58 protein-coding genes, 1 rRNA gene and 1 riboswitch (1 of these 60 running past the window's edge) are annotated in these 57,671 nt (G+C 50.4%); of the genes, 3 read left to right on the top strand and 56 right to left on the bottom strand.

The window, feature by feature from the left end:
* The 31 genes from folB to pth all read right to left on the bottom strand — a co-directional run.
* Positions 1-179, bottom strand: the 5' end (the start) of a protein-coding gene (gene folB, locus M4D81_RS31605) for a dihydroneopterin aldolase (RefSeq protein WP_006207454.1). Its footprint begins 184 nt before the window's first position; 179 of the gene's 363 nt are visible here — the first part of the coding sequence; it begins with the start codon at positions 177-179; its stop codon lies beyond the left edge, outside the window.
* A 39-nt stretch (positions 180-218) separates the two neighbouring features.
* On the bottom strand, positions 219-1,079 hold the full coding sequence (folP, locus tag M4D81_RS31600; protein ID WP_260069307.1) for a dihydropteroate synthase: 861 nt from the start codon (positions 1,077-1,079) through the stop codon (positions 219-221).
* On the bottom strand, positions 1,076-1,963 hold the full coding sequence (locus tag M4D81_RS31595) for an aminotransferase class IV (protein ID WP_260069306.1): 888 nt from the start codon (positions 1,961-1,963) through the stop codon (positions 1,076-1,078). The genes folP and M4D81_RS31595 overlap by 4 nt, the downstream gene beginning before the upstream one ends.
* Positions 1,960-2,541: an aminodeoxychorismate/anthranilate synthase component II gene (gene pabA, locus M4D81_RS31590; RefSeq protein ID WP_071221060.1), complete on the bottom strand. Its 582-nt coding sequence runs from the start codon at positions 2,539-2,541 to the stop codon at positions 1,960-1,962. The genes M4D81_RS31595 and pabA overlap by 4 nt, the downstream gene beginning before the upstream one ends.
* A 1-nt stretch (position 2,542) precedes the next feature.
* On the bottom strand, positions 2,543-4,207 hold the full coding sequence (locus M4D81_RS31585) for an anthranilate synthase component I family protein (protein WP_260069305.1): 1,665 nt from the start codon (positions 4,205-4,207) through the stop codon (positions 2,543-2,545).
* Between the two features lie 263 nt (positions 4,208-4,470).
* Positions 4,471-5,406: a cysteine synthase A gene (cysK, locus tag M4D81_RS31580; protein ID WP_113057420.1), complete on the bottom strand. Its 936-nt coding sequence runs from the start codon at positions 5,404-5,406 to the stop codon at positions 4,471-4,473.
* A 429-nt stretch (positions 5,407-5,835) separates the two neighbouring features.
* On the bottom strand, positions 5,836-6,771 hold the full coding sequence (locus M4D81_RS31575) for a peptidylprolyl isomerase (protein ID WP_071221063.1): 936 nt from the start codon (positions 6,769-6,771) through the stop codon (positions 5,836-5,838).
* Positions 6,772-6,791: 20 nt separating this feature from the next.
* Positions 6,792-7,676: an Hsp33 family molecular chaperone HslO gene (gene hslO / locus M4D81_RS31570; RefSeq protein WP_260069304.1), complete on the bottom strand. Its 885-nt coding sequence runs from the start codon at positions 7,674-7,676 to the stop codon at positions 6,792-6,794.
* 57 nt (positions 7,677-7,733) lie between these two features.
* A complete protein-coding gene (locus tag M4D81_RS31565) occupies positions 7,734-8,498 on the bottom strand; it encodes a type III pantothenate kinase (protein WP_071221065.1) in 765 nt (254 codons plus the stop codon).
* The gene (nadC, locus tag M4D81_RS31560; protein WP_071221066.1) at positions 8,495-9,370 is read right to left on the bottom strand and encodes a carboxylating nicotinate-nucleotide diphosphorylase; all 876 of its coding nucleotides are present in this window, start codon (positions 9,368-9,370) and stop codon (positions 8,495-8,497) included. Before nadC ends, M4D81_RS31565 begins: the two co-directional genes overlap by 4 nt.
* Positions 9,360-10,976, bottom strand: coding sequence for an L-aspartate oxidase (gene nadB / locus M4D81_RS31555; protein WP_260069303.1), 1,617 nt, complete (start codon positions 10,974-10,976; stop codon positions 9,360-9,362). The genes nadC and nadB overlap by 11 nt, the downstream gene beginning before the upstream one ends.
* A 38-nt stretch (positions 10,977-11,014) precedes the next feature.
* Positions 11,015-11,953, bottom strand: coding sequence for a quinolinate synthase NadA (gene nadA, locus M4D81_RS31550; protein WP_260069302.1), 939 nt, complete (start codon positions 11,951-11,953; stop codon positions 11,015-11,017).
* A 229-nt stretch (positions 11,954-12,182) separates the two neighbouring features.
* Positions 12,183-14,258, bottom strand: a complete 2,076-nt coding sequence (gene ftsH, locus M4D81_RS31545; RefSeq protein WP_071221069.1) for an ATP-dependent zinc metalloprotease FtsH — start codon at positions 14,256-14,258, stop codon at positions 12,183-12,185.
* A 99-nt stretch (positions 14,259-14,357) separates the two neighbouring features.
* Positions 14,358-14,897 carry a hypoxanthine phosphoribosyltransferase gene (gene hpt, locus M4D81_RS31540; RefSeq protein ID WP_071221070.1) on the bottom strand — a complete coding sequence of 180 codons (540 nt, stop codon included), beginning with the start codon at positions 14,895-14,897 and terminating at the stop codon, positions 14,358-14,360.
* Positions 14,898-14,965: 68 nt separating this feature from the next.
* The gene (gene tilS, locus M4D81_RS31535; RefSeq protein WP_071221071.1) at positions 14,966-16,396 is read right to left on the bottom strand and encodes a tRNA lysidine(34) synthetase TilS; all 1,431 of its coding nucleotides are present in this window, start codon (positions 16,394-16,396) and stop codon (positions 14,966-14,968) included.
* A gap of 48 nt (positions 16,397-16,444) precedes the next feature.
* Positions 16,445-17,365 (bottom strand): serine/threonine protein kinase, encoded by a 921-nt coding sequence (locus tag M4D81_RS31530; protein WP_260069301.1) that lies wholly within the window; start codon positions 17,363-17,365, stop codon positions 16,445-16,447.
* Positions 17,349-18,089 (bottom strand): vWA domain-containing protein, encoded by a 741-nt coding sequence (locus M4D81_RS31525; RefSeq protein ID WP_260069300.1) that lies wholly within the window; start codon positions 18,087-18,089, stop codon positions 17,349-17,351. Before M4D81_RS31525 ends, M4D81_RS31530 begins: the two co-directional genes overlap by 17 nt.
* 169 nt (positions 18,090-18,258) lie before the next feature.
* On the bottom strand, positions 18,259-20,769 hold the full coding sequence (spoIIE, locus tag M4D81_RS31520) for a stage II sporulation protein E (protein ID WP_260069299.1): 2,511 nt from the start codon (positions 20,767-20,769) through the stop codon (positions 18,259-18,261).
* A gap of 345 nt (positions 20,770-21,114) precedes the next feature.
* Entirely contained in the window at positions 21,115-21,603 is a 489-nt protein-coding gene (locus tag M4D81_RS31515; protein ID WP_009591896.1) for a S1 domain-containing RNA-binding protein, read from the bottom strand.
* A 114-nt stretch (positions 21,604-21,717) separates the two neighbouring features.
* A complete protein-coding gene (locus M4D81_RS31510) occupies positions 21,718-22,068 on the bottom strand; it encodes an FtsB family cell division protein (protein WP_260069298.1) in 351 nt (116 codons plus the stop codon).
* 11 nt (positions 22,069-22,079) lie between these two features.
* Positions 22,080-22,649: a spore cortex biosynthesis protein YabQ gene (yabQ, locus tag M4D81_RS31505; RefSeq protein ID WP_071221076.1), complete on the bottom strand. Its 570-nt coding sequence runs from the start codon at positions 22,647-22,649 to the stop codon at positions 22,080-22,082.
* Positions 22,646-22,927, bottom strand: coding sequence for a sporulation protein YabP (yabP, locus tag M4D81_RS31500; protein WP_009591926.1), 282 nt, complete (start codon positions 22,925-22,927; stop codon positions 22,646-22,648). The genes yabQ and yabP overlap by 4 nt, the downstream gene beginning before the upstream one ends.
* Before the next feature lie 218 nt (positions 22,928-23,145).
* Positions 23,146-23,424 (bottom strand): RNA-binding S4 domain-containing protein, encoded by a 279-nt coding sequence (locus M4D81_RS31495; protein WP_076326537.1) that lies wholly within the window; start codon positions 23,422-23,424, stop codon positions 23,146-23,148.
* Positions 23,424-23,696 carry an HU family DNA-binding protein gene (locus M4D81_RS31490; RefSeq protein WP_009591918.1) on the bottom strand — a complete coding sequence of 91 codons (273 nt, stop codon included), beginning with the start codon at positions 23,694-23,696 and terminating at the stop codon, positions 23,424-23,426. The genes M4D81_RS31495 and M4D81_RS31490 overlap by 1 nt, the downstream gene beginning before the upstream one ends.
* Positions 23,697-23,862: 166 nt before the next feature.
* Entirely contained in the window at positions 23,863-25,377 is a 1,515-nt protein-coding gene (gene yabN / locus M4D81_RS31485; RefSeq protein WP_260069297.1) for a bifunctional methyltransferase/pyrophosphohydrolase YabN, read from the bottom strand.
* Positions 25,378-25,470: 93 nt separating this feature from the next.
* The gene (locus tag M4D81_RS31480) at positions 25,471-27,150 is read right to left on the bottom strand and encodes a putative polysaccharide biosynthesis protein (RefSeq protein WP_260069296.1); all 1,680 of its coding nucleotides are present in this window, start codon (positions 27,148-27,150) and stop codon (positions 25,471-25,473) included.
* 198 nt (positions 27,151-27,348) lie between these two features.
* Complete coding sequence (gene spoVT / locus M4D81_RS31475) at positions 27,349-27,891, bottom strand: stage V sporulation protein T (RefSeq protein ID WP_071221080.1); 543 nt, start codon at positions 27,889-27,891, stop codon at positions 27,349-27,351.
* Between the two features lie 326 nt (positions 27,892-28,217).
* Positions 28,218-29,303, bottom strand: coding sequence for a peptidylprolyl isomerase (locus M4D81_RS31470; protein ID WP_071221081.1), 1,086 nt, complete (start codon positions 29,301-29,303; stop codon positions 28,218-28,220).
* Positions 29,287-32,814 (bottom strand): transcription-repair coupling factor, encoded by a 3,528-nt coding sequence (gene mfd, locus M4D81_RS31465; protein ID WP_260069295.1) that lies wholly within the window; start codon positions 32,812-32,814, stop codon positions 29,287-29,289. Before mfd ends, M4D81_RS31470 begins: the two co-directional genes overlap by 17 nt.
* 186 nt (positions 32,815-33,000) lie before the next feature.
* The gene (locus tag M4D81_RS31460) at positions 33,001-33,231 is read right to left on the bottom strand and encodes an anti-sigma-F factor Fin family protein (RefSeq protein ID WP_006207424.1); all 231 of its coding nucleotides are present in this window, start codon (positions 33,229-33,231) and stop codon (positions 33,001-33,003) included.
* A gap of 127 nt (positions 33,232-33,358) precedes the next feature.
* A complete protein-coding gene (gene pth / locus M4D81_RS31455; protein WP_260069309.1) occupies positions 33,359-33,922 on the bottom strand; it encodes an aminoacyl-tRNA hydrolase in 564 nt (187 codons plus the stop codon).
* Positions 33,923-34,029: 107 nt separating this feature from the next.
* On the opposite strand from pth, the gene M4D81_RS31450 reads away from it, so the two are divergent.
* On the top strand, positions 34,030-34,230 hold the full coding sequence (locus M4D81_RS31450; RefSeq protein WP_071221084.1) for a hypothetical protein: 201 nt from the start codon (positions 34,030-34,032) through the stop codon (positions 34,228-34,230).
* Positions 34,231-34,383: 153 nt separating this feature from the next.
* Here the strand turns inward: M4D81_RS31450 and M4D81_RS31445 are convergent, their stop codons facing one another.
* The 13 genes from M4D81_RS31445 to M4D81_RS31385 form a co-directional block, all read right to left on the bottom strand.
* Positions 34,384-35,337: a ribose-phosphate diphosphokinase gene (locus M4D81_RS31445; RefSeq protein WP_006207421.1), complete on the bottom strand. Its 954-nt coding sequence runs from the start codon at positions 35,335-35,337 to the stop codon at positions 34,384-34,386.
* Between the two features lie 81 nt (positions 35,338-35,418).
* Positions 35,419-36,813, bottom strand: a complete 1,395-nt coding sequence (glmU, locus tag M4D81_RS31440) for a bifunctional UDP-N-acetylglucosamine diphosphorylase/glucosamine-1-phosphate N-acetyltransferase GlmU (protein WP_260069294.1) — start codon at positions 36,811-36,813, stop codon at positions 35,419-35,421.
* A 110-nt stretch (positions 36,814-36,923) separates the two neighbouring features.
* On the bottom strand, positions 36,924-37,208 hold the full coding sequence (gene spoVG, locus M4D81_RS31435; RefSeq protein ID WP_006207419.1) for a septation regulator SpoVG: 285 nt from the start codon (positions 37,206-37,208) through the stop codon (positions 36,924-36,926).
* Between the two features lie 183 nt (positions 37,209-37,391).
* The gene (purR, locus tag M4D81_RS31430) at positions 37,392-38,219 is read right to left on the bottom strand and encodes a pur operon repressor (protein WP_071221086.1); all 828 of its coding nucleotides are present in this window, start codon (positions 38,217-38,219) and stop codon (positions 37,392-37,394) included.
* 109 nt (positions 38,220-38,328) lie between these two features.
* A complete protein-coding gene (ispE, locus tag M4D81_RS31425; RefSeq protein WP_260069293.1) occupies positions 38,329-39,183 on the bottom strand; it encodes a 4-(cytidine 5'-diphospho)-2-C-methyl-D-erythritol kinase in 855 nt (284 codons plus the stop codon).
* A gap of 178 nt (positions 39,184-39,361) precedes the next feature.
* On the bottom strand, positions 39,362-39,544 hold the full coding sequence (locus tag M4D81_RS31420; RefSeq protein WP_009591920.1) for a small, acid-soluble spore protein, alpha/beta type: 183 nt from the start codon (positions 39,542-39,544) through the stop codon (positions 39,362-39,364).
* Between the two features lie 234 nt (positions 39,545-39,778).
* Positions 39,779-40,054 (bottom strand): biofilm formation stimulator Veg, encoded by a 276-nt coding sequence (veg, locus tag M4D81_RS31415; protein WP_006207415.1) that lies wholly within the window; start codon positions 40,052-40,054, stop codon positions 39,779-39,781.
* A 287-nt stretch (positions 40,055-40,341) separates the two neighbouring features.
* Complete coding sequence (gene yabG / locus M4D81_RS31410; RefSeq protein WP_071221088.1) at positions 40,342-41,244, bottom strand: sporulation peptidase YabG; 903 nt, start codon at positions 41,242-41,244, stop codon at positions 40,342-40,344.
* Positions 41,245-41,356: 112 nt separating this feature from the next.
* A complete protein-coding gene (gene rsmA, locus M4D81_RS31405) occupies positions 41,357-42,241 on the bottom strand; it encodes a 16S rRNA (adenine(1518)-N(6)/adenine(1519)-N(6))-dimethyltransferase RsmA (protein WP_260069292.1) in 885 nt (294 codons plus the stop codon).
* Positions 42,238-42,789: a ribonuclease M5 gene (gene rnmV / locus M4D81_RS31400; RefSeq protein WP_098741214.1), complete on the bottom strand. Its 552-nt coding sequence runs from the start codon at positions 42,787-42,789 to the stop codon at positions 42,238-42,240. Before rnmV ends, rsmA begins: the two co-directional genes overlap by 4 nt.
* Positions 42,790-42,974: 185 nt before the next feature.
* Positions 42,975-44,162: a resuscitation-promoting factor gene (locus M4D81_RS31395; protein WP_260069291.1), complete on the bottom strand. Its 1,188-nt coding sequence runs from the start codon at positions 44,160-44,162 to the stop codon at positions 42,975-42,977.
* A 271-nt stretch (positions 44,163-44,433) separates the two neighbouring features.
* Positions 44,434-44,648, bottom strand: a riboswitch (cyclic di-AMP (ydaO/yuaA leader).
* 205 nt (positions 44,649-44,853) lie between these two features.
* Positions 44,854-45,618: a TatD family hydrolase gene (locus tag M4D81_RS31390; RefSeq protein ID WP_260069290.1), complete on the bottom strand. Its 765-nt coding sequence runs from the start codon at positions 45,616-45,618 to the stop codon at positions 44,854-44,856.
* A gap of 97 nt (positions 45,619-45,715) precedes the next feature.
* Positions 45,716-47,005, bottom strand: coding sequence for an HD domain-containing protein (locus tag M4D81_RS31385; protein ID WP_260069289.1), 1,290 nt, complete (start codon positions 47,003-47,005; stop codon positions 45,716-45,718).
* Positions 47,006-47,327: 322 nt separating this feature from the next.
* Between M4D81_RS31385 and M4D81_RS31380 the strand changes: the two genes are divergently transcribed.
* Positions 47,328-47,582 carry an AbrB/MazE/SpoVT family DNA-binding domain-containing protein gene (locus M4D81_RS31380; protein ID WP_047914173.1) on the top strand — a complete coding sequence of 85 codons (255 nt, stop codon included), beginning with the start codon at positions 47,328-47,330 and terminating at the stop codon, positions 47,580-47,582.
* 261 nt (positions 47,583-47,843) lie between these two features.
* Here M4D81_RS31380 and rsmI read toward each other — a convergent pair whose 3' ends face one another.
* The 10 genes from rsmI to M4D81_RS31330 form a co-directional block, all read right to left on the bottom strand.
* Positions 47,844-48,737, bottom strand: coding sequence for a 16S rRNA (cytidine(1402)-2'-O)-methyltransferase (gene rsmI / locus M4D81_RS31375; RefSeq protein ID WP_260069288.1), 894 nt, complete (start codon positions 48,735-48,737; stop codon positions 47,844-47,846).
* Complete coding sequence (locus M4D81_RS31370; protein ID WP_260069287.1) at positions 48,734-49,501, bottom strand: tRNA1(Val) (adenine(37)-N6)-methyltransferase; 768 nt, start codon at positions 49,499-49,501, stop codon at positions 48,734-48,736. The genes rsmI and M4D81_RS31370 overlap by 4 nt, the downstream gene beginning before the upstream one ends.
* Before the next feature lie 205 nt (positions 49,502-49,706).
* Positions 49,707-50,075 (bottom strand): DNA replication initiation control protein YabA, encoded by a 369-nt coding sequence (gene yabA, locus M4D81_RS31365; RefSeq protein ID WP_009591928.1) that lies wholly within the window; start codon positions 50,073-50,075, stop codon positions 49,707-49,709.
* 32 nt (positions 50,076-50,107) lie between these two features.
* Complete coding sequence (locus M4D81_RS31360) at positions 50,108-50,908, bottom strand: PSP1 domain-containing protein (RefSeq protein WP_071221096.1); 801 nt, start codon at positions 50,906-50,908, stop codon at positions 50,108-50,110.
* A 56-nt stretch (positions 50,909-50,964) separates the two neighbouring features.
* Complete coding sequence (gene holB / locus M4D81_RS31355; protein ID WP_260069286.1) at positions 50,965-51,951, bottom strand: DNA polymerase III subunit delta'; 987 nt, start codon at positions 51,949-51,951, stop codon at positions 50,965-50,967.
* Between the two features lie 85 nt (positions 51,952-52,036).
* Positions 52,037-52,480 (bottom strand): YaaR family protein, encoded by a 444-nt coding sequence (locus M4D81_RS31350; protein WP_071221098.1) that lies wholly within the window; start codon positions 52,478-52,480, stop codon positions 52,037-52,039.
* Positions 52,481-52,817: 337 nt separating this feature from the next.
* On the bottom strand, positions 52,818-53,147 hold the full coding sequence (locus M4D81_RS31345) for a cyclic-di-AMP receptor (protein ID WP_006207400.1): 330 nt from the start codon (positions 53,145-53,147) through the stop codon (positions 52,818-52,820).
* A gap of 64 nt (positions 53,148-53,211) precedes the next feature.
* Positions 53,212-53,856 (bottom strand): dTMP kinase, encoded by a 645-nt coding sequence (tmk, locus tag M4D81_RS31340; protein ID WP_071221099.1) that lies wholly within the window; start codon positions 53,854-53,856, stop codon positions 53,212-53,214.
* 85 nt (positions 53,857-53,941) lie between these two features.
* Positions 53,942-55,609: an aminotransferase class I/II-fold pyridoxal phosphate-dependent enzyme gene (locus M4D81_RS31335; protein WP_260069285.1), complete on the bottom strand. Its 1,668-nt coding sequence runs from the start codon at positions 55,607-55,609 to the stop codon at positions 53,942-53,944.
* Positions 55,610-55,746: 137 nt separating this feature from the next.
* Positions 55,747-55,932 (bottom strand): sigma factor G inhibitor Gin, encoded by a 186-nt coding sequence (locus M4D81_RS31330; protein WP_260069284.1) that lies wholly within the window; start codon positions 55,930-55,932, stop codon positions 55,747-55,749.
* A gap of 231 nt (positions 55,933-56,163) precedes the next feature.
* Between M4D81_RS31330 and M4D81_RS31325 the strand changes: the two genes are divergently transcribed.
* Complete coding sequence (locus M4D81_RS31325; RefSeq protein WP_071221102.1) at positions 56,164-56,685, top strand: hypothetical protein; 522 nt, start codon at positions 56,164-56,166, stop codon at positions 56,683-56,685.
* 97 nt (positions 56,686-56,782) lie between these two features.
* Here M4D81_RS31325 and M4D81_RS31320 read toward each other — a convergent pair whose 3' ends face one another.
* Positions 56,783-57,220, bottom strand: a complete 438-nt coding sequence (locus tag M4D81_RS31320; protein ID WP_071221103.1) for a hypothetical protein — start codon at positions 57,218-57,220, stop codon at positions 56,783-56,785.
* A gap of 346 nt (positions 57,221-57,566) precedes the next feature.
* Positions 57,567-57,671 (bottom strand): 5S ribosomal RNA (rrf, locus tag M4D81_RS31315); the annotation flags it as partial.

Raw genomic sequence — 57,671 nt, 5'->3', positions numbered from 1 at the left:
AAAAGATCATGAATCTCGGCATAATTTACCGTGAGCGTCAGATCGTCAGTCTTGGCGGCTTTGCTCAGATCCATCTCCAGCTCCAGATCCACATAGAATCGTTGCCCCAGCTTACGCTCTTCCTCAAACACACCATGGTAGCCGTAGTATTCCATGCGGCTCAGTATCATTTTATCCATCTCGTACTCCGTCCTTCCATCCTTTGTCCCAAGGAAAAATTATATGCGTTTAAGCTCCGTCGAAGCGTAGGTCATGGCATCACACATCTTCGCTGTCCGTTTCATATGCAGCACGTCATGCACACGAACGATCTGGCAGCCTTGGGCAATCCCGTAAGCCACCGTGGCAGCCGTTCCTTCCAGCACATCCTGTGCCGGAGCGCCAAGCGCGGTCTGGATAAACCGTTTGCGGGAGGTAGCCAGCAGCACCGGAAACCCAAGCCCCACGAGCTGATCGAGGGATGCCATCACTTTCATGTTCTCATCATAGTCCTTGGCAAACCCGATACCCGGATCGAGCAAAATATGATGATCCTGCACGCCTGCAGCCCGCGCAATCTCGACACTTTCCAGCAAATCACGCTTTACGTCCTCGATAAGATTGGTGTAATTTCGATCACAGCGATTGTGCATCAGGATCACGGGACATCCGAGCTCTGCCGCTGTCTTGGGCATATCCGCGTCGTCTTTAAAGCCCCAAATATCATTAATGATATGAGCACCCGCTCCAATAGCCTGACGCGCAACTTCCGCTTTATACGTGTCAATCGACAATGGAATATGCGGCGCGTGCCGGTGAATGGCTTCTATAACCGGGATTACCCGGGCAAGCTCCTCTGCGGCTTCAACCGGCTCGTGGCCCGGACGCGTCGATTCTCCGCCGATATCGATGATGTCGGCTCCCTCTTCCACTAGCTGAAGCGCGTGCTCGACCGCCCGCTCCGTATCGTTGTATCGACCTCCATCCGAGAAGGAATCCGGGGTCACATTCAATATACCCATAATGAGCGTGGACTGACCGAGCTTTAACACAGCATCCTTGCTCAGATGAAATTCACGTTCGTAAATCGTTGTTTTCATGCCTTTTGCCCTGCTTTCCTTCTATATGCGCTCAGTAATGTACGGGTTATCGGACCGGCCAATCCTTGTCCAATAACTAGAGGCTCGCCTTCAGCTCCAATCAACGTCGTGACCGGAACAATCTCCTGCACAGAGCCTGTCGTAAATATTTCATCCGCTCCGGTAAAGAACTCCCAACTGTATCGGCCTTCTTCGGCTTCAATACCAAGTTCGGCAGCCAATTCCAGCACCACGGCCCGGGTAATCCCCGGCAAAATGCCCGTGCCAACGTCAGGCGTATATAATCGACCCGATTTGACAAAAAAGACATTGCTGACAATGCTCTCTGCCACTTCCCCGGCCGCCGTTAGCATCAGCCCCTCTATTGAACCATTCGAGTGGCCGGGGTATCCGGCCAATTCCCGCTTTGCGAGAATATTGTTCATATAATGCAGAGATTTAAACCGAACCGATGATTCCGGTGTGTTACGCGGAAGGGACAATCTTCGCAAGGCTCTGCCTTTCTCGTAGAGCATTTCGTTTGCGGCCGGCAGCTCTTTGGCGAATAAAATCTCGGAAGGCTTCAAATAATCGCCAGCAGGCAAACCGAGCAATCCCTCTCCTGCCGTTACGGTATACCGGATATAAGCATCCTGAAGACCATTTGCCTCCATCAGTTCCGTTATCCAGCGGTTGATCCTCTCAGCATCCGCCCTGTGAACGATCCCGAGCTCCCGGCAGCTGTCCATGAGCCGGTTCAAGTGCCGCTCTATTAAAAAAGGCTTCCCCTCATAAGTGCGGAAGGTCTCGAATAACCCCATTCCGTACAGAAGGCCGTGATCCATTACTGGTATGACAGCCTCGGCAGCTTCAACGATGCTGCCGTTTATGCCAATATATTTCATGCTTTGGCGCCGGCCGTACGCTTCAGGAAATTGCGCAGCATCTGATGGCCATGGTCCGTAATGATGGACTCCGGATGAAACTGCACCCCTTCTACCGGATATTGTTTATGCCGCAACCCCATGATTTCGCCCTCCTCGGTCCATGCGGTAATCTCCAGCTCATCCGGCAAAGTCTCCTTCTCAACGATCAGCGAGTGATAGCGCGTTGCGGTGAACGGAACTGGCAAGCCTTCGAAGACCGAGCCACCCGTATGCTGGATCGCAGATGTTTTCCCATGCATGAGGCGCTCCGCACGAATCACGTTGCCGCCAAAGGCTTGCCCGATCGCCTGATGGCCGAGGCAGACGCCGAAGATCGGAATGACACCCTTGAAATGCGAAATCACATCCAGACTGACGCCGGCTTCATTCGGCGTGCACGGTCCCGGCGATATCAGGATATGGTCCGGAGCCAACGCCTCGATGCCGGCGATGTCGATCTCATCATTCCGGTAAACCTTCACTTCCTCGCCGAGCTCACCCAAATATTGAACCAGGTTATACGTAAACGAATCATAATTGTCGATGACAAGTATCATGCTATTTCCCCCCTATATTCGCAGCCACTGCTGCCGCTTCCTCTTCACTGCATATCAGTGCGGCAATCAAAGCCTTTGCTTTGTTATGACACTCCCTGTATTCCCGGTACGGATCGGAGTCAATAACAATCCCTGCACCCGTCTGAATGTAACCAACCCCATCCTTCACGGCGAGGGTCCGAATAATAATGTTAAGCTCCATATCACCATTATAATCGATCCAGCCCATGGAGCCGGTATAGGGCCCTCGCGTCACAGGCTCCAGCTCCTCGATGATCTCCATCGTCCGGATTTTGGGTGCGCCTGTAATGGTGCCGCCGGGGAACGCTGCCGCAACGACATCATACGCATCGTTGCCCTCTGCAATCCGCCCTTCCACTTGCGACACCAGATGCATCACGTGCGAGTACCTCTCAACCGTCATCAGCTCCGGAACATGCACGGTCCCGTATGCGGCAATGCGGCCAATGTCATTACGCTCCAGATCGACCAGCATAATATGCTCCGCCCGTTCTTTCTCGCTGCCAAGCAGCTCCGCTTCCATTGCCTCGTCCTCTTCCGGACTGCTTCCACGGCGCCGCGTTCCCGCGATCGGCCGTGCAGACACGACATCGCCATCCAGCTTCACCAGCAATTCCGGCGAGCCACTGGCCAAGCTGAATCCCGGTGAAGAGATATACCCCATATATGGCGACGGATTCAGAATGCGCAGCCACTCATAAATATCGGCAGGGTTCGCATGCAGCTGCAAGTGCCGGCGAAGAGACAAATTGACTTGAAATACGTCACCCTGCCGAATATATTCTTGAATCGAGAGCACCGCCTGCTCGAACGCTTCCTGCGTAAAATCAATCTCCAGCCGATCCCAGATTTCGACATTCGGCCCTGACAGCTCCTGCGCTTTCTTCCATCGTTCCTGCCGCACGCGCTCATCCTCGGAACTCGAGTCGTTCCCTGAGCCTGTTCCGAACATTTGATTCCATTGGGACAGCATCGATTCAGCCCTTATGACAGCCCGATCATATAACTCCTGCAATAACTTCTCTTGGTCGGTTGAAAGCACCGAACCACTGGATTCATCACCAGAAGCACCGGGCGCTTTCTTTTCTTTCGAAACTTCTCCGGTCCCGAATGCCCAAGGCAGAGGGACATGCACCGAACAGTAGATGCTCTCATCTGTATGATCATAGATCCAAATCTCTTCCATACGCATCCACATATAATCCAGGAACCCCGGCTCATCCTTGGCCATCGTGGGCAATTTCTCAATCGACCGAATCACATCATAACTCAGGAATCCGGCGCAGCCTCCGCGGAAGTCCGGCCACCCCGTTACACGGGGCGCCTTCCATTTGTTCATCCACTGCTCTAACAGGTGCAGCGGCTCTCCCGTTACCTGCGTTCGCAGACCGTCAGACAGCTCGATGATCTCACCATGGCATCCCTTCCCCTGCAGAATGGACACCGGCCGCAATCCAAGATACGTCTGGCGTCCGCCCTTACCGCTCTCCAGCACAAAGGCATATGGTGATGCGGCTTTCCATGCATGTCTCCATGACAGGGGTAACCCTCTTGTTGCTCCTTTATATTGAACCAGATAGGGAACGACGGACCAGCCCTCTTCAGCCCATGCCTGCCACTGGGCCAGCTCCACTCTTCTCTCCATGCCGATCCTCCCTTAGTCATCAAAAGCCTTACTGTTGCCTGTCAGTATACTGTATCCCGCTTCTCTTGAAAACCCTAAATAGAAGCTCGTCCAACAATAATTTTTGGAGCGGTCATCAGGCGGATTCTAATAAAGCGTTATCTTAGGGAGTAGTATACGCAAAAAGCCCTCAATGCTATAAAAACACATTGAGAGCTCCTTCCTTGCCACCTGTTACCCCAACCAGATGAGGTAAGGAGATAGGTGCATATTACGATATCATCTTACTCGAAGTTGTAAAGCGGCGTGCTCAGGTAACGTTCTCCGTTACTTGGGATCACGGCTACTACCCGCTTGCCTTTACCAAGCTCTTTGGCAATCTTCAATGCCGCATATACAGCCGCACCGGAGGAAATACCTCCAAGAACGCCTTCTTCCTTCGCCACGCGACGGGAAGTTTCAAAAGCATCGTCATTCTCAACATGAATGATTTCATCGTAGACTTCTTGGTTCAAAATTTCAGGAATGAAGTTTGCGCCGATGCCCTGGATTTTGTGAGGGCCCGGTTTGCCTCCGGCAAGGATTGGCGATGCAGCAGGCTCAACCGCAATAACCTTGATGTCAGGGAACTGCTCCTTCAGCACTTCGCCAGCACCTGTAATCGTTCCGCCTGTTCCGATCCCAGCGACGAACGCATCCAGGGAACCACCGATGGATTCGATCGCTTCAACGATTTCCGGACCTGTCGTTTCACGGTGAATCTTCACGTTGGCTTGGTTCTTGAATTGCTCGGCCATAAAGAATCCGGCATTTTCCTTCAAAATTTCTTCTGCCTTCTTAACCGCACCGTTCATTCCTTCCGATCCCGGTGTCAGTACCAATTCCGCACCATAGGCACGCAGCAGGTTGCGGCGCTCCAAGCTCATGGTTTCAGGCATAACGATAACCGCTTTGTAGCCTTTGGCAGCTGCCACCATAGCTAAACCAATACCGGTATTTCCGCTGGTCGCTTCAATAATGGTATCGCCCGGCTTCAAACGTCCGTCCTTCTCCGCTTCTTCCACAATGCTGATCGCGATCCGGTCTTTAACGCTTGCGCCCGGGTTCTGGTATTCCAGCTTCAGATAGATCTCTGCGCTATCCTCCGGTACGATCCGGTTCAAACGGACGAGTGGAGTTCCACCGATTAATTCTGTCACATTATTTACGACTTTTGCCATGAATGAAGCCCTCCTCTAAATATGAATCTTAGATAAACTAGTAAGTCCATAATGGTGTTATACATTCAATGTTGAATCATTAAATTTGTAGTGTCTGGATGTTGAAAGAAAAGCGGAGCCAGCTTATAGACTCAAATTCTTGATTATTGAGGTCTCTGATATCCGAGTAAAAAGGTAGGTTTTTATACCTTCATCTTAACAACGTTACGAGTCATTGTCAATATCCCACACCTCGAAAATCAACATTTCTAGGTGGATTTTCCTGCGCCTCCCGAACGAGAAAACGAGGGACTCGCCTCCTAGGCATGCATGCGCTCTAAAAGCCATCATCCTTCAACGAAGGTAACCTTTTGCACCCTCTAACGCAAAAAAAGCTCCTGCGGCCACATCTTACTCCGCCACAGCGAGCTTTCCCTGTACTTCCTCTTTTTACAACGTGACCGTACCAGCACTAATCCGTGCCTCGTATTTCTCACGAAGCTGACGCTCCAGTTCGGATAAAGACACCGCCTGCTCCAGAGCCAGCTGCTTGCGAACCGCCTCGCGGACGCTTTCCTCACTAGGGGCCTGAGGCTCGATAATGTCCTTCACATAAACAATGGCATAGGTGTCTGTGAGCGAGATGGGCCCCGCAATATCCCCGGGCTCCAGCGTTAAAGCTGCATCCAGCAGTGCCGGCGGCAAAAAGGGATCATCCTCCTCGACCAGTCCGATCTGCCCGCCGTCTTCGCGAGTATACTCATCGAGTGATACCTGGGCTGCGAGATCCGCAAAAGCTTCTCCATCCTCCAGCCGATCCATGACCCGTTCCGCCTCATCTTTCGAGGCGACTTCGATCATGGATAAATTCAGCTGCTTCTTGGGACGAAATTGGTCAGGATACTGTTCCAGATACGAATCGATCTGCTGCTCCTCGATGTGCACGTCGGAAGTCGCAATTTTCTCAAGCAGCAGCCGATACGTCGTCTCTGTCTTTAATTCACTCTCCGTAATGCCTAGCTGATTTTCCATTTCCGATAAGAAACGCTCCATAGAACCATAGCTGCGGCTCATGACTTCGATTTCTGCATCGACTTCAGCCGCCGTAACATCAATATCCTTCGCTTTGGCTTCAAGGGCCACGGCGTGCCGATTCAGCATGGTCATCAGCATTTCGCGGCCATAACGCTTCTTTAGCTCGTCAACCCACTCGTCTTCGGTAATCGCCCTGTCCTGGATGGATGCAACTGGTTGGGAGCCCTCTTTCCACGGTGGTGAGTCCTCTTGCGAAAAATTCCCGGAAAACAGCATCCAGCCGCCCATACCCAATACGCATGCTGTCAAGACAATGACGGTCGCCCACAATCCCTTCTCTTGTCTCGTCATCACGGTCGCTCATCCCAACGTTAAGATTTGGCCCGCTCTAGCACGGATTTCAGCTGTTCTTTATCGAACGTATATTTTTCATTGCAAAAATGACAGGAAACTTCGGCTTTGCCATCCTCTTCGATCATCTGTTCAAGCTCTACCTGTCCCAAGCTGATCAAAGCGCGCTCCACCCGCTCATGCGAGCAGTCACAGCTGAAGTACACTTCCATTTCCTCCAAAATGGTTACATCCGGAACGACTCGCTTCAGAATGTCTTCCAGTTCCAGTCCTTCTTCCAGCATCTCGGTGATCGGAGGAATCTTGCTTAGCGCAAGCTCAAGCTCCGTAATCTCATCCTCCGTAACCCCGGGGAGAAGCTGGATGATGAAGCCCCCGGCATTCGCCACGGAATAATCCGGGGAAACCAGCACTCCCAGACTTACCGCCGAGTTGGTCTGTTCGGATACGGCAAAATAGTATGTGAAGTCTTCAGCGAGCTCGCCCGAAATAATCGGCACGCTGCCACGGTAAGGCTCCTTCAAGCCGAAATCCTTGATCACATCAATATGGCCGGTGGTACCTACAGCAGCGGCCACATCCATCTTGCCAGGGCGGATATTCGTCAGCTCCACATGCGGATTTTTGACATATCCGCGCACCTCGCCGTTAGCATTACTCTCCGCTGCAATCAAACCGATCGGTCCGTCGCCGCGCACTTGAATGCTAAGACGCTCGTCTCCTTTCAGCATAGCTCCCATCATCGCTGCTGCTGACACGGTGCGGCCCAAAGCGGCTGTGACGACAGGGAACGTATCATGTCTTTGGCGAAGCTCTTCGACCAAAGCGGTTGTCCGCACGGCAAATGTCCGTACTTTCCCGTTTAATGCAGTTCCCCGCAGCAAACGGTCTTTTTGATTACCCATCTTGAGGCCTCCTTGTCTTTCTAGTTGTTTGTAATATCTAACGGTTTTATATCGGTTCTAGTTACGCTCATAAATAATACGCAAGCCTTCCAAAGTCAGAAGGGGAGAAATCTCTTCAATGGACTCCGTTTCGCCGGCAATCAGCTCGGCCAGTCCCCCCGTAGCGATAACCTTAACATTGTCCGTACCCATCTCGGCTTTTATACGCTTGACCAGGCCATCGACCTGTCCCGCATAACCAAAAACGATACCGGCCTGCATGGCATGTACGGTATTGCGCCCGATTACCTTTTTCGGCTTTTCAAGCTCTACGCGAGGAAGCTTGGAAGCGCGCTGTACAAGAGCCTCCGTGGCAATGCCAATACCAGGCACAATCACTCCGCCAAGATAATTGCCTGCCTCATCGATGCAATCAAACGTCGTCGCCGTACCGAAATCCACCACAATCAGCGGGCCCCCGTACTGCTCGACGGCTGCTACTGCATTCACAATCCGATCAGCGCCAACCTCGCGCGGGTTTTCATACCGCAGATTAAGTCCGGTTTTGATGCCTGGTCCTACGATCAGGGGCGCCTTGCCAATATATTTATTGCACATCTCCTCGACCACACGCACAAGGGGAGGAACTACGGAAGAAACAATAACGCCTTCGATTTGGCTTACCAGTATATTGGACATTTGAAACAAATTGTGAATCAATACACCGTATTCATCCACGGTGGACTGACGCGATGTACTGATTCGAAAATCATGCAGCAGCTTCTTTCCCTGATACACACCCAGTACAATATTGGTATTCCCTACATCCACAACCAGAATCAACTCTCTGTCCCTCCTTTCTTCGCATTTAGATCCAAACTGATATCGAGACTATGGAAAGAATAAGTCAGCCGTCCAACGGATATGACGTCGACCCCGGTTTCAGCAATCCCGCGCACGGTCTCCAGCGTCACGTTCCCCGATGCTTCAACGCGAACATGAGGGGCCTTGGCCTTTATTCTTCTAACAGACTCCGCCATCATGTCATGACTCATGTTATCCAGCATAATAATATCTGCGCCTGCAGCCAGTGCTTCCTCTACCTGCGCCAAGCTCTCGGTTTCAACTTCTATAGTCATGGTATGTGGAATATGGGCTCTTGCACGGCTGACCGCTTGCACGATTCCGCCTGCACCCTTAATGTGATTATCCTTAATCATGACGGCATCGTACAGGCCGAAACGATGGTTCGCGCCGCCGCCAACCTGAACAGCATATTTCTCAAGCATTCGGTGGCCTGGCGTCGTTTTGCGGGTATCCACCAGCCTCGTTGGCAACCCCTCAAGCACATCAACAAAAGAACGCGTTCTTGTTGCAATACCCGACAGACGCTGAAGCAAATTCAAAGCAAGACGCTCGCCTGTCAAAATACGGTGAGTGCTTCCTTCCACTTCGGCGAGAACCGTTCCTTTTTCAACCTCGTCCCCATCACGGACCAATGCCGTAAACGTCAGCGACGGATCAACCGTTTCGAATACCAGCTCTGCAACCGGCATGCCTGCTACGATTCCTGCCTCCTTGGCATGAATAACGCCCTTGGATTCATGACCCGGCTCAATGGTGGTGAGGGTCGTAATGTCCCCCGACCCGATATCCTCCTGCAGCCAAGTCCGTATACTCTGGAGAAGGCCATCGTTGTATCCGTTAAACATCATCGCTTAATTCCTCCGTCATTTCTTGATCCCGTGTATGGACAATATGTTTCTGCCATACGCTGTCATTCCGCTCCGGGAAATCCTCACGATAGTGGGCTCCCCGGCTTTCTTCACGACCCAGCGCACCCTGAACCACGAGCAGGGATGCTGTGAGCATGTTGGCAAACTCGTATTCCTCACGCTTGGAGAGCACGGATTGGAACAATGGCAGCTGACGGCCGAGCTCTTCCGCTGCTCTTAATAGAGTATCCCGATTTCTCCGAAGTCCTGCATAACGCACCATCACCTTCTGTAGCTTCAAGCGTTTTTCCACCATCGCTTGGGACGGAGCGTCCTTGCGACCGAGGTGGAATGATACATGAAGCGGATCGCCTGAAGGTTCCGGCAGGCTCTTAATGCGCTCGACAATACGACTACCATACACAATCGCCTCCGACAGCGAATTGCTGGCCAAACGGTTCGCCCCGTGGACACCGGTAGACGATACCTCCCCGCAAGCAAATAAACGTTTCACGCTGCTCTCGCCGTGCAGATTGGTTTTGATGCCCCCCATCATATAATGCGCAGCCGGGGAGACCGGAATCCAATCTGACGATAAATCGAGTCCATACTGCATGCAGGTTTCATAAATCGTTGGGAATCGATGTCTGACCATTTCCGGCGACTCATGGGTAATATCCAGATAAACAAAGGTAGACCCCGTTGCTTCCATCTCACTGACAATAGCCCGCGCTACGATATCCCGCGGTGCTAGCTCCAGTAAATCATGGTATCTGGGCATGAACCGTTCCCCTCGTATATTCCGAAGAACAGCGCCTTCACCCCGAACCGCCTCTGATATTAGGAATCGGGGTGCCCCTGGATAGCTAAGCGCCGTCGGGTGGAATTGTATAAACTCCATATCCCGAATTTCTGCGCCTGCCCGATAAGCCATGGCAACGCCATCGGCTGTGGCAACCTCCGGATTGGTTGTATACCGGTACAATTGACCGGCGCCGCCGGAACACATAACCGTCGCCCGTCCACGAACGAATACCCGTTTTCCATCAGGCATTTGTACCAAGGCGCCATGACATACTCCCTGCTCGGTAACCAGGTCAATGACAAAATGATCGTCCCACACCTCTATATTGTGAAGCATTTCAACCTGAATGGAAAGGGCACGCACAATTTCATATCCGGTAGCATCCCCGTTGGCATGAAGGATCCGGCGGTGACTGTGTGCGCCTTCTTGGGTCAGCGCGAGCTCGCCATTCTCCACATCAAACATCGTACCGAGCCGAATCAACTCTTGAACGCCAACCGGCCCCTCGTTTACAAGGACATCCACCGCGGCAGATGAACATAAGCCCGCCCCTGCCAAGAGGGTATCCTGCCGATGATAGGCCGGAGAGTCATCCTCAGCAGTTACGGCTGCAATTCCTCCCTGCGCGTAACGCGTGTTGCTTTCGAGCAGCGATTTCTTCGTAATCAGCAGCACATTTTGAGTCGCACTTGCCATGATCGCCGTATATAAACCCGCAATGCCTGAACCGATCACGATGACGTCCGTCTCAACTACCGGAAGATCGTTCAGCTCAAAATCAATTAAATACTGCGGTATCACGATGCCTCACCTGTCTTTTCACGAAAGAGTAGCGCATGCTACTTAACCTGTAACATGCGCTCTAATGAAGTTCTGGCTTTCTCTGCAACGACCGGCGGCACGTAAATTTGCGGCTTCATCGTTTCCAACGCTTTAACCAGCTTTTTGAGGTTATTCACTTTCATATTCGGACACACCAGGAATTTCGTAGCGAAATGGAACGATTTATCCGGGCTATCCAGTCGAAGCTGATAACCGGTTCCGTCCTCAGTACCCACGATAAACTCCTTGGCCGATGAATTCTTGCAATACTCCAGGATGGCGGTGGTACTTCCTACAAAATCCCCCATCGCAACAACCTCCGGACGGCATTCCGGATGCACCACAAATTCAGCATGAGGATATTTGGCCTTCATCTCGACGACATCCTTCACCGTCAGCATGTCATGCGTGTTGCAGTACCCTTCCCAGATAATGAGCTTCTTGTCGGTATGCTGCTGAACATAATGCCCCAGATTTTTGTCAGGCACCCATATAATTTCATCCGAATCCACCGACTGAATCACTTTCACGGCATTGGATGAAGTACAGCAGATATCCGTCTCAGCTTTGATCTCAGCCGATGAATTGATGTACGTGACCACTTTGGCTTTCGGATGCTGCGCTTTCAGCTTCCGCAGTCCGTCAACGTTCACCATGTCCGCCATAGGGCAGCCGGCCCGCTCATCGGGTATAAGAACCGTTTTGCCCGGTGCCAGAATTTTAGCGCTTTCGCCCATAAAATGTACACCGCAAAAAACGATAACCTCGGCATCCGTTTGTGCTGCCTTCTGCGCGAGCAGGAAGGAATCCCCCCGGAAATCAGCAACCTCTTGTATTTCATCCCGTTGATAATAATGTGCCAAAATGATTGCGTTACGTTCCTTCTTCAATTGCATTAACCGCTCACGCAGTTCACGGTTCTGTTCTGCCTTACGCTCCAGTGCCAACGCTTCCATGATCGACCCTCTCCCCTTATATAGTCCGGCAGTTCGCCGCTGATGACCATGTGACTTTCAGGATGGTTTCCACCTTTGTGAAAGGATTCGCATCCTTATTTAACAACTAATGTACACGTTCATTCTGCCCCCTGTCAATGTGATAGAAAGCACAAAAAGAACCGGAAAACGAATTATCGTTCTCCGGTTCTTCAATTTTATTCGGTATTCGAGGTTTTATCAGCAAATATTACGTTAAGCTGCTGTTACCGTTGTCCGATCCGCCTGGAGGATCCTTGCGTTCCGAATCTTTGCGCTCTGGCCCTGGATCATTCGAATCCATCGGGTTGTTCGGAATTTCTTCCGTGGAAGTCGGCTGCTCGCCGTCTTCTTTCCCTTGGATGCGAACCTTCACGTCGCCAATGTTGTCGATGATCGGTTCACCATTCTCGGAAGAACCTTCTCCTTCACCGTCGCCACTGCCGTTGCCTTCAGCTGATCCGGTCTCAATGAGATTCTTGATTTGCTCAAGCTCCAGCGTTTCCATCTCGAGGAGCGTGTTCGCAATCAGGTGAACCTCTTTAGCATGCTTATTCAGGATCTCTTTACATTTCTCATAGCAATCATTAATGAATCGCTGCATTTCCTGATCGATCTCATAAGCGATTGCATCACTATAGTTCTGCTCATGTCCGATATCACGTCCAAGGAACACTTGTCCTTGGGATGTACCGAACTGCATCGGTCCGAGCTTCTCACTCATACCGTATTCCACAACCATGCTGCGGATAATGCCTGTTGCTTGCTGGAAGTCACTGTATGCCCCGGTCCCGATTTCACCGATGAACAGCTCCTCAGCGACACGTCCGCCAAGCAAACCGGTTACGCGATCCAGCAATTCCTGCTTCGTCACGAGCATCCGATCTTCCTTCGGCATCATAATGACATATCCGCCGGCACGGCCACGAGGGATAATCGTTACCTTATGCACCGTATCCGCATGCTCGAGGAAGTAACCCACAATGGTATGACCTGCTTCATGGTATGCCACGATGCGTTTCTCGCGGTCACTGATCACGCGGCTGCGTTTCTCCGTACCAACGATAACGCGGTCAATCGCCTCATCCACTTCTCGCATGGAAATATCTTTACGGTTGCGGCGAGCCGCAAGCAAGGCAGCCTCATTCAGGAGATTCTCCAGATCGGCGCCTGTAAAACCGGTTGTACGTTTGGCGATGATGTCGAGTTTAACATCCTTCGTCAATGGTTTGTTGCGTGCATGAACCTTCAGTACCGCTTCACGGCCCTTCACATCCGGGCGATCTACGGTAATCTGACGGTCAAAACGTCCCGGACGAAGAAGCGCCGGGTCCAAAATATCCGGGCGGTTGGTCGCAGCAACGATGATAATGCCTTCGTTCGCTCCGAAACCGTCCATTTCAACCAGCAACTGGTTGAGTGTCTGTTCACGCTCGTCATGACCGCCGCCAAGACCAGCGCCACGCTGACGACCTACTGCATCAATCTCATCGATGAAGATGATACATGGTGCATTCTTCTTCGCGTTCTCGAACAAGTCACGTACACGAGAAGCACCGACACCGACAAACATCTCAACGAAGTCGGAACCGGAAATACTGAAGAACGGCACTCCTGCTTCACCAGCAACGGCACGAGCCAGGAGCGTCTTACCTGTTCCCGGAGGGCCGACAAGCAGAACGCCCTTCGGAATGCGAGCGCCAACCGTGTTGAACTTACGCGGATCCTTCAAGAAGTCAACAACTTCAACGAGCTCCTGCTTCTCTTCATCTGCTCCGGCTACATCTTCAAATGTAATCCGTTTCTTCTCTTCATTATATAAGCGGGCTTTGCTCTTACCAAAGTTCATCACTTTGCCGCCGCCGCCCTGAGCCTGATTAAACAGGAAGAAGAACAGAACAAACATAATGATGAGCGGAATAAAGGATGAAAGCAATGTCAGCCAAATGCTTTGGCCTTCCATTGGCACCACGGACAGTTTGACATTGTTGCTCTCACTGGCTGCAGTCAGCTCTTGCATCGCTGCATCCGTGGCAGGAATATAGGTTGAGAAATTCTCTGATTTTTTCTCTTCGGAAATCTCCCTATACTTACCGGTCACCAGATAAGCGTAACCGTCAAATTGTACCGTCATTTCCTCTATGTTGTTAGCTTTGACTTCCTGCCGCAGTTGATTATAACTAGGGGCATCGGCTTGCTCGCCGCCATTAGTGACGAATTGTACTATGCCCACCACGACTAAAAATAGAATCAAATAAAAACCAGAATTCCGGATGAACCGACTCATCCCCTACCTCCTCTCAAGACACATAAGATATTTTACCACAGCCTGTCTGGCCATCTCAACAAAGGGCCCTGAACTGAGATAGCAGCCCATTGGCGCGGTTTAACTGCTGTAGATTTCCGGCTTCAAAATCCCGATGTAGGGGAGGTTCCGGTAATGCTCGGCATAATCAAGTCCGTATCCGACAACAAAAGCATCCGGCAGCACGAATCCGGTATAATCGGCCTGCAAATCCACCGTACGGCGTGCCGGCTTGTCAAACAAGGTGACAACGCACACCGAGTTTGCCTTGCGGCTCTTCAGAAGCTCAATCAAATGACTCAGCGTAAGACCGCTGTCGATAATATCCTCCACAATCAGCACATCCCTGCCTTCAACGGATGCGTCCAGATCTTTAATGATCTTCACCACGCCGGAGGATTTGGTTGATGCTCCATAGCTGGATACAGCCATGAAATCCAACTCAAGAGGTACTGTTATGGATTTAACCAAGTCGGCCATAAAAATAAACGCACCTTTAAGAACGCAAATAACGAGTGGATTGCGTCCCACATATTCGGCGCTGAGTTTGGAACCAAGTTCCTTAATCTTTGCGTGAATCTCTTCTTCACTGATGAGTATTTCCTGAATGTCATTCTGCAACTTAAGTGGACCTCCTACGTTTATACTATGAAAGCGTGAAACGGGCCATTCTTCGTTTTACACTTGCCTTAAGCATCCGATAGCTCCATCCGGAGAACTCGTGATGTGTGCCGCCCGCAAGCGGCGTGAACGGAACGTCGTACACCTGGAATCCACACAATGCTGCCGGAACCGTCACAAAGAATAGGAATCCGGGCACGGACAGACGGTGGGATTTTCTCATCAATGAGAATATCTTTCACCTTTTTGCTTCCGTTTAATCCCATGATCTTCATCTTGTCCCCCGGCTGTCTGTTACGCAAGGTTAAAGGAAACCTAAGCTCATCCGCATCAAAATCCGCCACAAAGGCCGATGGTCTGGAGCCGCTCCGGCTTTCGCTTCCTGTCTTTAACGACAATTTCAGCATCTTTCCGATTTCCTTAACATACTGCTGCGAAACATCAGGAGAATCAAGAATGTATATGTACTGTCCCTGTTCTTCCGGAGGCTTAGGCCAAAACTGGATCACTCCGTACTCACGAACACAGGTAATGCCGTCACCCAGATCCAGACGCCAGTTGCTTCGCTGATCGTTAAGAATGCCATGGCGCACCGTTTCAATCTTGACAAAATCGGTGTTTTCCTGGTCTGAGGGCAGGTAATTTAATATTAGTTTAATCAAACGCCGTTGTAAAGCGACATGTAAGCCCAAAAAGGAAGGCGCGTCGAAAGCGAGCCTCCCATCGTTCTCCTGTACCATACTCCGAAATTGTTTCGCAGCTTCAAGCTCCACAAAATCATCCTCCTGCTGGACAATCTCGGCCAGCTGATTGAGTGAGGAGGAGAACTGCCCATTGTATCGTTCCAGAAAAGGCAATACTTCCAGGCGAATCGCATTACGACGGTACTTCGTCTGCAGATTGCTGTTATCGACCGCATACTGGAATCCGCATATACGGCACAGCTCCACGATATCCGCCTTGTACATACGAAGGAACGGACGGATAAGTTCCACTTTTTTTTCCGTTCGCTTAAATTTTATTCCGGCAAGTCCTGACAGGCCGCTCCCGCGCAGAAGCCGCATGAGCACCGTCTCGGCTTGATCGTCAGCATGATGAGCCAGCGCTACGGAGCGCGCATTGTATTTATGGGCTGTTTGCAGCAGAAATTCATAACGCTTCTCTCTTGCTGCCTCCTGTCCACCCTTACCGCTCTCTTCCATATAAGCAGGAATATCGATAAACGCCGTTTCTAATGGAAGTCCGAGCCGCTCCGCCAGTTCACGCACCATTTCTGCCTCTTGGTCTGATTCTTTCCGAAACCCATGATGCACATGGGCGCAGATCAATCGGAGCGGCGTCCGGTGCATAGAAATTTCATGCAATACGTGCAGGAGCGCAACGGAATCAGGCCCGCCGGAAACGGCGACCACGATGCTATCGCCTTCTGACCACAGATCAAACTCTGCGGCTGTACGCTCGACATGGTTGACGAATGTCCGTAAATAATCCTGTTTCACTTCCAGGTCCCCTTTATGAACTCCCAGTAACAAGGTAACAACTCAGCTTCATGAGCGGAAGAAAAAATAAACAGTAAGAGCCATGATGACTAATGACAAACCAAACGCGTTCTTCAGCCAACGCGGAGTTCGCCCCGGTTTAGGACGCACACACCGGCCCGAACCTTCATATATTCGTTTTCTCCACTCGTTCAACGCTTCCCGTGAATCCGCGAAATCTCCCGACAAAGCCTTGTTCAGCCACACAGCGTATGGCTTGAACACGAGGTTTCTTCGCAGCACCAGCTGCAGATCGGCAACACTACGGGTCTGGGGAAGCTGACAAGACGCCTCCCGTAATGATTTCTCATCCAGCAAGCCGATACACATCACGGCAAACGAGAACAAATCATAGGATATGTCGCCAGTCCTGCTTCCGGCATTCCAGTATCCCCGATCATACCATTCCGTAAACTGCTTGACGCTGCGTCCGAAAGGGCTGACGCCTCCATAATCGATCAGTTCCACGCTTCCGTATGCCGAGACCATCACATTATCCGGCTTCAAATCACCGAATGCATAACCGGATGCATGCAGAACGGACAGCTTCTCGAGCAGCTTCAGTCCGATCAATCCGATCCAATCGGCACCTCGTTTGCGAATAAAATGATGCAACGGACTCCCTTCAATGTAACGCATGACATAGAAGGACACTTCGCCACTGCCGTCATGATGATCGTCCGCCTCTACAAGGTAGGGGTTCGGCATCTGTTCTTTCAACGCATTCAGGACATTAATTTCGGATTGAAGATCCAGAGCGTCATACCCAACTTTTAGAGCATAACGCTCGCGTACTCCTGCCCGATGGACCAGATACACCTTGCCGTTAGCCCCTTTGCCGAGCATACGCTCCACGATGTACCGGCTGTTCCGCCACTTGCCTTTAATTACGGTTCCTGGCGGATAACCCGGGTTAGACAACGTAGTCACCGAGCATCCCTTCCTCTTGGCTGGAATGACCCTGCCATGATTGATTACCCTCTAGTGTACCATATCGGTAAAATTCAATCACCTTTAACAAGGCAGGTCCCGTCGGCGTTGCCCCCTTCATCTGCAGGCGGCTGAACATTCCCCGGGCACCGTCCAGATCCGAGGTCCAATTCACGTCCATCACGATATCCTCGCCGCTGTGTTTTCCAGGAAAATGGAATACGGACAATTCGCTTGAGCCTGCGCGCGCTTTCAAACTCAGCATTAAATCACGTATCGCTTCCTCAACGGCAGCCAGCTTGGGTTTCATGCTAGCACTTGCATCGATTAACAGCGCGACCTGCAGAGATGACGTCTCAGCCAGCTCATCCACCACTTCAACGACCTGCGATCGCTTGTCCGGCGGAAGCTCCTCCAGCGACCCGCCCCCCAAAATATGCTGTATCTCCTTATTTACCGCTTGTTGGATCGTCTGAACCACCGTTTTCCGAGTCATCATCTGTATCGTCTGCGCCAGCTGCGGTGTGCCTACGATCCGGTGTATACCCCCTCCCGCTTTGGCTATCTCCTGAATTTCCAATCCCCCTAGTTCACCGATCGTTCCGTAATCAAGGACCCCCACCACATTCACGACAATACCATCCTGGAGCGCATGGGCTGCGGCCAGAACCGGACTGGCCCCCACGTTCGAGCATCCGTCCGTAATCAGTAGAATTTGCTTCATAATAAATGATCGCCTCCGTCTCATCCTATCGATTTGACTTCTGTCTCTATCATTTCCACATTCAAGAGAGTTCAAACGATACATAGAAGAATCGACGGAAAAGATTTACCATCTCCGGGGTCCTCCATTTCCCGGGTAATCACTTAGTTTATCTATTTTATCTATCGCATCAGCTAACCGTTCGCGGCCGCTCCATTCGGGCGAAGCCCGGAACATGCACATTCGACCATTCCGGATGGAAGTGATCCACACGCCCGACCACCACCGTCATATCATCATGTATTTGATTCTGTTGATAGCGAATCACCTTCTCCAGCAAACAATCGGCTATTTCCTGCGGATCCTCGCTGTTCACCTCCTGAATCATTCGTTTCATCCATAGCTCCTTGTTCACCGCATAACCCGGCGCATCATATATGCCATCCGTCATCATGATAAGAACATCACCGGCCTGCAGCTGTAACGACACCAGATCCACTTCGATATCCTTAATAATCCCAATGGGGAGATTGCTGGCCGAGACCGGTATGACATCATTCCCCCGCTTGATAAAGCTTGGCGTCGAACCGATCTTCATAAAAGTGGTTTGAGCCGTATATTGATCGATTAGGGCCATATCGACCGTAGCATAGATTTCATCCGGCGAACGCAGCATAAGAATGGAGTTCACCGATTTGATCGCCAGCTTCTCATCCATCCCGGATTGAAGCAGCTGTTCTAATATATTCAGGGCCGAGCTGCTCTCAAGCCGAGCCCTTTCCCCGTTGCCCATACCATCACTAAGCGCTACCGCAAACGTCCCGTTCCCCAACTCGACCGTACTGAAGCTGTCACCCGATAAAATATCTCCTCCCTTGGCCGCTGCGGCTACGCCCGTCATAATTTCATATGTTTTCGCTGAGCCGAATCGCACGGTGGCCAATCCATCCCTTGGATGGGTCAAGGTCTCTTCCATCACGGCGATATGCTCCCCGAGAATGTCGGACAACAGCGGTCCGATAATCTTCCTGCATTCGTCATAACCCCGGGTATACGCATGAACGATCTCAATCTCGACCTGCCCGGAGTCCAAACTGATGATATCGATGCCTTGAATCGATAAACCCAGCTGCTGAAGCGCTTCCCGAATCTGTTCTTCCTGAATGTGCATCGTCTGGCTTTCCCGCTTAATCTCTCGTGCCAAGTCTTCCATAACCTGCGAAACCCCGGATAATTGTTCCGCCACCAGATGTCGGCTATCGTATATTTGGCGTTTCCACTGCATATCATGTTGGTAAAGATGATACTGCTGCTTGAGGATGCCAAGCACCTCCTCCTTCTTGGCACAGATCCGGCTCCATTCCGGCGGCAGATCGTCTGCTTCCATCTCAGGATTCTCCTCGATCGAGGTCATCATATCGGTCATGTATTTATAAGTCTGGTAAAATTTCATGTCCCAGCACTGATTCCGTTTAAAGCATGTGGCACAGCTGCCCTCCGCCACGGCATTCATGAAATGATTCATCTCCTCCGTTTGTTTGCCCGGAGGCTGTATAACCCCGGACGTTTGTCCGAAGCTTTGCGAGAGCTGCCGGAACACCCGGGAAAATTGGGTCACACGATCCGCCGTAAGATCCCGGACCCGCTTGGCGTATTCATGCTGTGAACGGGTATGATCCTGCGTGCCCGGTACATATTTGCCTATAGCCTGCATCACGCTCTTAGGCGTAATGAGGAATAACACGATAGCCGCGCAGGTTTCCCAAGTGGAGATCATCACTTCTCCAGGATTGCTGAAATAGATAGAGAGAATGGTAGCCCCAAGCAGCATTCCCAGCGAAACACCGCCTTTCTTCCCTTCCTTCAGCATACCGGCGAGCATCCCGGAGAAGGCGAGCAGACTCATCTGGGAGAATGCCGAAATGTTGGCAAGACTGAGGATGAGGCCTGTTACTACACCAACCGAGGCGCCTAGCGGAGCTCCCCCGACTAGAGCAAACAACAGAATTAAGTATCGGGATAGGACATGCTCTACCGACAGGGATTGGATCGTCCAGCCAACGGCTCCTGTCATAACCGACGCCAGCAAAATGATGATACATAGAATTTCTTCATTTCGAAGAGCATGTGTTTTTTTACGAAGTGTCAGCACCGGGATCGCCTGAATAAAGACCAGTGTCAGTACAAAGCTGAGTACGGCGTTCAGGGTGAGCATCATCATGGAATACCAGGTAATGCTGGGTCCGATGAGAACACTGAACAGATTCACGAAGAAGGTGGAGACAAATACCATCAGCGGCGCATACGACAATTCTGCCCGATCATAAGTCTCCAATCCCCGCATCATAAAGTAAAAGATCAAAATTTCTGCCGGTACCATCCATGCCACCGGAAAGGACGCAAATAAACTACCTGCAACGATCGCTGCGCCTACCGGCAGCAAAACATCACGACGCATAAAGGCAATAACCGCAAAATAAGCGACTGCAAATGGAGACAGCTCCCCCAGAATCATAGCTCGTCCGAGCAAAAAACCCATGAAGGTTAGCAGAATCATCCACTTCTTAGCGGCCAGGAAGTGGATGGGACGCTGCAGGAAAGGCAGCTGCCCTAACCGTTCTGTTACACGGGCACGAATGGAACCCGCTCCCCCTTTAACCGCCTCAGTACCCGGAAACATCACCAGATTTCTTTTATCCATTACGCTGGCACCCCATTCTTCACGAATTTGTTGGTCCCATTATAAAACCCCTGTTCAGGAAAGTTTGTCAGAACACCGGACAAGCCCTAAAGAAATTTCCGACAAAATCAACGTGTCTTGCGAACGTTCGGGAAAAGAGCGTTCATCCCCCGCGCCCAGCGGTGTTTCCACGGGTCAAGCCTGCAGCATTCTTGCGGATCATTTCCCGAATTGAGGCGGACATCCCGTGCTCATTTCATACGACAGCGCCGTAAATTGCGTAGGAACCTGTCGTACCCTTGGATGCAACGACAAAAAAACCGCAGAAGGCGATTTCCCTCTGCGGTCAGTTTATATTTTATCGAATTACATACGTTTGGCTCCGCGTCCACCGCGTTTGCCTTCCGTATTCTTCTTAAGCGAAGAGATCCGTTCTTCACTGTCTTTTAGGAAGCGTGACATTTTATCCTCAAATGAAGGCTTGTTGGCCGCAGGCTTAAACGGGCGTCCGCCGCGTTCACGGTTGAATCCTCCACCACCGCCACCTCCGAATCGTTCTCCGCCGCCTCCACTGCGTTCCGGTCTCGGTGCGCGGGGTGGACGACTTTCGGAAGCCGGCTTGTCGACAGCCTGCTTGATCGAAAGACCGATCTTGCCGTCCTTGTCGACATTAATCACCTTCACGGTTACGACGTCGTTGATTTTCAAATGATCGTTGACATCCTTAACGTAATTGTCGGCGATCTCCGAGATGTGAACGAGACCCGTGACACCTCCTGACAGATCCACAAATGCTCCAAAATGCGTTATGCCTGTCACCTTGCCCTCTAACTTGGTGCCCACTTCAATTGCCATAGAATAAAATGATCCTCCCTTAAAAATATACAGTCCGATTTAGAAATCGCGCTGCGGTGATTTGATTATACGATAATGACCTAAACAAGGTCAACAGACGTCTGTCATGCCTAATTACGGCTTTTCGCCCGAATTTTGGGGCTGAATGATCGGCGTCTCATTTGGCAGATACAGTCCAAACTTCTTGCGGGCAATCTGCCCGATATATTCAGGGTCCTTCAATCGCTCCACTTCATGAGTAATCTGGATTAGCGACTGTTCAACGGACTTATAATCCTCTTGCTTTTGAGCAAGCGCTTCGTTCTGATTACGGATGCGGTCATTCTGGGACCAGAGCGTTGAACCTGCCCAGATCAAAAACAGCGCCATCATCGCCACAAACATTCTTTTACGCCGGCGTGCGCCCTTGTTCTTTGTCTTGGTTTGTTGGGGAGCCTGCTTCGACGGATCAGCAAATCTTCCCATGACCATACCTCCTAAAACCAGCGCTTCCACGCCTTAATAACCTTGTCCGCGAATTGCTTGCTCCATGCCGGCAGCCTGACTCTGGATGTGATCGGTCTCAGCATCCATTTCAAGAGTCGCCAAAAAGGCATGAGGCATTTAAGGACTAAACGCAACAGCGACAGGAGAAACTTCCATAGAAACCTTAACAATCCCAAGATGAGCATCAGGATTCCTTTGATGGGATTCCACACTAACATACGGAACAGCTTGTACAAAAAGGTCAATAAGCCTTTTGTCACTTGAATTAACATTACCACAAAACGCTGGGTTATGACACTCCATAATAAAAAATAGATCCAAACCCCTATAAACAGGCCCACAAACACATAAAAACGCAGTTGACCGTCATTGGTCACGTACAACATGCGAAAAATGAAGAAGGCTGCCGCAATCCAGTAAAGGAAGTCCAGGGTATGCTTGGACCATTGCGGGAAACGGAGCTGCCCTGCCAGCACCCGGTAGCTGTCGAAGGCGACTCCCATCGCTGCTCCGGAGAAGAGCATCCAGAGCAGCGTGATCCATTGTACGCTGGGGTTCATTTAAACAGCTTACCCAGCAGACTCTTGTTCTTGGTCTGCGAACCGGGATTCAAATAAATCAGTGAATGCACCTGACCTTCAATCGACAAAAGCCCCTCTTCCAGGCTGAGATTTTTAATATGTAAATTTTGCCCCCGAATGGTGAGATGCCCAAGCTCGGTTTGAAGCAGAAATTCTTCGCTATCAAAGCTCTCCACATTTTGGACACCCGTAATGTCCAGCAGCTTCCGGTTCTGCATCCGCAGGTCATGAAACTTACCCTTCCCTTGGTCGATCATGGCATGTACCCCTCCTTTTAACAATAGCTTATGGGAAGGTGCCTGTCTTTAGAACCGGAAGAAGAACAACCGCTTCAGGAATGATCGTGACGCTGCGACGAAAGCCAGGGGACAGAAAGAGAGCAGGAGTCTCCAATGGTTTATACATCCATGATAAACATAAAACGCCCCCACACCATATGGTGAGAGGGACGTTTGATGGAACGGCTTTGGGCTGCTTACCAGTCCAATCCGCGATCTTTAACGATCGGTTCTTCCTTGACCAAGGTGTAGAGGCTGGTCGCCTCATCTTTACGGGTTGTCTCGGTAAGACGCTCGACCCGGACGGTCACCAGCTTCTGGCCAAACTGGACGGTGATCTCATCGCCCAATTTAACCGTGCTGCTCGGCTTGGCCTCGCGGCCATTGATCAGCACCCGACCTTGATCCGATACATCTTTCGCTACGGTACGCCGCTTGATTAACCTCGATACTTTCAGGAATTTATCGACGCGCATTATTTTACGGCTTCTTTAAGCTTGTTACCTGCCTTGAACGCAGGAACGTTGGATTCTGGAATTTCGATCGTGTTACCTGTTTGCGGGTTGCGGCCAGTACGTCCAGCGCGCTTGCGAGTTTCGAATGTACCAAAGCCGATCAATTGAACTTTATCGCCATTAGCCAAAGCTTCAGTGATTTCGCCAAGGAAGCCGTTCAGGACGTTCTCTACGTCTTTTTTTGTCAAACCACTTTTACCGGAAATGTTGTTGATCAGATCTGTTTTGTTCATGAATTAAATCCTCCCAATTATCAGAAAAATATAAGATTTTACGGTTATTCGGTTAAACCGCCTTGCAATCTGCAAGATTTCACCATTAATGATTATTCTGGATGCCTTGCGGAATTCCTGCCGCAAATCCCTATTTTTTTATTTTTTACGTGAAAAGTTGCCCTTTTCACACGTCGATGCCGCCGTTTTGTGCCGATCCCGATTTAGCTGCCTGCCATAGGGCTTCCATCTCGTCCAGAGTACTTTCCTGCAAGGTTTTCCCCTGGGCGGCAAGCTGCTCCTCTATGTAGCTGAAGCGACTGACAAACTTCCGGTTCGTTCTCGAAAGCGCCTCTTCCGGATCCGCACCGATAAATCTTGCCGCATTGGAGACCGCGAACAGCAGATCGCCGAGCTCCAGTGTTGTATCCTCATCAGACTGGCCCTCGGTCACCGCCTGCCTCAGTTCACCGAGTTCCTCTTCAATCTTCTGGAACACGCCTTCGATATGATCCCAATCGAAACCAACCTTGGATGCCTTCTTCTGGAGCTTGTACGCCTTCATCAAGGCGGGAAGATCCCGCGGGATGCCATCCAGCGCCGAGGCTTTCTCTGGTGAGAGCCCCTTGCGACGCTTCTCTTCCGCTTTCATCTGCTCCCAGTTCTGCAGGGCAGATTCCGCGTCTTTGGCGCTGCTCTCGCCAAAGACATGCGGGTGCCGGAAGATCAGCTTGTCATTCAGCGCTTGAATGACATCATACACCGTAAAGGTACCGAGCTCCTCTTCCATCTGGGAATGCAGCATAATCTGCAGCAGCAAATCCCCAAGTTCTTCCTGCATATGCTCAGGATCATCCTCATCAATCGTCTCCAACACCTCGTAGGTTTCTTCGATGAGATTTTTGCGGATGGATTCGTGGGTCTGCTCGCGGTCCCACGGACAGCCTTCAGGACTGCGGAGAATGCCAACGATCTCATGGAGCCGGGCAAACGTTCGCTGCCTTAGCTTGCTGTCATCGCTTCGGGGTACGTAGATCAGCGACAAATTCCCGTAGCCGTCGATGCGATCGAGTTCAAAGAGCGGTACTTGCTGTATCGATTCCTCGCCCTCAACGCCCAGCGCATGGCCGACAATGACTGGATAATCGTCCGGATACAGCTCCATGAGCGCCAGTTTAACTTCCGAAGCCGTAAACATGTCATACACCTGGCCGATCAGGGTATGCAGCTGCGGCTGGATGACGCTTGCCCGAAGCTCAGCCGCATCGAGAAGCTGGAAGCCCTCAATGGGATCGAAACCAAGGCGAACGAAGGCCTCGTCCAGAAAACTCTCACCGCCGAGCACCGTAAGGGTCACATCCTCTCCCGGGCAGCGTTCCCGCAATAACCGAACCGTTGCCTCCGCTACCATGGGATGCCCGGGCACCGCGTAGACAATCTCGCGATCCTCCTCAGCAGCTTTGGCCAAGTTGATTAGCGCGGATGCAATGGATTCGTACACCTCGGGAAATGTGTCATACGCTTCATACACATGGTCAAACGATTCCGGTTCAATCTGGAATTCATTCAACGCAGCAATGACGGGATGAGATAATGTACGCACATACACCTTCGATGCCCGTTGCATGGTTTTTATGATACCTATCGTCAATCGATCCGGATTCCCAGAACCCAAGCCGACCACCGTAATGGATGCACTCATACGCTACTTCCTTTCGTCTTCGTCCGCCTTGTCGACGTCATTATCGTACACTACTATAGCACAGAAGATCAAACATCTCACAATCGGCCCGCTTCAGCGCAGCACACGCAGGGCCCGCAAGAAGGCTGCCAGCGGTCTTCCGACCTTCGGCAGCATCCGAAGCTCCTCCTCGGTGAGGAGCTTCGTGAGCGCGGCGCCGATAAGGAAGGCGCCGCATCCGGCCGCGACGCCGCTCAGGCTCGCTGCCGCGTGGGTGAGGCGGCCTGGGGCGAAGCCGGCCGCCGCCAGGATGCCGCCGGCGGCCTCACCTGCGGCCCAGGCGGCCAGCGCCACTGCGGCGAGGACCGGCAGCGTCCTCGCGAGCATGCCTCCGGCGTCAAGGCGGGCGCCGGCGCTTCGCGAGAGCAGCGCGAGGTTGAGCGCGGCGGCGGTCATATGCGCGGCCACGCCGGCGATGGCTGCGCCGGTAATGCCAAACTGCGGCACCAGCAGCAGGTTGAGCAGCAGCTTGAGCCCTGCCGCAGCCAGCAGATGAACCGCCGGGGCCTTTACAATGCCGATGCCTTGAAGCAGCGCGGCTGTAATCGTGCTCAGCGTACCCCCGGCGGCTGTAAAGGCAATCACCTGCATCGTCACCGTCCCTGCGGCATCCTCGTACAGCATGACGTTAATCGGCTCAGCCAGCACTGCCAAGCCTACGGAGGCCGTCATCCCGATCAGCCAAAACCAGCGGAGGGCCATGCGGGTTTGGCTTGCAACCCGGCTGGACTCTCCCTTGAACTTGGCCTCTGCCAGGGCAGGGATAAACAGAACCGACAACGAAGTAGCCAGCATCGTAACCAGCTGGACAAGCGGCAGTCCGCGGTTATAGACCCCAAACTCTGCCATAGCCGTTGCTTCGCCCAGTCCGCCGGATGTCAATAACCGGGGCACCGTGAAGGTATCCACCAGTCCAATCAGCGGAACCGCGAGCAGACTAAGACAGACCGGAATTCCATAAGCAAGCAGGCGGCCAAGCAGAACACCCGCTCCCTCTCTAGATACATCGGCACGCATCCTCGTTTCGTTCATACCCGCTGCGCTGATTCCGTGACCAACTTTTCCTTGTGCTTTACTCCGAGTTGCCCGGAGATGCTTGCGCCAGTACAGTCCCATCACCACCAGACCGGCAGCTCCACCGGCAGCAGATCCGAGCAGTGCCCCGGCGGCAATCACATCGGAATCGGCGCCAGCCCGTATCATGTAAAGGAGCAGCGCAATCATAACCCCGACACGGACAACCTGCTCCGTAATCTGGGAGATCGCCGTCGGCACCATATTGTGCAGCCCTTGAAAATAACCGCGGAGGACCGACATCCAAGGCACGAATGCCAGCGCCAATGCGCCTGCGCGGAGGGCGGGTACAACCTGACTGCTTCCGATCCACATCCCGATCCACGGAGCGCAGACATACATCAGCAAGCCGAGAATCATACCGAACAGCACCAACGAGGCGGAAGAAAGTCGGAGCAGGCGATGACCGTCCTCGGTGCGCCCTTCAGCCTCATATTCTGCCACATATTTGGAGACCGCTGCAGGGAAACCGACCGCCGCTATCGTAATGATCATCATATAGAACGGATAAACCGTATTATAGATGCCAAAGACGGCATCCCCGCCCATATTTTGCAGCGGTATTTTTTGCAGTGTGCCAATCAATTTGGACAAAAGCGCGGCCGCACTGAGAATAAACGCTCCCTGTAGAAGCCTTGCCCCTGTTTGATCTGGTTTCATATCCTCTTCCAATCCCCTAGTTTCTTTTTCCGTAACATAGACCGATCATCATTCAGATGCTGCCATATGCACTTCCATTATAACCAAGGGTGTGAACGTGGTACAAAAAAAGAAACCGGACAACAAAAACTCCCAGCTGCCGATTGACCTGTGATCAACGTTCAGCGGGAGTCTCCATCAAGGATTCATGTCCTCGTCTTACTGTTCCATTTGCTTGCCGAGGAAGCCTGCAGCAGTTTCAGACATCTTCACTTCCATCTCACCCATATTCACGGATTCGTCCTTGTTCAGCAGCACAACACTGCCAATCGGGTCTCCACCAGCAATGATAGGGGCAGCGACAAATGCGGACAGCGTTTCCGGATTGTCTTTACTGATCTCATACGTACCGCTGTTGCTTTCCAGCACCGTCTTGCGATTTTCCATGCAGTTTTCCAGAAGGTTGCCGATCGGCTTGTCCAAATATTCCTTCTTGGAGCCGCCTGCTACAGCGATAAATGTATCACGGTCCGATATGATCGTGATGTGACCTGTGCTCTCATAAAGGGACTCTGCATATTCCTTCGCAAAATCACCCAACTCACCGATCGGTGAATATTTCTTCAGAATGACTTCTCCATCCCGGTCAACGAAAATTTCCAGCGGGTCGCCTTCGCGAATCCGCAGTGTGCGTCTAATTTCTTTTGGAATGACCACGCGCCCGAGGTCATCAATACGGCGGACGATACCAGTAGCTTTCATGTCACTTGTTGCCCCACTTTCATAAGAAGATTTTTCAACTACTGTTCCATTCGGGAAGAGGATGTCCCCAGGTATATAAGAGTTAATGTCTGACCATAGTATTCATCCATTCCCAATTCCTTATACATCATCTACCCTCTGTTGGTTGCGAAATCCAAAAATAAATATCATTCGAAAGAGACTGACGTCAAGGGAGAAAAAATCCATAACGCGCGATTTCGCACGTTATGGATTCGAAGACCCCACCATTTCTTCCGTGCGCTGGCATACATCCGGCATTGCCCCAACGCATTACAATATCATTGCCCGACCGCTTGTCTGCGGGCTTATTTACCTGTGTCGTCCTTGCCTGCATCCGGTGTTTGATTACCTTCCGCCGGTTTGTCGGTTGTACCGTCTGTCTTCTGGTCTCCCGTGCCCTCGGCAGGCTTGTCCGCATTCTCGCTTTTCGGAAGATTCATGCTCTCAATCAGGTCGTTAAGCTCATTCTGCATGAAGTTGTCGATCTTCGCCGAAGCCAGCTCATTTCGAATGCCTTCCTTCTGATCGGCAGGCAGCTTGTCGTAAGACACTTCCTCACGCTTCTCCACTTTCATGACATGGTAGCCGTAATCGGTTTCTACCGGGTCGCTGATTTTGTTCAGTTCCAGCGTTAAGGCCTTTTCCTTGAATTGAGGCACCCAGCTGCCTGCGGGTTTGTTCTCGTACAGACCCCCGCTGTCCTTGGAGCCCGGGTCCTGGGAGTATTCCTTCGCCAAAGCAGCAAAATCCTCCCCTTTATTTAGCTTGGACTGTACTTCCTTGGCAATTTTGAGCGCCTCGCCCTCCGGTCTCTCCTTGCCTTCGGTATCTTGAAAACCAATCAGGACATGACGAACGCTAATGTTGGTATAATCCTTCTTGTTCGCATCGAATTCCTTCTTGATATCCTCTTCTTTCACCTGATTCTTCTCGTGCTCCATGACGGTCATGACGCGAAGCATATAATTTTTGAGGTCGTCTTCCGTCAATTTCTGCGATTCCAGAGCAGCTTTAAACTGCTCCTCGCCCATCCCGCTCTTCTGCTGCTTTAACAAGTCATCCGCTTGCTTCCCGGCAGCTTCCTTCGCTTTATCGTCGGCTTTGGCGTACAGGTATTCATAGGCTACCCCCTGTTTCGCCAAATACTCTTTAAATTCATCCATTTGTAAAAATTGGGCGTATTCCGGGGACATGAACTGAATCATGCGCTGTTCCAGATCAAATTCCTTCTCGGTAATTTCTCCACCCTTATATTTGACGATAACTTTGCTATTATCATCTTCGGTTCCCTTAGTCTTGTCGTTTCCGCACGCAGCGATCATCGACATGGATAGCACTGCTGTGATGGATACAATAAACGTCTTCCATGCCTTGTTATTTCTTGACGGCATTTTGTAGTTCTCCCTTCAGGTTGAATGGCCCTTTTGCGGCCTCCAGGAATTGCTCCAGCAATTCTAACAGTTGTTGATCGGAAAGTCCCTTGCCTTTGATTCGAATGGCCATCGTCGGCCCTTGTTCAAATTGTACACGTCTTTCGAACATATTTCCAATTTGCGCAAGCCCTGTTGTATCAACCGCTTTGTCCTGCCCTTCATAAAACTGCAGCAGCACATCATCGCCGCGCTGAATAATGGAGTCGATCCCGTACGTACGACCATATACCTTCAAACGGGATACGGCAAGCAGGTTACTTACCGCAAGCGGCAGCTCGCCAAAGCGGTCAAGCAGCTCGTCCTCAAGCTCAGCCGATTCGTCGATAGACGAAACGACAGCCACTTTTTTATAAATTTCGATCTTCTGAATGCTGTCATAAATGTAATCAGACGGCAAGTAAGCATCAATCCCCAGATCGATCGAGGTGTTCCAGTCCTTCGATGGCAGTGGCGGCTCACCCAGCATGCTGACTTTGCGCTTCTGAATCTCCTCCGCCAGCATCTGTGAATACAAATCAAACCCGACGGAAGCAATAAAGCCATGCTGCTCCGCTCCGAGCAGGTTGCCCGCTCCGCGAATCGACAGGTCCCGCATCGCAATCTTGAATCCGGAGCCAAGCTCCGTGAATTCTTTAATGGACTGCAGCCGCTTCTCGGCCACTTCGGTCAACACCTTATCCCGTTGGTACGTGAAATAAGCATATGCGATTCGGTTGGAACGTCCGACGCGTCCGCGCAGCTGATATAGCTGGGAGAGGCCCATTTTGTCCGCATCATGCACGATAAGCGTATTGACATTCGGGATATCCACGCCCGTCTCAATAATGCTTGTGCTCACCAATACGTCGTATTCGCCGTCCAGGAAGTCGAGAATAGTCTTCTCCAGTTCCGTTTCCGACATTTGGCCGTGTCCGACCCCCACTCGGGCCTCCGGTACCAGCATGGATATCTGGGCTGCCATCTCCTGAATGCCCTGAACCCGATTGTAAAGATAGTAAACTTGACCGCCCCGGGCCAGCTCTCGCTCGATCGCTTCCCGCACCAGGGTCTGGCTATGCTCTACGACATAAGTCTGCACTGGAAAACGATTCTCTGGCGGTGTCTCGATCACGGACAAATCCCGAACACCGAGCATCGACATATGCAGCGTGCGCGGAATCGGCGTTGCCGTCAGCGTCAGCACGTCGACATTGGTCTTCAGCTTCTTCAATTTCTCCTTATGCGTAACGCCAAACCGCTGCTCCTCATCCACGATCAGCAGTCCCAGATCCTTGAACACAATATCCTGCGACAGCAGTCGATGCGTTCCGATCAGAATATCGACGGAGCCCTGCTTTACTTTCTTGATCGTCTCATTCTGCTCCTTACGGCTCCGGAAACGGCTCAGCACCTGAATGTTGATCGGATAATTGGCGAAGCGCTCCCGGAACGTCTCGTAATGCTGCTGGGCCAAAATCGTCGTCGGTACCAGCACCGCAACCTGCTTCCCTTCGATCGCCGCTTTAAAGGCAGCTCGAACCGCCACTTCCGTTTTCCCGTAACCGACATCACCGCACAGGAGCCGGTCCATCGGTCGGTTTTGTTCCATGTCCTTCTTGATTTCGGTAATGGCCCGAAGCTGATCGGGTGTTTCATCATATGGGAACATGTCCTCGAATTCCTGCTGCTCCGACGTATCCTTCTCAAAACCGTATCCAGGCGCAGACTGACGCTCGGCATACAGCTTAATCAGATCGTCGGCGATATCCTGAACGGAAGAACGAACCTTGTTCTTAACCCGTGTCCATTCATTTCCACCCAGCTTGTAAACCTTCGGCTCCTTATCTTCGGAACCGACATATTTCTGTATGAGATCGATCTGCTCAATCGGAACGGACAGCTTATCGCCCCCGGCATACAAAATATGCATGTAATCCTTATGGATTCCGTTGATTTCGAGCGTCCCAATCCCCATATATTTCCCGATACCGTGGTTTTGATGCACCACATAGTCGCCGACTTTGAGCTCCGTATAACTCTTGATGCGCTCGGCGTTGTCCATATTCTTCGTGGTTTTGCGTGTTTTACGCTGCTTCGAGGAGAACATCTCACTCTCTGTAATAATTGCAGCATGAACCGAAGGCATCTCGAAGCCATTTTGCAAATGCCCTTCATACATCACCGGTTCTTCGATGCCATAGTCCAGCAACACCCGCCGCATACGGTCCATCCGCTCTGCATCGCCTGCCAACATCATGACCTGAACGCCCGACTTCTTCCAGCGTTCCATCTCGGCCTTGAGCACGTTCATCTGTCCATGGAAATCCTGCATGCCGCGCGTAATCATATTGACAATATTTTGCGGCTGCATTCTTGGCACCTGACGCAGGAAGATGGAGATCAACAGACTCTGATAGGGATGCTGGTAGATCAGTTCTTCCGTATCCAGCGACAGCGGCAGATCCGGCAGCGATTTGCCATTTTGCATTAGATGCAAATTCCATTCCGCTTCATCCCGCTCCAGCTGCTTGGCTGTTTCTAACAGCCGAGCAGGCTCATCCATAATCAGAATGGTATCCTTCGGCAAGTAATCATATAAATTGGTCTTCTCCGGATACAACAGGGAGATATATTTATAGATTTCAGGGAAATACATCCGCTCGCGCAGCATCTCAACTTCCCGGTGTATTTCGTCCCGCAAACGGAGCTTGGCCTGACGATCACTCATACGTTCGAGCTGCGTCTCCAGCAGACGGGCCACCGTATCCGCTGTGCGACTAAGCCTCTCCGAATCGGCGATAATTTCCTTGCATGGTGTAATGGTGACTTCCCGGACCTTATCAATCGAGCGCTGATCCGCCGGGTCGAAGGTACGAATCGAGTCGATATCCTCATCAAACAGTTCTACGCGGTACGCCATGGTCGTTGTCATCGGGTAAAAATCGATGATACCGCCGCGGACACTCATCTCGCCGCGGCTCTCGACGCGCTCCACCCGTTCATATCCCATCTCGATCATCTGGTTCAGAAAGGATTCCAGCACGAGTGTCCCGCCGTCATGGAGCACGATTCGGGCATCGGACATCACTTCGGGAGCGGGAAGCAGGCGACGCACGCCGGAAAATGGCGCAACGACAATACCCCGGAAGCCTCTTGCACATCGGACGAGAACATCAATCCGCTGCGCCAGAGTCTCGGGGCTTGAAACGGCCGACTCGGCCGCTACCAGCTCATTCGCCGGGTATAATAACACTTGATCCGGTGAGAGCGCTTCCTGTAAATCATCCGCAATTTTCTGGGCTGAAAACATATTATGAGTGACCACGAGCAGCGGGCGCTGCTGGTCCTGGTGCAATGCGGCCATTAAGATCTGTCTGGACGACCCGGAAAGACCGGAGATCAATTGCTCCCTCATGCCGGCTTGGACGCCAGCGGTTATGGATTTGAAGTCCGAATCCTTCGAAAATACATCAATAAGTGCTTGTAACAAAAGGGGGCACCTCTCTTATGCAAAAGAAATGAATTTCCTAGACTCTATTTCTCATGGAATTTTAGACGATTGCCAAAAAATTATAACCGAAAAGAAGCCTTGAGCAAAACTGCCAAGGCTAGAGCAGCGGCAGGACCTGCCGCTGTATGTCTTCTACCAAAAAACGTCCTGTACCTCATTATACTCTCATTGCAGGGGATTTGCCAAAAGGCTTAATTCCGGATGGGCTTCGAGGGCTTCTCTGCAATGATCGCAGGTTACCCTGACCATCACTTCTCCGTTAAAATCATAGGCTATTATATCCTTGCGTTCCTCAGGGGTCAAGGAATCAAATCCGAGACGGGCTTCGGATACGTGATTGGAATCGATGCGGCCCTGAAACGCCCGACAGTGTCTGCAAACATAGGTTATCGCCATCATATGCCTCCTGAAGGTCGTATATACCTTCAGTATGCCCGGAATTCCCTCGTTTAAGACTTCGATTTTCCCGCTGCCTTATGCCCTTGGAATCATCTCTCGGTTACTTCCATCCTATGATGCTTCTCTAGGACTTGTTGAACTTCGCCATCGTCTGCTCAAAGGTATGGTCCAGACTGAATTCCAGCGCGTCACAAGTCTCCTCTACCATGCTCTGCAGCTGTTCGCGTTCCTTCTTCGGAAACGTACCCAGCACATAATCCACAATGGCATAACCCGGCTCAGGCCTCGATATGCCCATTCGGACACGGTTGAAGCTCTGCGTCCCGGTATGCTGGATAATGGATTTAATGCCATTATGTCCTCCGGCACTGCCTTGATATCGCAGGCGGATCTTACCGACGACGGTATCCAAGTCATCATAGACCACAATCATGTCCTCAAGACTCACTTTATAATAATCCATATAAGCACGCACGGCCTCGCCTGAAAGATTCATGAACGTCATCGGTTTGATCAGGACCGTTTTAGTGCCACCAATCGTCCCTTCCGCGATGACCGATTTGCATTTATTCTGATTGAACTTCATGCCGTGTCGCTCTGCCAGAGCATCCAGCGCCATGAACCCAACATTATGGCGTGTCTTCTCATAATTTGAACCGGGGTTGCCCAGTCCGACAATCCATTTCATCACAGGTTGATTCCTTTCACGATTTATACTTTCTTCTTTGCGCATTTCTGAGTACAATATGAACAAAACCTATCGGCGTTATGCCCTCATAAGAAGGTGAATCGGCATTGAAAGCTTTCGAACAGAAATTAACGCACCACAGTCATTTTCAATACCATATGAAGCATGGCATCCCTGTTCAAGTCTATGAACTGGGTTGTCACATCGACGTGGGTCTGATCACTGCAGTCGACGCCTACTTTGTCGAGCTTGAGGGGACGCTATACAACCGGAATACGTTCACTTTCATCTCCAGGCCCGGATATTGATAGCCTGCGCCGCACATATCAGGCCGAAATTATGAAAACGTTTTCTTCCAGACTGTCCACCTGCTCTTGCTATACCCAAGCCGCAAAGTCGCCATAGCCGACAAGGGTTACATCTCCTCATGAGGAGATGTAACCCTGCCTTTACACGGTTTATTATTCTATTTCAAACAATTTACTAATCGACAATTCCTCATGAACCCGGATGATGGCTTCACCCATCAACGGAGCAACCGACAATACCGTCAGCTTGCTGCTCGGGTTCGGATTGGTGATCGGAATGGTGTCTGTTACAACAACTTCCTTCAGCGGGGAGTTTTCCAGGCGCTCATGGGCAGGGCCCGAGAGAACCGGGTGTGTACAGCACGCGTAGACTTCCTTAACGCCGCCTTCCATCAACGCATTGGCACCCAGCACAATCGTACCGGCGGTATCGATAATGTCATCAATCAGAATGGCGGTCTTGCCTTCGATATTCCCGATAATATTCATGACTTCACTGACATTCGGCTCAGGACGGCGTTTATCGATAATCGCCAGCGGCGCATTTAGGAAATCAGCAAGCTTTCTCGCGCGAACGACACCGCCGTGATCCGGAGATACAACGACAGGGTTCTCGATCTGCTTTGAACGGAAATATTGGGCAAGAATCGGCACCCCGAGCAGATGATCCACCGGAATATCGAAAAATCCCTGAATCTGCATCGCATGCAGGTCCATCGTAATGACGCGATGAGCTCCTGCTTTTTCGATCAGATTCGCAACCAGCTTAGCGGTGATCGGATCCCGCGAACGCGCTTTGCGGTCTTGACGGGCATATCCGTAATACGGAATAACCACGTTGATGCTCTTCGCGGATGCCCGCTTGAGCGCATCCACCATAACCAGCAGTTCCATCAGGTTATCATTCACCGGCAAGCAGGTGGACTGCACAATATATACATGGCAGCCCCGCACACTCTCGGAGAGCTTTACTTGAATCTCGCCGTCGCTAAAGCTGGTTGTATGCGATTCCCCCATCGGAATGCCGATATAATCGGCGATTTGATGGGCAAGTTTAGGATTGGAATTACACGTGAATATTTTTAATTTAGAATCAAGATAAGTCATAGAATAAAAACCCTCCGTGCTGGTTCGTTGAATTAGGTATCCGATCACCGCTTCATATCTTGGTAAAGGAAGCAGGGATAATTACGATTTCTTGTTCTTCTTGGCGATGGCGCGTGCCCGGATCTTCTCTGCGTACCCTGGCTTGTTCTCCTGACGCTGTCTGGCGATGGCCAGATCGTTATCCGAAACGGAATGCGTAATGGTAGAGCCTGCAACAACGAATGCGCCCTTGCCCACCTTCACCGGTGCAATCAAATTCACATTACTGCCGATAAATGCATCATCTTCAATTTCGGTAATGGACTTATTATAACCATCATAGTTGACTGTAATCGCACCGCAGCCGATATTAACGTTTTTGCCGACTTTGGCATCACCAACATAACTGAGATGAGATACTTTAGAGCCGTTATCAATCGTGGCGTTCTTCACTTCGACGAAGTCCCCCACCTTTACATCATCCCCCAGCTTGGCGCCTGGACGAAGATAAGCATACGGTCCTACGGAGGTCCGAGAACCGACTTCAGCACTGCTGAGCACCGAATGTTTGACGCTGGCACCATCCGCAATAACGGAATCCTCGATATCGGTATCCGGTCCGATCACGCAATCTTCACCGATCACCGTATTCCCTTTCAGGACGGTGCCGGGATAGAGCACGGTATCTGAACCAATCTTAACATCAGCTCCGATATAGGTTGAAGACGGGTCAATGATCGTAACACCGTTCAACATGTGCGTGCGGTTGATGCGTTCTCTCATGAAGCCTTCGGCTTCCGACAGCGCCAGACGATCGTTGACGCCAATCGATTCCGCGTAATCATCGGTCTGATAAGCAAGCACGGTCTCGCCGGCTTGTTTCAGAATACCGATGCAATCGGTCAGGTAATATTCCTGCTGCGCATTCTGGTTGGTTACATTGTCCAGTGCAGCAAATAGCTTTTTATTGTCAAAACAATAGGTACCGGTATTAATTTCAGTGACGGCGTCCTCTTCCGGACTGCAATCTTTCTGCTCAACAATCCGAAGTGCGCTGCCATCCTCGCCTCGAATGACCCGGCCGTAGCCTTTCGGGTTATCCATATGCGCGGTAAGCACCGTAGCGGCCGCATTGTTGCTCTCATGCAGCTTCAAAAGATTCTCCAGTGTCTCGGACGTCACCAGAGGAGTATCCCCGCAAATGACAATCGTGGAGCCTTCTTCGCCGCCAAGTAATTCCTTGGCTTGCTTCACGGCGTGACCCGTTCCGAGCTGCTGCTCCTGCAGTACATACTCGGCTGCGTCTTGCAGATAGGTGCGAACCGCTTCCGCGCCGTGGCCTACGACCACAACACTGCGTTCACAGTTTACCTGTTGTACGGTTTGCAATACATGTCCGACCATCGGCTTGCCACAAACAGGATGCAGCACTTTATATAGTTTGGATTTCATACGTTTGCCCTGCCCAGCGGCGAGCACAATAGCAAATCTTTTCAAGGGCCATGCCTCCTCCTCTTGAACTCACTACTGAATATATATCATTCTACAAAAAAAGAAAAGAGAGCCACAGGTATGGCTCTCTTTTCCTTGAACCCCAATTGTAAATCTTAAGCGCCTTCTTCAATCACTTCTTCTTCAGTAGCCGCTCGCTCATACTCGGCCAATACAGCCGATTGAATTTTCTCGCGAGTACCGGAAGAAATGGGATGGGCAATGTCGCGGAATTCTCCATCAGGAGTGCGTTTGCTCGGCATTGCAACAAACATTCCATTGTTTCCGTCGATGACGCGAATGTCGTGAACGACAAATTCATTATCGATGGTAATGGATGCGATTGCCTTCATTCTCCCCTCAGAGTTAACACGGCGGAGTCTGACATCCGTAATTTGCATATGTGTTCACCACCTTTTTCCATCAGAGACTTGGTGTATAATTCCACACAGCAAACCAGAAATCCTTCTTTTTTCTAATACAAAATGTCCTAAAAACAGGAATTTTTTTTAGAATGTGATATTTTCGACAGACTTCGGGCTAATTCGAATGAAAACGCTATTATATCGACAAATATCGCAACTCTATTTTTCGAAATAATTACCAGGGTTGACGGTAATTCTCTTCGTTTTGGAGTCCACATCGCTTAAGATGGCCAGTGAAATATAGTCCTCCAGAAGTCTTTCCTCGGTTTCCACCGCTCCCGACTCTACCAGCACACCGACACCTGCGACTTCAGCATTAAATTCACCCAGCAGATCAACCATTCCCTGAATGGTCCCGCCTGCCTTCATAAAATCATCCACGATCAGCACGCGGGAGCGTTCCTTGAGCGCCCGGCGGGATAATGACATGGTATGGATGCTCTTGTGCGAGCCCGACACATAATTGATGCTTACGGCCGACCCTTCGGTCACTTGATGGTCCCGGCGAACTAGTACGACCGGCAGGTTCAGTTGAGCCGCTGTCGCATAGGCCAACGGAATCCCTTTGGTTTCCACGGTCATGACCACATCGATATCCCGGTCGGCGAACGCCGTGGCAATGATCTTGCCCGCCTCGTTCATCAGCGAAGGTTGTCCAAGCAGATCAGACATGTACAAATATCCGCCCGGCAAAATCCGATCCGATTGCTGGAGCTGCTGGCACAGCTCCTCCGCAAACCGTAGGGCATGATCTTTGCGCAGCTTCGGAATGTATCTGACTCCTCCCGCTGCGCCGGCCAGGGTCTGAAGTTCTCCGAGTCCCTCGCTCTCGAACACGTCCTTAATAATCGCCAAATCCTCACTGATGGATGACTTGGCTGCTCCATATCGCTCGGCGAACGTCGTCAGCGGAATCAGCGTATGCGGTTTAGATAGTAAATATTGGGTCATATCGACCAATCGTTCGCTTCGTTTTAATTTTTTCACCTAGGGTTCCTCGCTAAATCCGAATATTATATGTTAAATATAACACCTTTGTACGTATTTATACAACTTTGTTTGAAATTCGACCCCGAATTGTCAAACATAACCGTTTCTAAGTCAGCAGGCGAACGGCATACACTTCCTTGCAGAACCCCCGCAGGCCATTGTAAATCCGGGCTACCTTGGATTCCTTGGAGACCATGCCGAAGACCGTAGGACCGCTTCCGGACATGAGCGCGCCGTCAGCTCCCAATTTCAGCATTCCTTCCTTCAGCTGCTGAACTTCCGGGTGCATCTTCAAGGTAACCTCCTCCAGAACGTTACCCAGCGATTGGCACATCTGCTGGAAGCTGCCTTGCGTAAGCGCCTCTACCATGCGCTCTGCCGATGGATGGCGCTGAATCTGATCGCTGCGCAAACGGCCGTACACTTCCGCCGTCGACACGTTGATCGGCGGCTTCGCCACGATCACCCAGCACTGCGGCGGGTTCGGGATCGGCGTGAGTACCTCGCCGCGCCCTGTCGCCAGTGCGGTGCCGCCCGTTACGCAGAACGGCACATCCGAGCCGAGCTCTGCGCCCAGCGCGAGCAGCTCCTCCTGGGGGATACCCAGTCCCCAGAGGCGGTTCAAGCCGCGCAGCGTTGCCGCTGCATCACTGCTGCCTCCTGCCAGCCCAGCGGCAACGGGAATTTTTTTGTCCAGGTGAATATGTACACCCTGTTTCACGTCGTAGCGCTCTTTAATTAGTCTTGCTGCCTGAAAGGCCAAATTCTTCTCGTCCAGCGGTATGTACCCTGCCTGTGAGGTGATGATGATGGTGTCCCGCTTCTGTTCGGACATTTCGAGCCGATCGGCGAGGTCGATCATCGTCATGGCCATCTCTACCTCATGAAAGCCGTCAGGACGTTTATGAAGTACATCCAGCATCAAATTGATTTTGGCCGGTGCTTTTTCGTATATTTTCAAGAACGTTCACCTATCCTTAGCTTTTCCCATATGCTTGAACTTAACATATTCGAGGAAAAACATCTAATGCCTCTATATTAACAAACTCAGGCTTTGAAGTCATGGGACCGTTTGATGGAGGTAAACAAACAGGGGCTTCCGCTTAACCGGAAGCCCCTGCCGCGTTATGGTCTTTCTCTTACAGATCGGATTTGCGGGCTGCCCGCTCGGCGAGCTCAATCGCCCGTTTTACCATGTTGCCGGCATCCTTGGCCTTAATGCCTCCCCAGCCTTCTTTTTCCACGGTATCGTAGAATCCCAATTCCTTAGCCAATTCGGTCTTCAATTGATCGGACATAATGCTTCGTCTTCTCCTGCTCATCAATCCCGCCTCCTTGGAAAATGTATTGAGTATGGCATGAACAGCATCCGGCGCGATGCAGTGACCTTTTACGATCCCCTGCAAGCTTAACCTCCATCACCGCATATGGAACGGATAAAGAAGGCTTCGCGCAGCCTTAGTATGTGTTCAACTTCCGCTTGTCATTCTCCCCGGTTCGATGGCAACAAAAAACAGCCTCCCTGTAAGTGGAGACTGCTCTCTCATGACATATCGTTATGACTTGATATAGGTGATTCGCATCTCGTTGTCATCACCGGTTACCATGATTTCCACGGTTTCGGTCAGAATATCGGCATAACTGTAGGACACACGTTTAAAAGTTTGCTGGTCTTGATCCAGCTTCACAATGAAAACAGAAGGGTACGTTTCTTCCAAAACACCAGTACGCTCGACGGTCTTCCGACGGCCACCGTTAGCCCGAAGCGTAATTTTTTGCCCTAAATGGGCATCGAGACTGCGTTTGATTTCCAACAGCGCGTTTTTAGCCATTGTCGACGACCACCTCTTTCCTTGTCCATTATACAAAAGATTCAGTCATTTGTCAATTCAAAAACATTAATTATATCAGCATCAAAAATATATTGTCAACGTATTTTTTTTGACCCTGTATTTCTCGTGTGCATTTGCTTTAATATGTGCTAAATTGACAAGCTTTATGTATTTTTTTGACACTTTCTTAAAGAATTGAAACAAAAAATAAAAAACCCCAGCTTGTGGGGTTCTTCTCGAGTCTTTCTTCAACGGCCGATAAGCGTCTTTCAGAACACAGTATGAGCCTAACTGACCGAAGGCGTAACCTTCAATGTGGACAAATCCTGCAGCTTGGGCAGACCGATCCGGTAGCTGCCTCTCGTCTCGATTCCGCCCACGCCCTGGCTGCCGCTGATCGTATGATGAACGACATCATGAATGTTCACGGTATCCCTGACCGACGTATAGGCTGCCTTGGCGGCAACGTAGACGGGATCCAGCGCATGAATGAGGATCCGCCCCGGCGAGCTGGCAAAATTGGCTCCTGCCTGCAGCAGCGCTTCAAAATGCGATTGACACGCCCCGGCCACAATGACCAGGGAATCCAGATTCCGCTCATATTGACGTGCTACCTGAATGGCCGTGACAAAGTTGTGTGAATTCTTATAGCTGTCCAGGCTATATAAATCGTATGGCTGTCGTCTCTTCAGAACTCCATCATGACCTGTAATGACCACGATATCAGGTCTTACCCGCGGAAGAAGACGATATAATGAATCGGCCATCCCCGACTCATTGATATAATGGCCTTCCGCTGGGACCCGAAGCTGATTGTACAAGGTCAAACTCTTCTTCAGGTATTGGGGATCCCCATCCAAATGCAGCACTTTGCCCGGCACGTCAAAATATCCTTTATCCGCAAGCTGACCGCCTTCGATATTGCGCAGGCTGGCCAGTTGACGCTCGCTCTGCTCCTGTCTGTGCTTCTGCAGGCGGTCGAGCGACTCATTGGCTTTGATCTGTGCCTGCTTTGTTCGTTCGCTTAAGGTGGGATGCGGGACCGTGACCAGATCATCAACGGGAGCATCGGCCAGTAACCGGAATTCCGTCCCTTTGATGACGATATTGTTATTTTGCCGCATGCCTTCTACCCGGAACGTTACATCGCCGCCGTAGGATTTACGAACGACCAAGTCTCCCAAGTTCATCACAACATCACCCCTACCCTATGGTATGGGCCACTGTGACTATTGGTTCTTGGAAACATCAATTTATCGCGTCGAGACCCTCCTCGGGTCTATGGGCGCTCTAATGGCTGTATTAGCGAATATCCGCGTTGTACAATATGTTGCTGAGCCGGGCATACTCTTCAATACTAAGGGTCTCACCGCGCCGTGAAGGCTCGATGCCCGCCTCCTGCAGCAGCTGCTCCAGCCGTTCACGGCCTTCTCCCGGAAAGAACCGGCTCTTCAGATTGTTGGCAATCGTCTTCCTCCGCTGTGCGAAAGAGGCCTGGACCACCTCGAAGAAGAAGCTTTCATCTTCTACGTGGACAGGAGGCTGTTCCCGGACCGCCAAGCGAATAACGGCCGAAGCGACATTCGGCTGCGGGATAAACACCGTATGCGGCACAATACAGACCAGCTTAGGCTCACTGTAATATTGAACGGCAATGCTAAGGCTGCCGTAATCCTTGCTTCCCGGTGCGGCCGCCATCCGCTCTGCCACTTCTTTCTGAATCATCACCACGATGTTCTCCAGCGGCAGCTTCTCCTCCAGCAGCTTCATGAGAATCGGCGTCGTCACATAATATGGCAGATTCGCAACCACACTTACCTTCGATACGCCCGCAAAATCCTGACGGAACAGTTCATGAAGATCCACCTTCAGGACATCCCCATGATGCACCTTCACATTCTCATAGGGCTCCAGCACCTCCAGCAGGATGGGAATCAGGCGCTGATCAATTTCGACCGCGGTGACGGTTCCTGCCGTCTGTGCCAGCTTCTCGGTTAACGCACCGATCCCAGGACCGATCTCAAGCGCTCCCTTATCTTCATCCAGTCCTGCAGCCTCCACGATTTTATACAATATATTCTGATCGATGAGAAAGTTTTGACCCAGACTCTTCTTGAAGGAGAATCCATGCCGCGTGATGATCTCCTTCGTCCGTCTTGGTGTTGATATATCCTCGATCCGATTCATTGGCTTACGCCCCCTTCTTCCAGCTGTGCAAGTGCGGCCAGAAATTCTTCCCGCGATATTTGAAACATGGCCAATCGTTTATGGAATTGCTTGCTGTTGCAATATCCGATCCCGAGCAGGTTTCCCATCGTCATACGCCTTGCAGCCGCCTCCGGATGGGCTGATAATCCTGCCTCCAGCATGTCCTCCAGACTGATCAGGCTCTCTCCGCCCTCAAAGGAGGTATGGACCCGCTCCAGCGCACGCCGTATCGCTTCCGGCGAGGCATTCTCTACGCCGATATCCCCTTTGCGGGTAGCATCCGCTTCCGGAATAAAGGCATGCTTGCAGCCAGGGACACCCTGATCCACAATTTTGCGGATCCGCTCCCCTGCATGGTCAGGATCGGTTAATATAATAACGCCTCTGCGCTCCTGAGCAAGCGCTATGCGTTTCAGGATTTGTTTATTGATCGCTGAGCCGCCCGTTTCAATCGTATCCGCTTCTACGGCCCTTTTAATGGCAACGGTATCGTCTCTGCCTTCCACAACAATCACTTCTTTAATCATGCGTTTGTTCTCTTCCTTCCCAAGAAAACAGGCTTGTACAACCTCTAGGTTCTACCATCTTAGCCCTATATACTCCGTTCTTAACAAAACAAAAGAAGAGGAAATATTCCCTCTTCTTCATCATTATATATTATAAGCTAAATAGTATAGCATTAGAATGGTATTGTAAATTGGAATTCATGCGTCTAGTTCAATTCAGGTTTAACCGGACCGATCACGTAAACGGTGCGGCCGCTCTTCCGGCCGAAATTTATGGCCGATTTCAGTGAATCATAATAAACATCGATTTTGTTGCCTTTGATGGCACCGCCCGTATCTTCTGCACGACGGAAGCCAATGCCTTCGATATAGACCCACCAGCCGATCGGGATGATGTTAGGATCAACGGCGATGGTGCGTCCTTCTGTAACGCGTGTGCCGGATGCCGTGCGTGTGCCGATTCCCTGCTGCTCAGCGGAATACGCCGTCATCGACACGTTGTTCAATACCTTGCTGTATTTAAAATCAACGCCTGCCCGAGAAACCACGTTGTTTTCGACAGCCTTGGCGGTCGTTACTTTTTTCGTGCCGGACAATTTAGCCGGTTTAGCCTTTACATCGGTGGCTGCCGCCTGGACGATGACAGGCTTCTCCACTTTTTTCGTGCCAACGGCAATGATTTTATCCTTCGTTCTGCGTTCAATCTCTTGGGAGACCTTCGTCTTGGAAACCAGCTTGCCATTGTGGTAGACCTTCTCATAATGGTTCACCATGAGACCAGGCTCGCCCCGCTGAATAACGCGGTTATCCCCTCTCTCAAGCGATGGGTCGGCTGTTTTGATCACGCGAAAATTGCGATCCTCCGTCTCCTTAACTTTTTGTTTCGTGACGCGAACGACATCGATAATCATATTGCTGGTCAGCTTCGTGTTCTGTGCCGGTTGTACTATATCTTCACCCTGGATCGTAATACCAGCCTCTTTAAGTACATGATCAACCGTATCCTGGGATGTAAATATGGTTTTGGTTGTGCTGCCTACTGTAACTTTGACTGGAATTGCCCGGTCAATGATGATCCGGTCTCCATCCTGGATCGCGCCGTTTAAAGGCATCGAAATCTGATCCTGGGGACTCAACGTGATCGCTTGCTCATCCAGCAATTCCTGCAGCAATGATCCACGTGTTTCTACTGTGGTGACACGACCATCGACGACAAGCTGAACCTCCTTGCCTGCCTGATCATGTACGACCAACGATATGAGAAGTGATACCGTAACGGCACCCATGGCACCGAGCAACATCAGTTGACGCAAATTGTCATGCTTCCATCTCAATGCGTAAGACATGCTGGATGATTGTGATTCATGGGTTTCTTCAGGTTGAAAAATGCCCACTATTCCATCCTCCTTCATAGTCCCGCCGTCTAGGTAAACGCATGAATGCATTTGACGTGACTATAGCAATTTTTCTCACAAGGCGCCCTGCTATCTATCTACACCCTGCGTCAATTCCCGTCTTTCCGTCCATGTACCACCACCCCTTGTTTACCAAGAGTATGATGATCCCCTCTCCATTATTCAAAAATAAAAGAAAGCCATTGAAAGAGTACTAGAGGCTCTAACGTGGCTTCCTGATGATTAGAATCATGGAAATGGTATGCACGAGAATTCCCCTCTTATTTCGCTTACGGAGTTAGCTGTCGGGTTCGGACGTAAGAGAGACGCCCTAGATCCGGATACCCGCTCATGGCGAGATCCTTCAAATTCACCCCAAAGACCCGAAAAAGAAATCAAATACAGCTGCGCGCATTCAGACCAGTATGCACGGCGGTATCGGTTCCCCCGTTCCCCAGAATTTCGGAGATTAAGCGAGACGGTTCATGAAATATTCGGCCGCGATCTGCACATCGCAGCTTCTTATCACTGAAAAGATGATATCCTGTTTGTATGCAGGTTGTAAAGCAACATTCAACCACATTTTCTCATGTAAAAGGTTAAAATATTGTAATATCAACGCCTTTTCTGATTAAAAAACTTTAATTAATCGAAAATGCTCCCTTTTTCATTGCTTTTGCTCTCGTTTTCGTTAAATACCAAATCGTTCCAGCGCATTTTGGGTGGTAATTTGGGCCAATTCCTCATAGGACAACCCTCTAATTTCGGCTGCCGCCTCCGCCACCAATTTTACATAAGCAGTCTCATTTCGTTTCCCGCGGAAGGGATGAGGTGTTAGGTAAGGGGAGTCCGTTTCGATCAATAATCGGTCAAGCGGAACCTGCGCCAAAACCTCTTTGGGCTGCTTTGCATTTTTGAAGGTAATCGGCCCGCCAAACGAAATATGGAATCCCATATCGAGACATATTTTGGCCGTTTCCCAGCTTCCGGAGAAGGAATGCATGACACCGCCCACCTCGGAGGCTTTTTCCTCGCGCAAAATTCTCACGATATCTTCATGCGCATCCCGATTATGAATGACAATCGGCATGTTCAATTCCCGGGCCAGTCCGATCTGGCGCCGAAGCACTCGGTGCTGAACTTCTTTCGGAGACGTATCCCAATAATAGTCCAAACCGATCTCTCCTATAGCCACCACTTTCTCGTGACTGCACAAAGAGGCGATCCAATCCAGGTCATGATCCTCCATGGTAATGGCGTCTACAGGATGCCAGCCTACCGCTGCATATATAAAATCATAAGTTTCTGCCAGCTTCATCGTAGTCGGAATCGTCTCCCGGTTAAATCCAATATTGATCATCCGGGTCACGCCGGCTTCGAGCGCCCGCTGGATTGCCTCTTCCCGGTCTTCGTCGAATTGGGGAGCATCCATATGAGTGTGCGTGTCGAACAACATAAAATCCACACTCTCCTTCCTGTCGTTTCTGTGTCGTATATCTTCCATTAGCTGGGTAAATTGCAAATAAACCCAACGTTTCTGTATTCCACCTAGGTTAATGTTGTTGTTTGAAAACACTGGCTATCTTCTCCGGCATTTGAGCCAGTAGCGGACTTACCTTCTCCTCCGGATAATAAAGATGGTACCGTCCTTTATGAATGCCGCTGATCGAGCGTACAATATCGGATACCTCCGAGATTTCCTTCAGCTCATCATGCCGATCCAGAAGCAGGATTTGCTTCTCGTTAAGCGGCATATCGGAATGAACCTTATCATAAGGAAGATCCGTTGGAAAATCAATCTCCAGGTCATATTCCGGATGCAATCCCACGGCACTGAATGCGTGGCGTATCCCGTCGATGGTCTCCAGATCGATGTTGTCGATTTCTACATATTTGTAGAGCTTTCGGTGCATGAAACGGCCGCATAATTCGCTAAGAAGAGGATCTTCCTCCTCCGTCCATTGCAGAAAGGCCGTTTGGATCAGAGCTTCATCAAGGCGCAGATATTGATTCACCCCGATATCCCCCGAAAACAACGCAGGAAGCGGTTCGATCATGAACCGGAAACCATATCCACGGTCATGCAGTTCCTTGGCCCGGCGGAAGATTTGGCGCAGGATGATTTCGGAGCTTCGGGTGACGGGATGAAAATACACCTGCCAGTACATCTGATACCTTGACATCAGGTAATCCTCTACGGCATGCATACCCGATTCCTTCACGACGACCCGATCCCGATACGGCCGCAGCATCCGCAAGATCCGGTCAATATCAATCGTTCCGTAATTGACTCCCGTATAATAGGCGTCCCTTAACAAATAATCCATCCGGTCTGCATCCAGCGGACTAGTGACCAGGTTTATCACAATCGGCTTGTCGTAGGTTTTGTTAATAACCGAAGCCACTTTCTCGGGGAAATCCGCTCCAAGCTCCCGGAGTACCTGATTGACGCAAGTATCTCCAAGCAGGATCCGGCATGTCCAATCCTCGTGATTCATATGAAAAGCTTCTTCTATAGAATGAGAAAAGGGCCCATGCCCCAAATCATGCAGCAGGGCCGCGCAGAGGGCAACTTGCCTTTCCTCGGCAGGCCAATCGGAGTACCCTCTCCGTTCGAATTGAGAGATGATTCTTCTCGTAATTTCATAGACTCCCAGTGAATGGGAGAATCGGCTGTGTTCGGCCCCGTGAAAGGTCAGAAATGAAGTCCCAAGCTGTCTCACCCGGCGGAGCCGCTGGAATTCCGGGGTATCGATTAATCGCCATATGATATCGTCTTGCACATGAATATAATTATGGACGGGATCCTTAAACACTTTTTCTTCCGAAATTGGTGAATGCATTCCATCTCAACTCCTTATCGTTTTGATTTGGGTTTTGCCGACAAACACTTCTTTTGACATCTAATGTCGAACGATGTCGAATAAGATAAAATTACGCTTTCCAAATCGACAAATAGAAAATCGCAGCAAAAATTGGTTCGATTATGGTAATTACGTTGCTATACAAGGGTTTTGTTCACTATACTTTCGTAAATAGGTTCCGATTTTTCAAAAATATAGGTTGACTGTTTTGGGAATCGTTGGTACTATAAATAACATAAAAACTAGAACTATGTCGAATTATGACTTTTTTAAATTATGGCGAGAGGGGCATTTATAAGTTATGATGAAATCAACAGGAATTGTAAGGAAAGTCGATGAGCTTGGACGGGTCGTCATTCCAATTGAGTTACGCCGTACGCTCGGAATTGGTGAGAAAGATGCATTGGAGATTTATGTAGACGGCGAACGCATCATGCTTAAGAAATATGAGCCTGCCTGCATCTTCTGTGGTAACGCTGAGAATGTCACTTACTTCAAAGGTAAAATTGTTTGCCATGAATGTATCTCGGAAATCCCTGCACCTGTGACAAATTAAGATTTTTAGTATATAATAGCATTATTACATTTTGTTAATTCTAACCTTTTTCATATCTCCTTGGTGCCTTCCTCGGCTATGAACCCGGCCGCAGGAGGGTCTTTTTTTTTGATACTAAAGAATTTATAAGCTTTCAGCGAATTCTATAAACACATTTGTTTATATGTATCGGGGTCCCCGTAAAGGATTTGATTAAATATCGAAGCATAGGCCCCACTTTGTGGGGCTATTTGTTGTCCCCCCGCGCCAAATTACGCAAGATCACGACTCCGTCAGGAGTGCGTTATAAATATCCCGCTTCGATACACCGCGATCACTCGCGGTTTTTTTCATGGCATCCTTGCGGCTTAATCCTTCCCGCTCATAATGTTCCACATGCTCCTGGAGCGAAAACTCCTGCCACCAGGCATTTTTCTCTTTAAGCTCCTCTTCTGCACTGCCGGCCTCAACCACCAAACAATATTCTCCCAGCGGCGGATGCTCCGTGAGCCAGTCCAGACATTCGGAGATGCTTCCGCGCAAGAATTCCTCGTAGCGCTTGGTCAGTTCGCGAGCCAAGGCCACCTTCCGATTTCCCAGTACCTCCAGCAAGATCTCCAGGGTCTTTTTCACGCGATGCGGAGATTCATAAAATAATAACGTTCCCTGCGCCGATTGCAAAGCTTGCAGCTGCTGGACGATATCTTTGCGCTCCCGCGGCAAAAAGCCGATAAACGTAAACCGTTCGGTCGGCAAACCCGAAACGATTAGAGCGGAAAGAGCGGCATTGGCCCCCGGGATCGGAATGATCGAAATGCCCGCTTCAATCGCAAGTGAAACCAGATCACTGCCAGGGTCCGAAATCGCCGGCAGACCGGCATCGCTGACGAGTGCCACATTTTTTCCTTCTATTATATAACGTATGATTTCAGGCCCGCTGGCCGCCTTATTATGTTCGTGATAACTAAACAGCGGTTTAGCCGGAATTTCGAAATGGGTCAGCAGCTTGCGTGACTGCCTCGTATCCTCTGCCGCGATAATATCGCACTCCTGAAGGATGCGCACGGCGCGATAGGTCATATCCTCCAAATTACCGATCGGCGTTGCCACCAAATACAGAGAACCCGGGCTTCCCTCTCCCTGGTCGGCATAACTTTGCTGTACAAGATTTCTCATTCGTTCGTCTCATCCTTATGTGTTCCGTAGTAAATTTTCATAAAATCCGGTCCGTAGTGTCCTTGCTCATCATACACAATCAGCGGGGGTCTCAGCCGAACCTCAGGCTTCCCGTCCCGAATCCCCTCGATAAGCACCATGTTCGCTTCCATATTCACGCGCGGATGGACAAAGCGGATGACTTTGGGCTCAATCCGGTATTTGCTCATCAGGGTAATAATTTCTGCCAGCCGCAAGGGCTTGTGGACCATGCTCATCTTCCCGCCTTGGCGAAGCAGTCTTGCACAGGATTCAATTACTTCCTCAAGCGTACAGTGAATTTCATGCCTGGCAATTGCCTGGTGCTCATTCAGCTTCAAGTCGCTGCCATTCATCGGCATATAAGGCGGGTTGACCGTAATCAGGTCGTACGCTCCATACCCTTTTTCCTTGTACAGTTCCCGCAGATCTCCCTCATGAATCGTGATCTGATCCTGCAGATCATTCATCTCGACGCTCCGTCTGGCCATGTCTGCAAGTCTGGGCTGAATCTCAATCCCCTCGATCGGCGCTCCTGTACGTGTTGACAGCAGGATCGGAACAACTCCGTTTCCTGTGCACATATCCAAAATACGGCCCCTGCGCGGAATGCTGGCAAACCTGGCGAGCAGGACGGCGTCCATGGAAAAGCTGAATACCTCCTCACTCTGGATGATGCCAAGCTCATGGGTAAGCAGATCATCAATCCGCTCGGATGGTTGCAATAACACTTCTTTCAATTTCATAGTTTCAACCCTTTATCTCCATAATTCCAAACACGCTCTTCTGGTGTATCGGCTCTCTACATAGTACCTGATAAAATGAAATACATAAAAGGCTGCTCTTCACGTTGCATGACAAGCAGCCGTATGGTATTTTTTCAATCGCGATCCTTACAGTATAACCTTTCCATTCTAGAAAAAAACCGTAGGCAGTTTCTCCTACGGCTTCTTATTTATTCAAAAAAGATAAGCAGAACAGGCAATCCCCTTCCGTCCGCAGATGTCCGTAATAGACATTGCAGATGTGGAAGCCTTCATGATACAGCCGAGCCAGGTTATCATATCCCTCGCCGACCACATCTTCATGTTCCTCGTCCTTCACATGAGGCTGAGGTTGTAAAGCCACTGGGTTTTCCAATTCTGCCGGATTGACTTCCCGCTTTAATATTTTCCGGAGCTGTTCATTTTCAAGACTGAGGCGATGGTTCTCTTCCAGCAGTTCCTTGATGACCAGCTTAAGTCCACCCAGTTCACTGTGTATATGTCCCATCTGTGTTTCCAACTCTTGAATGAGCACAAAAATGTTTTTCTTCTCCAAGTCTACACCCCGAAAATAAACATTCTATTGGACTATTTGATGACAACGTCATCCATTGGAAGTTCCTTAACCTTACCAATTTCAAACAGCTGAACATGAACCGTCCGCTTATCCGCATTCAGTCCGACTACTTTGCCTTCTCCAAGCGAAGTAACGACCATTTTCCCAGCGGATGGAAGCTCTTCTTTCACGCTTTCATAATTATCATGCTCAAACTTCAGGCAGCACATCAATCTTCCACATAGCCCGGAAATTTTAGTCGGATTGAGCGATAGGCTTTGATCCTTTGCCATCTTGATCGATACCGGCTCAAAATCACCAAGCCATGAGGAACAGCACAGTACGCGTCCGCAAGGTCCAAGACCGCCGAGCATTTTCGCTTCATCGCGAACTCCAATCTGGCGAAGTTCGATTCTTGTACGGAATATACTGGCCAGATCCTTGACCAGCTCACGGAAATCCACACGGCCTTCCGCCGTGAAGTAGAAAATGATTTTGTTGCGGTCAAAGGTAAATTCCACATCGACCAGCTTCATTTTCAGTTCGTGATCCCGAATTTTATTTAAACAGGTGGTGAATGCATCCTTAGCCGCTTGTTTGTTCTCTTCAACCACACGGGCATCAGAATCACCAGCGATCCGAATGACCTTCTTGAGCGGAAGGACAACGTCTGATTCACCGACCTCCTTCTTTCCTATCACAACTTGACCATACTCAATACCTCTCGCGGTTTCCACAATGACGGATTGTTCCTTCTCCACGGGCAGGTCGAGCGGATCAAAGTAATATATTTTGCCCGCCTTCTTGAAGCGGACACCTACTACACTGTACAAAAATAAACCCCCTTGTGCCTGTACATAATGGCCATTCTGCGGGCCTGGGGGTCTTCTCACGCCGGAGTGTTACCGCCCAAACCCATCAATAACTGCTCTAAACTGAGCTGTCCATTGACATTATAGCGTAACTTCTTCTGACACTCTGCGGCCAAATCCATGTATGACACCCACTGTGCTGTGCTGCGGGCTGATGCATGACCAGAGATATACTCTGCCTGATCTATGAAAACGAGAGACTCTTTCCTTCCATACTGGACATGGATCATGTCCTTAAACCATAAATGAAACATACTGAACAATAGGTCCAGATGATCTGAGAGTTCGGTTTTGAACACTTTTTGACTCGCTGTGATGATCGCTGAGCCGCTGCGGTTCAAAGACTCCTTCCCTAATTGTAACACTACGTTTCTAATTTCTGCAAACCAATTCTCACTCAATATTTTCCTGCACTCATCAAGACCTGATGAAAGGTGAACAGCGCAGCGTACAAGTGCGGCAGGATAACCTTCCCCTACAAGAACCTTCTCCATCATCTGCGGATCTAAAGCCCGGAATGGAACCTGCTGGGATCTCGATTGAATGGTGGGCAGAAGAGCCTGTCCGTTCTCGGCAATCAGAATCGCTACGGCCGGCGCTTGGGGTTCCTCCAGAAATTTCAGCAGGCTGTTGGCTGCCTGTGTGGTCATCTTCTCCGCCCGGTCAATGATATAAACCTTAGGATTGCGATTCTCCGATCGATAGGAGAATATACGCTGAAGATCGCGAATCTGATCGATCTTAATGCTGGCTCCATCCGGCTCAACCAATGTAAGATCGGGATGGTTGCCATGTTCTACCTTGCGGCATTCCAAACATTGACCGCAGGCATCGTCTTCAAGTTCCGTACAAAACAAAGCCTTGGCAAACGTAAGCGCCGTCTGCATCTGTCCGGCACCATGAGGGCCGCTAAACAGATAGGCATGACTGACCGCATTACGGCGCAAGGCATTTTGCAGCAATTGCTTCGCAGTCTCTTGACCTACGATATCATTAAAAGACATAAGTCCTCACTTTCTATCAATCCTTCATGATCCTCCTCCATGTGGGGCAATCATGAATTACGATACGCTTCCTTGCTTTTTGCAGCTAGAATACAAGATTGATCAGCATGCCCCGAATTTCACCAACTCGGTTCAGCAGATCAATTCTCCCCTGCTCCGTATCCAGCAGTTCATCCGCCATGGCGAGCAGCGCAGAATCGACTTCATCGATTACATTATAACGCTTTCCGCGTCCCCGGCGGTCCCAGCCGCGCGTTTCCTTCATTTTTACACCGCGACGTACTGTTTCCTCCAGGAATCGGCGAACCATCAATTTATACGCTTTGAGCTCTCGAACGGTCATCGCCTTAGCCAATCGATCTCCTTGCATTGCAATTTCACGCATTTGACGACTCAGCTCTTCATGGGTCGCACGTTCTCCCTGCTGCTGCATCATATCCGAGAACGATCGCTTCTGAATCGGTCTGGCGTTGCCATCCGGCACCGTGAGTTCACTTTTCATGGGCCGAAAGCCCGGATTGATCTTCACCTGAATCCACCGCCTATTGCGTTATTTCTTGCATCTAATAAAACGGAGGCATCCGGTACGTTCATATCGAACAAACCTGTGCCTCACGTGAACGTACCTTGAAATGGATTGCTTGTCAAGCGATTTACTGACAATTATCGATAAATTGGACGATTATCCGGAATTCAATGAAATCATCCATCTATTAAGATCATCTCCCGAGTGCGGCGATCTACGGTAACTATTTTTATTATGATACAGAAGTGGTTCAGAAGACTTTGGTGACAGGAGAACACAGCCGTCAAATATCCCAATAAAAACATCCGTTACGTATCTATCACAGATCCAGAAAATGAATTTAGAAATGCTCGAATCGTTCTACAGGGAGAACAAACACGGTTGCGCCACCAACCTGCACTTCGACCGGAAGCGGCAAGTAGGAATCGGTTGTACCACTCATAGGGGTTACCGGGGTGACCAGCTGTTCACGAACTTTACAGCTTGTGCGAATGACACTGAGCACACTTTCAACCTGTGAATCGTCTACCCCGATCATAAAGGTGGTGTTGCCCGCCTTCAGGAAGCCGCCTGTACTTGCAAGCTTTGTTGCCCGAAAATTAGCTTTGACCAATGCGGCGGAGAGACGGTTGCTATCTTTATCCTGGACAATCGCAACTATCAATTTCATGGTAAACCCTCCTTGTTTATTTGGACATCGCATGTCCTTAACAGTACTTATTTGACAAACAACCTCAAAAATCCTTTAATATCGCGTCTTCCAAGTGACGAATCATTTCTCTTTCCACCTGAGTCGGCGTTTTGGAAGCATCCACAATGCGAATTCGATCCTGATTACGCTCTGCTACCAATAGATAGCCTTCCCTAACTTTCTCGTGAAATGCCATGGTCTCCATATCCAGCCGATTCAATTCCCGTTCTGCATTTGCCGTAATCCGGGACATGCCAATCTTCGGCTCAACATCAAACAACAGCGTTAGATCCGGCATACGGGTATCAATCGCAAATTGATTGATGTTCCATACCTCCTCCATGCCCAGTCCGCGTGCATATCCCTGATAAACCAGACTGCTGTCCACGAACCGGTCACACAGTACCGTCAAGCCCTGGCTCAAAGCCGGCTCCACCTTCTCCACAAGATGCTGGCGGCGGGCTGCCGCATACAACAATGCTTCGGTGCGTGCATCCATCGCGGTATGCTCCGGATCGAGAATAATGGAGCGGATCTTCTCCGCAATCTCAATGCCGCCGGGCTCACGTGTAATCAGATACGGAATCGAATGGTTCTGCATAAAGGCAGCGAGTCTGCCCATCATGGTTGTTTTTCCGGATCCGTCTCCTCCTTCGATGGTAATAAATAGTGGTCTGCGATTATTCATAGCGTATCCTGCTTTCATCATTTGTTGATCGAGGAGCTCTAAGTTATACACTCCGGTATACCAGCGTAGAGTGGAGTTCCTTCCTTCACGTTTCCTTATAAACGACAATGGTTTGCAGCGTTGGATCTGATATCCCCTGGCATTTCGCCCCTGCATGCCTTAATGCCAGGAGCCTCTGTTCCATTTCCGCTGTGATGTCTTCGCCTGGGTATAAGATCGGTATGCCTGGCGGGTAGGGAATAACCATCTCCGCCGCCTTTCGCCCAGCGCTCTTCGCTAACGGCACCGATTCCAACCTTTCCCTGTCAATCGGCTTGAGTGTGAAGAGAATTGGGGCCGAATAAGGAATCTCCGCGGACAAATTGTTCCACGTGGAAACATCGGACACTAGTCTGGATTCATTTAACAATTTAGCATCGTCACCGAAATGATTGGAATCCATATTCTCGTGGGTCACTCGCGGCTCATAGCTCATGAAATCCCCCTGATCCCGCAATGTCCGGATCAGTAATTCCGTGCTCTCTGCCGTAGCGCCTGGTCCGGTTCCGATCCCTTCTGTCTTCTCCCCCTGCTCTACAATATGCACAAGAGCCCATAAGACGTGATTCGCGTCTTCCCGAGTCGATGCCAGCGTAAACAATAAGACGACGCGCAACTCGTCGCTCATCTCCGGCACACAGCCGCGCGCCTCTAGTGCGCGCTGGAGTGCATACCCGCTCAGGGACCCGGTGCGGTCATAAATGACCGCCTTGAACGGGTCCTGGCGGGTATACGCCGCAGCGGCCGTGCCCGCGGCGTGCCCCCCGGGCTGCGGCGGCTGCAGCAGCCCGAAGCGCGGCAGCTTCGCGAGGCCGCGCCGGAAGGTCTCCACGGCGGCCAGGCCAGCCGTGAAGGCGCCTGCGCCCTGCGTGTGCAGCAGGCGCCGCGCCAGATCCAGCGAAGCCATGAGCGGGTACGAGGGGCTGGAGCTCTGCACCATGGCCAGCCGCTGACGCAGCAGGCTTCGGTCCAGCAGCCCGCCCTGTACATGCAGCATGGCTCCCATCGTCATAGCGGCTAACATCTTGTGTGTCGATTGAACCACACCATCCGCTCCGCATGACAAAGCGTTCATCGGCAGCTGGGGGTGCTGTCCGTAATGAGCTCCATGCGCTTCGTCCACCAGGAGCGGAATGTCGCGCTTATGGCACGCTTCCGCGAGCGGCCTTAAGTCGCTCCCCATCCCGTAGTAGTTCGGCATCGTGACGATCGCCCCTCGTGCCTCAGGATAGGCCTCAAGAGCCGCTGACAGCGTAGCCGCAGATGGAGCAATGGCTAATCCGCTTGGCTTGTCCATCTCTGGCTGAAGAAACACCGCCCTTGCACCCGCCAACAACAATCCGTTCAACACAGACTTGTGTACGTTCCGCTGTACAAGCATGATATCGCCCGGTTCACGGCAAACCGTCAGGATTAGCGCCAAATTGCCGGCTGTACTTCCCCCTACCAGGAAGAAGCTTTCCTCTGCACCAAAACAATCTGCGGCCAGCTCCTGTGCTTCCTGAATAACGCCTTCCGGATGAAATAAATCATCGGTTCCGCTAATTTCCGTCACGTCAATGCGCATGGCCTCTTGCAGCATCTCCGCAGCGTTACCTTCTTCTGCATATGCCCTGCCATTTTTATGACCAGGTACATGAAAAGATGAAGCCCCACGTTCTCGATACCATATTAAAGCTTCTGCAAGTGGGGCACGCTCTCTATGTGTAGTCATCGACATATCCCTTCGGATTACATTCTCTAACCTATTTTAACGCAATTTGAAACCTACGCCTACGTCTCCATCACGGAAATTCCCTCTAAACAAAAAAAGGCCTTTCATTCAGGCCCATTTGACGCGTGTACCCGCATCTATGCATTTTTCGGCATGGCAATCTGTTTTAATTGACGAATGAAAAAATGATATTTGGCATCTTCCGCATTGGTATGAACGATTTCGGATTCACATTCCTCGCACACGAATTGCGAGACAATGGTGATTCCCTCTGTCTTCGTCTGATTGCATATGATACACACGTGTTCGGTCAATTCTTCCATAACCATCCCACCTTGATCCTTTTCCTATTAGTATGACACAGTTTCTATTATTTTAAACCTTTTCATAGGATATCGGTCTACGCTTTATGTATATGTACCCCTTGGTGGCCTTGTGTCTGTACCTTTTTTTCAGCTTAATAAAAATATGATTTTGTCCGATAAAGACATAAAAGACTTAATCTTCTCGTCTATCGAAATTCACTTCTACTTAAAGGGGGACGGCATAGCCCAATGGCAGATCCACACGGTCAAGCCACCTTTTATCACTATCGATTAATTAAGAAAATCCAAATTTCCAAAAGCTTGCTCATCCTCTACTTAAGTTTGCCTTGGCTAGCAGCGGCAGCAGGGACATTTTGGGTGTCACCGTATTTCCTGCTCTATCTGCTAATCGCCTTTCCGCTTATGTTATGGATCCAGTATGTCGTCGGACATACCGTGCTCGTCCTATTGGGAGCAAGCTACCGTAAACGTTGGCGCTTCCGTCTGAGGTTGCCTTGGCTTGGTTATATTCCGGATCAACACGTCAGCCGTCGCGTATTTAATTTAGTGCAGTTCTATACCTGTTGGGTGGGGATTGTCTTAAGCGCTATCATGGCCTTCTGGTCTCCGTTGCCTTTTGCCATTACGCTTCTGTTCTGGCATCTTTGGCTCCTTCTCCCGCGCGGTTATACGATGCTGCGTCTGAGCGGCCAGCGTAAAGATGGCATGTTGAAAATGAATGAACAGGACATCTCCTACTACCTGCAATAATGTTGAAGTTTCTGCATCCATCACTACATAGCGCTATAAACCCTATTTCCGTTTCAAAATTAAATAAAGACCTCATTCCGAAGTCGGAACGAGGTCTTTATTCATTTGCTTTATTGCTTTCCAATCCTTGTATGGCTTGTTTTTTAAGCTGTGCCGGAACCGTGATTATAAGAAAATCGTCATGCACCGATAGGTGGACGATACTTTTACCTTTTTCAAATACTAACGAAGAACCGTTATCTTCAACTTCCTTCTGCTTCCATCCCCACGACTCAATCTCTTCCAGGTAGGCTTCAGGAATGCTATCGTCTCCCTTTAAGCCCGGAAGCGCATACCGTACATAATCCAAGTCACTATTGCCTGTGGTTTGCTCCGTTTTATTCGCTTCCTTCGGAACCGGGAATGACTTCACATTCGCCGCGCCGTCAAAGGTTTCCCAGCTTGGTTTTGTGGATGCCCCACATCCGGATCCGATCAACACGATCGTAACCGCACAGATCATCCCTGCCACATGCAGACCACGTTTACACAACATGTAATTGTCCTCCTTCCCCCACAATAACCGGTCTCCAGATGAGTATTCATAGTTGGTTGGTTAATGGAGAACCTTCCAATCAGGCCTTATTTCCTACAGCCTGCGCATATCGGTAAACACATTACCGATTATACCTAATTCTATTATACTGATTTTTGGCATGGTATCGGTAACAAAATCTTCATCTGTTTACGTCAATTTTAGGATCATGTTATATAACAGAGAAGCTGCTGACATCACGCTGCAGCATATATCATTAGTCGGACAATCTCTAAGTCTGCACTTCATCAAAACTTCGATGAAAACAAATAAAAACCACCATCGATTACATCGACAGTGGTTTTTCGCTTGGCGACGTCCTACTCTCCCGGGACCCTTCGGTCCAAGTACCATCGGCGCTGGAAGGCTTAACGGTCGTGTTCGGTATGGGTACGCGTGGAACCCTTCCGCC

The sequence above is a fragment of the Paenibacillus sp. p3-SID867 genome (genome assembly GCF_025142895.1).
Classification (GTDB): Bacteria; Bacillota; Bacilli; order Paenibacillales; family Paenibacillaceae; genus Paenibacillus_AQ.
Note: the sequence above shows the minus strand (reverse complement) of the source record. Positions and strands in the feature narration are given on the sequence as shown.

What these genes read in the sequence shown, in the direction of transcription:
- folP (WP_260069307.1), bottom strand. Translation starts at nt 1,079, where the DNA reads ATGAAAACAACGATTTACGAACGTGAATTTCATCTGAGCAAGGATGCT.
- M4D81_RS31595 (WP_260069306.1), bottom strand. Translation starts at nt 1,963, where the DNA reads ATGAAATATATTGGCATAAACGGCAGCATCGTTGAAGCTGCCGAGGCT.
- pabA (WP_071221060.1), bottom strand. Translation starts at nt 2,541, where the DNA reads ATGATACTTGTCATCGACAATTATGATTCGTTTACGTATAACCTGGTT.
- M4D81_RS31585 (WP_260069305.1), bottom strand. Translation starts at nt 4,207, where the DNA reads ATGGAGAGAAGAGTGGAGCTGGCCCAGTGGCAGGCATGGGCTGAAGAG.
- cysK (WP_113057420.1), bottom strand. Translation starts at nt 5,406, where the DNA reads ATGGCAAAAGTCGTAAATAATGTGACAGAATTAATCGGTGGAACTCCA.
- M4D81_RS31575 (WP_071221063.1), bottom strand. Translation starts at nt 6,771, where the DNA reads ATGACGAGACAAGAGAAGGGATTGTGGGCGACCGTCATTGTCTTGACA.
- hslO (WP_260069304.1), bottom strand. Translation starts at nt 7,676, where the DNA reads ATGGGTAATCAAAAAGACCGTTTGCTGCGGGGAACTGCATTAAACGGG.
- nadC (WP_071221066.1), bottom strand. Translation starts at nt 9,370, where the DNA reads ATGATGTTTAACGGATACAACGATGGCCTTCTCCAGAGTATACGGACT.
- nadA (WP_260069302.1), bottom strand. Translation starts at nt 11,953, where the DNA reads ATGGAAGCGTTGGCACTGGAGCGTAAGGCAGAACAGAACCGTGAACTG.
- ftsH (WP_071221069.1), bottom strand. Translation starts at nt 14,258, where the DNA reads ATGAGTCGGTTCATCCGGAATTCTGGTTTTTATTTGATTCTATTTTTA.
- M4D81_RS31525 (WP_260069300.1), bottom strand. Translation starts at nt 18,089, where the DNA reads ATGAAGCAAATTCTACTGATTACGGACGGATGCTCGAACGTGGGGGCC.
- spoIIE (WP_260069299.1), bottom strand. Translation starts at nt 20,769, where the DNA reads ATGGATAAAAGAAATCTGGTGATGTTTCCGGGTACTGAGGCGGTTAAA.
- M4D81_RS31515 (WP_009591896.1), bottom strand. Translation starts at nt 21,603, where the DNA reads ATGGCAATTGAAGTGGGCACCAAGTTAGAGGGCAAGGTGACAGGCATA.
- M4D81_RS31510 (WP_260069298.1), bottom strand. Translation starts at nt 22,068, where the DNA reads ATGGGAAGATTTGCTGATCCGTCGAAGCAGGCTCCCCAACAAACCAAG.
- yabQ (WP_071221076.1), bottom strand. Translation starts at nt 22,649, where the DNA reads ATGAACCCCAGCGTACAATGGATCACGCTGCTCTGGATGCTCTTCTCC.
- yabP (WP_009591926.1), bottom strand. Translation starts at nt 22,927, where the DNA reads ATGATCGACCAAGGGAAGGGTAAGTTTCATGACCTGCGGATGCAGAAC.
- M4D81_RS31495 (WP_076326537.1), bottom strand. Translation starts at nt 23,424, where the DNA reads ATGCGCGTCGATAAATTCCTGAAAGTATCGAGGTTAATCAAGCGGCGT.
- M4D81_RS31490 (WP_009591918.1), bottom strand. Translation starts at nt 23,696, where the DNA reads ATGAACAAAACAGATCTGATCAACAACATTTCCGGTAAAAGTGGTTTG.
- yabN (WP_260069297.1), bottom strand. Translation starts at nt 25,377, where the DNA reads ATGAGTGCATCCATTACGGTGGTCGGCTTGGGTTCTGGGAATCCGGAT.
- M4D81_RS31480 (WP_260069296.1), bottom strand. Translation starts at nt 27,150, where the DNA reads ATGAAACCAGATCAAACAGGGGCAAGGCTTCTACAGGGAGCGTTTATT.
- spoVT (WP_071221080.1), bottom strand. Translation starts at nt 27,891, where the DNA reads ATGAAAGCTACTGGTATCGTCCGCCGTATTGATGACCTCGGGCGCGTG.
- M4D81_RS31470 (WP_071221081.1), bottom strand. Translation starts at nt 29,303, where the DNA reads ATGCCGTCAAGAAATAACAAGGCATGGAAGACGTTTATTGTATCCATC.
- M4D81_RS31460 (WP_006207424.1), bottom strand. Translation starts at nt 33,231, where the DNA reads ATGGCGATAACCTATGTTTGCAGACACTGTCGGGCGTTTCAGGGCCGC.
- pth (WP_260069309.1), bottom strand. Translation starts at nt 33,922, where the DNA reads ATGAAATGGATTGTCGGACTGGGCAACCCCGGTTCAAATTATGAGAAG.
- M4D81_RS31445 (WP_006207421.1), bottom strand. Translation starts at nt 35,337, where the DNA reads ATGACTTATCTTGATTCTAAATTAAAAATATTCACGTGTAATTCCAAT.
- spoVG (WP_006207419.1), bottom strand. Translation starts at nt 37,208, where the DNA reads ATGCAAATTACGGATGTCAGACTCCGCCGTGTTAACTCTGAGGGGAGA.
- M4D81_RS31420 (WP_009591920.1), bottom strand. Translation starts at nt 39,544, where the DNA reads ATGAGCAGGAGAAGACGAAGCATTATGTCCGATCAATTGAAGACCGAA.
- veg (WP_006207415.1), bottom strand. Translation starts at nt 40,054, where the DNA reads ATGGCTAAAAACGCGCTGTTGGAAATCAAACGCAGTCTCGATGCCCAT.
- yabG (WP_071221088.1), bottom strand. Translation starts at nt 41,244, where the DNA reads ATGAACTTGGGAGACTTGGTCGTTCGTAAATCCTACGGCGGCGATGTA.
- rsmA (WP_260069292.1), bottom strand. Translation starts at nt 42,241, where the DNA reads ATGAATCGGATCGAGGATATATCAACACCAAGACGGACGAAGGAGATC.
- rnmV (WP_098741214.1), bottom strand. Translation starts at nt 42,789, where the DNA reads ATGATTAAAGAAGTGATTGTTGTGGAAGGCAGAGACGATACCGTTGCC.
- M4D81_RS31390 (WP_260069290.1), bottom strand. Translation starts at nt 45,618, where the DNA reads ATGTTGTTCGACACGCACACTCATATGGATGCTCCCCAATTCGACGAA.
- M4D81_RS31385 (WP_260069289.1), bottom strand. Translation starts at nt 47,005, where the DNA reads ATGCATTCACCAATTTCGGAAGAAAAAGTGTTTAAGGATCCCGTCCAT.
- M4D81_RS31380 (WP_047914173.1), top strand. Translation starts at nt 47,328, where the DNA reads ATGATGAAATCAACAGGAATTGTAAGGAAAGTCGATGAGCTTGGACGG.
- rsmI (WP_260069288.1), bottom strand. Translation starts at nt 48,737, where the DNA reads ATGAGAAATCTTGTACAGCAAAGTTATGCCGACCAGGGAGAGGGAAGC.
- M4D81_RS31370 (WP_260069287.1), bottom strand. Translation starts at nt 49,501, where the DNA reads ATGAAATTGAAAGAAGTGTTATTGCAACCATCCGAGCGGATTGATGAT.
- holB (WP_260069286.1), bottom strand. Translation starts at nt 51,951, where the DNA reads ATGTCTTTTAATGATATCGTAGGTCAAGAGACTGCGAAGCAATTGCTG.
- M4D81_RS31345 (WP_006207400.1), bottom strand. Translation starts at nt 53,147, where the DNA reads ATGAAATTGATAGTTGCGATTGTCCAGGATAAAGATAGCAACCGTCTC.
- tmk (WP_071221099.1), bottom strand. Translation starts at nt 53,856, where the DNA reads ATGAATAATCGCAGACCACTATTTATTACCATCGAAGGAGGAGACGGA.
- M4D81_RS31335 (WP_260069285.1), bottom strand. Translation starts at nt 55,609, where the DNA reads ATGACTACACATAGAGAGCGTGCCCCACTTGCAGAAGCTTTAATATGG.
- M4D81_RS31330 (WP_260069284.1), bottom strand. Translation starts at nt 55,932, where the DNA reads ATGGAAGAATTGACCGAACACGTGTGTATCATATGCAATCAGACGAAG.
- M4D81_RS31325 (WP_071221102.1), top strand. Translation starts at nt 56,164, where the DNA reads ATGGCAGATCCACACGGTCAAGCCACCTTTTATCACTATCGATTAATT.
- M4D81_RS31320 (WP_071221103.1), bottom strand. Translation starts at nt 57,220, where the DNA reads ATGTTGTGTAAACGTGGTCTGCATGTGGCAGGGATGATCTGTGCGGTT.